Source organism: bacterium, from assembly GCA_021372615.1.
Lineage (GTDB): Bacteria > Armatimonadota > Zipacnadia > Zipacnadales > UBA11051 > JAJFUB01.
Genome location: JAJFUB010000023.1, coordinates 1 through 40701, shown reverse-complemented (window position 1 = coordinate 40701; position 40701 = coordinate 1). Strand labels below are relative to the sequence as shown.

At 68.6% G+C, this 40701-nt stretch carries 22 protein-coding genes and 1 pseudogene; 11 read left to right on the top strand and 12 right to left on the bottom strand.

The annotated features are described in order from the left end of the window. Nucleotides 1–119: 119 nt before the first annotated feature. Both LLH23_03810 and LLH23_03805 read right to left on the bottom strand, forming a co-directional pair. Nucleotides 120–2888 (bottom strand): right-handed parallel beta-helix repeat-containing protein, encoded by a 2769-nt coding sequence (locus LLH23_03810; protein MCE5237598.1) that lies wholly within the window; start codon nucleotides 2886–2888, stop codon nucleotides 120–122. Between the two features lie 847 nt (nucleotides 2889–3735). Continuing rightward, nucleotides 3736–4722, bottom strand: a pseudogene (locus LLH23_03805) (beta-galactosidase). Between the two features lie 1346 nt (nucleotides 4723–6068). On the opposite strand from LLH23_03805, the gene LLH23_03800 reads away from it, so the two are divergent. The 5 genes from LLH23_03800 (at nucleotide 6069) to LLH23_03780 (ending at nucleotide 15810) form a co-directional block, all read left to right on the top strand. Next, the gene (locus LLH23_03800; GenBank protein MCE5237597.1) at nucleotides 6069–7229 is read left to right on the top strand and encodes a hypothetical protein; all 1161 of its coding nucleotides are present in this window, start codon (nucleotides 6069–6071) and stop codon (nucleotides 7227–7229) included. An 88-nt stretch (nucleotides 7230–7317) separates the two neighbouring features. Beyond that, nucleotides 7318–9318, top strand: coding sequence for an alpha-galactosidase (locus tag LLH23_03795; GenBank protein MCE5237596.1), 2001 nt, complete (start codon nucleotides 7318–7320; stop codon nucleotides 9316–9318). A gap of 15 nt (nucleotides 9319–9333) precedes the next feature. Continuing rightward, nucleotides 9334–11847, top strand: coding sequence for a right-handed parallel beta-helix repeat-containing protein (locus LLH23_03790; protein ID MCE5237595.1), 2514 nt, complete (start codon nucleotides 9334–9336; stop codon nucleotides 11845–11847). 161 nt (nucleotides 11848–12008) lie between these two features. Then, entirely contained in the window at nucleotides 12009–12800 is a 792-nt protein-coding gene (locus LLH23_03785) for a methyltransferase domain-containing protein (GenBank protein ID MCE5237594.1), read from the top strand. Nucleotides 12801–12879: 79 nt separating this feature from the next. Beyond that, entirely contained in the window at nucleotides 12880–15810 is a 2931-nt protein-coding gene (locus LLH23_03780; GenBank protein ID MCE5237593.1) for a LamG domain-containing protein, read from the top strand. Nucleotides 15811–15820: 10 nt separating this feature from the next. Here LLH23_03780 and LLH23_03775 read toward each other — a convergent pair whose 3' ends face one another. The 4 genes from LLH23_03775 to LLH23_03760 form a co-directional block, all read right to left on the bottom strand. Further along, nucleotides 15821–16786, bottom strand: a complete 966-nt coding sequence (locus LLH23_03775) for a hypothetical protein (protein MCE5237592.1) — start codon at nucleotides 16784–16786, stop codon at nucleotides 15821–15823. Nucleotides 16787–16860: 74 nt separating this feature from the next. After that, nucleotides 16861–17850 carry a Gfo/Idh/MocA family oxidoreductase gene (locus LLH23_03770; protein ID MCE5237591.1) on the bottom strand — a complete coding sequence of 330 codons (990 nt, stop codon included), beginning with the start codon at nucleotides 17848–17850 and terminating at the stop codon, nucleotides 16861–16863. A 61-nt stretch (nucleotides 17851–17911) separates the two neighbouring features. Beyond that, nucleotides 17912–19810, bottom strand: coding sequence for a hypothetical protein (locus tag LLH23_03765; protein ID MCE5237590.1), 1899 nt, complete (start codon nucleotides 19808–19810; stop codon nucleotides 17912–17914). Next, nucleotides 19800–20972: a DegT/DnrJ/EryC1/StrS family aminotransferase gene (locus tag LLH23_03760; GenBank protein ID MCE5237589.1), complete on the bottom strand. Its 1173-nt coding sequence runs from the start codon at nucleotides 20970–20972 to the stop codon at nucleotides 19800–19802. Before LLH23_03760 ends, LLH23_03765 begins: the two co-directional genes overlap by 11 nt. Before the next feature lie 170 nt (nucleotides 20973–21142). On the opposite strand from LLH23_03760, the gene dhaK reads away from it, so the two are divergent. The 3 genes from dhaK to LLH23_03745 all read left to right on the top strand — a co-directional run bounded on the left by dhaK (nucleotide 21143) and on the right by LLH23_03745 (nucleotide 25087). Further along, the gene (gene dhaK / locus LLH23_03755) at nucleotides 21143–22144 is read left to right on the top strand and encodes a dihydroxyacetone kinase subunit DhaK (protein MCE5237588.1); all 1002 of its coding nucleotides are present in this window, start codon (nucleotides 21143–21145) and stop codon (nucleotides 22142–22144) included. A gap of 189 nt (nucleotides 22145–22333) precedes the next feature. Further along, the gene (locus tag LLH23_03750; GenBank protein MCE5237587.1) at nucleotides 22334–22975 is read left to right on the top strand and encodes a DAK2 domain-containing protein; all 642 of its coding nucleotides are present in this window, start codon (nucleotides 22334–22336) and stop codon (nucleotides 22973–22975) included. A gap of 18 nt (nucleotides 22976–22993) precedes the next feature. After that, complete coding sequence (locus tag LLH23_03745; GenBank protein MCE5237586.1) at nucleotides 22994–25087, top strand: hypothetical protein; 2094 nt, start codon at nucleotides 22994–22996, stop codon at nucleotides 25085–25087. 67 nt (nucleotides 25088–25154) lie between these two features. On the opposite strand, the gene LLH23_03740 is transcribed toward LLH23_03745, so the two are convergent. The 3 genes from LLH23_03740 to LLH23_03730 form a co-directional block, all read right to left on the bottom strand. Continuing rightward, nucleotides 25155–25793 (bottom strand): prepilin-type N-terminal cleavage/methylation domain-containing protein, encoded by a 639-nt coding sequence (locus tag LLH23_03740; GenBank protein ID MCE5237585.1) that lies wholly within the window; start codon nucleotides 25791–25793, stop codon nucleotides 25155–25157. 135 nt (nucleotides 25794–25928) lie between these two features. Further along, complete coding sequence (locus tag LLH23_03735) at nucleotides 25929–28967, bottom strand: LamG domain-containing protein (GenBank protein MCE5237584.1); 3039 nt, start codon at nucleotides 28965–28967, stop codon at nucleotides 25929–25931. 176 nt (nucleotides 28968–29143) lie between these two features. Next, a complete protein-coding gene (locus LLH23_03730) occupies nucleotides 29144–30532 on the bottom strand; it encodes a hypothetical protein (GenBank protein MCE5237583.1) in 1389 nt (462 codons plus the stop codon). A gap of 308 nt (nucleotides 30533–30840) precedes the next feature. Here LLH23_03730 and LLH23_03725 point away from each other — a divergent pair, with 308 nt between their 5' ends. From LLH23_03725 to LLH23_03715, 3 genes are all read left to right on the top strand, one after another. Beyond that, nucleotides 30841–31470, top strand: a complete 630-nt coding sequence (locus tag LLH23_03725) for a DUF1559 domain-containing protein (protein ID MCE5237582.1) — start codon at nucleotides 30841–30843, stop codon at nucleotides 31468–31470. A 178-nt stretch (nucleotides 31471–31648) separates the two neighbouring features. Next, the gene (locus LLH23_03720; protein ID MCE5237581.1) at nucleotides 31649–32923 is read left to right on the top strand and encodes a DegT/DnrJ/EryC1/StrS family aminotransferase; all 1275 of its coding nucleotides are present in this window, start codon (nucleotides 31649–31651) and stop codon (nucleotides 32921–32923) included. A 156-nt stretch (nucleotides 32924–33079) separates the two neighbouring features. Next, nucleotides 33080–37876 carry a PQQ-binding-like beta-propeller repeat protein gene (locus tag LLH23_03715; protein MCE5237580.1) on the top strand — a complete coding sequence of 1599 codons (4797 nt, stop codon included), beginning with the start codon at nucleotides 33080–33082 and terminating at the stop codon, nucleotides 37874–37876. Between the two features lie 265 nt (nucleotides 37877–38141). Here LLH23_03715 and LLH23_03710 read toward each other — a convergent pair whose 3' ends face one another. From LLH23_03710 to LLH23_03700, 3 genes are read right to left on the bottom strand one after another with little or no spacing between them, the layout of a single operon-like run. Beyond that, a complete protein-coding gene (locus tag LLH23_03710) occupies nucleotides 38142–39002 on the bottom strand; it encodes a hypothetical protein (protein ID MCE5237579.1) in 861 nt (286 codons plus the stop codon). 54 nt (nucleotides 39003–39056) lie between these two features. Continuing rightward, nucleotides 39057–39755: a 4Fe-4S binding protein gene (locus tag LLH23_03705; GenBank protein MCE5237578.1), complete on the bottom strand. Its 699-nt coding sequence runs from the start codon at nucleotides 39753–39755 to the stop codon at nucleotides 39057–39059. A 36-nt stretch (nucleotides 39756–39791) separates the two neighbouring features. Beyond that, nucleotides 39792–40460: a metalloregulator ArsR/SmtB family transcription factor gene (locus tag LLH23_03700; GenBank protein MCE5237577.1), complete on the bottom strand. Its 669-nt coding sequence runs from the start codon at nucleotides 40458–40460 to the stop codon at nucleotides 39792–39794. Nucleotides 40461–40701: the final 241 nt, after the last annotated feature.

The window sequence follows — 40701 nt, the reverse complement described above, 5'->3', positions numbered from 1 at the left end:
AGGGCGGGGGCTTGTACCCCGCCCCGCATGGCACTACCCAAACGGCAGGCGGGGTACGAGCCCCCGCCCTACAACGGCGCCCGGCCTATCGGTTCGTTCCTGACAGGGCACTCGGACGGTCAGGGCGCGAGCAGCAACTTGCCGGCCAACTCCATGTGCCAGGGAGCACCGCCGGTGCTCACCCAGGCAATCCACTCCCGCTCCGCCTTCTTCAGCACGCCGATGTTGAACAGCAGGCTTTGTGTCCTGGTCGGGTCCACGCCGAGGGCGGCGAAGGGGATACGCCATTCGCCCGTCCACTGCCCGTCGCCGATGGTGGCGGCATAGCGCGTCGCCTGCGCCACCCGGGCCACCGCCTCGGGCGGGGCGCCCGCATCGGGCTTGCTCTCGTGCCTGCCCGACGGGTAGCCCTGGATGATGAACACGGGGCCGGGCTTGGTGCCCGAGACATCCTGCAAGCAGATCTCTGCCCCGTCGTCCTGCCCCCACGTACCGCCGCCCGTGATGACCTTGCTGCTGTCGCTGACTTGGTTGATGAGCGCGACGTATAGCGCCTCGGCGTCGTGCGTCACGAACGCGCGGCTGGGCTGCTTGCCGGGGCCGTCGCCCATCGAGAGCGCCACGACGGTTGCGGTCAGTTCCGGCGTCCAGTTCCACTCGGGGGTCTCGACGCGGCCGTCAATGACGGGCGGGGTGGCGCGGCGGGTGGCCTTGAGCGTCGGCGCAGCGGGACGGGGCTTGACGGGCTGCAGGGCCGGGTCGCCCTCGGGATAGCGAATGTGCTCCTCGCGCCACTGGTCGTCACTCACGGGCCAGGTGGCCCGGTCCGGCGACTTGTAGAGGCCCATCTGCTCGAAGGGCAGCGGCTTGAAGCCGAGCTTGAGCGCCGGGGAGTCGGGCTTGAGGCGGTAGTCGTCATGCCGGGCGTCGCGGAACTTGGGGTCGGCGATGACGGAGTGCTGCTCAAAGCCGAGCTTCCGCCACGCAGCCCAGTAGTCGCCGTCGGCCACGTCGGGCAGGTTAAGCGTGATCGGCTCACCGGCATGCCAGATCAGGTTGTAGTCGGACTCGGCGATGGCCTGCTCCCACTTGCGGCCGGCGGCGAGCTTGGCCTTCGGGTCGGAGTAGGCGAAGATGTTGCGCACGCAGCGGGTGCCTGTCATCAGCCACATGCTCTCATCGGGGTGGCCGGGCGTGCGGCCGCTGGTGAGGCTGTCAATCGGCGCGTACTGGATCTGCTGGGATTGCCCGTCCACGATGATGTTGTTCTCGATCACGTTGTCCTGCCCGCCGTGGACCATCACGCCGCCCAGGTAGGTGCGCACCGCCAGGTTGCCGTAGACGTGCACGCCGGAGGTGTAGTCGTCCAGGTAGATCCCCCAGCAGTAGTGCGGGTACTCCCACACGCCGGGGCGGACCATGTTGTAGCCACCGGTGTCGTGGACATAGTTGTAGCGGATGATGCTGCCGCGCTCATAGATATCGCGGGAGCCCATGCCGATGGCCCCGGTGTCGGATTGCTCCTGGTTGGTGTGGTGGACGACGTTGTACTCCACGATGTTGCCCATGCCGTTGAAGCTGATGCCCTGGCGCGGCGTGTCGTGGATCAGGTTATGCGACACGACGTTGGCATAGCTGCAGTTGCCGCCGCAGCCGGGGTTCATGCGGATGGCGCCCCAGGCGTCGCCATACTCGCCTACGTCGTGCACATGGTTGTTGTCAATGACGTTGTGATGCAGCTTGCCCTCCGGGCTGTGGGTCCAGTCGCGCACGTCGTCGAGCGAGACGGCGCCGCCGCCCACGTGGGCGATGTCGCAGCCGCGGATGGCGTTGTGATGGGCGCGGTCCTGCATTGTCACGGCCGTGCCGCCGCAGTGGTGCAGGTTGCTCGCGGTGAGCGTGCAGTGATCCGCGACGCTGAAGGTGACGAGGCTGCCACGCGCCTCAGCCAGATCGAAGCGACTGAAGCGCACGGCGCTGACGAAGCGGTCGGGAGTCTTGGCACCCTGGAAGGCGATCAGGTTGCCGAGCACCGGGACCGAGACGTTCGCGCCCGGGTCCTGGCCGTCAGGCGGGCAGAAGTAGACGACCTTCGCCGCAACGTCGAGGTACCACTCGCCCGGCGCATCCAGCTCCTCGAGCGCGCTTTCGACGAAGTAGCGGTTCCCCCGGCTGATCATGTAGCTGCAGGGCGAGCCGAGGGTGATGACATGCTTGTCGGCGTCCACGGACTTGACCGGGACGATGCTGCGGTTCCAGTTCAGCCACGACCAGATGTGGACCCGCACCTCGGTCGGCCTGGTCCACTTGGTCGGGTCGAGCTTGTCGGGGTTGTACGACAGCAGCGTCTTGCTCTCCCTTTCGACGACAGTGGGGACATAGAGGAAGCCGCCGCTGCGCGGGTGCTGCGGATCGGCATTGGGGACGCGGGCGAGCACCTGTCGCTGGTCCCGGTAGTAGAGCTGCCAGAAGCGCCCGCCCTGCAAGGCGGCCTCCGGCACGGACGCCTGGTAGATGCCGTCACGCCAGAGCTTCCAGCCGCCGAGCGGCACGCTGCCCTTCAGGAGCACCCGCTCGCCGGGCATGGCGGCATAGACGATCTCGCCGTCTTCCGCGCCCGAGTCCTCCGGCCCGAGTACAAGGGGCTCGGCGAGGTGGTAGGTTCCCTGGCGCACAAGCACGCGCGCCCCGCCGGGCAGGGCGCCCTTGGCGCGCAACTCGCGCAGGGCGTCCCGGGCGCGCTGGAGGGTCGCGAAGGGCTGCTCGCGCGTACCCGCGTTGGCGTCATTGCCGCGCGGGGCCACGTAGAGCGTCACGGGCGCGGGCTTGCCGTAGGCGAAGGCCACGGGAAGGAGGGCGGCGACGGCGAGAGTCCGGAGAGTGTGCATGGTGGGTCTCCTGGAAGTCGAACGGCGGCCTACCCCCTACCCCCTCCTGCGCTCGCCCGCGAGCGCGGTAGGGAGAGGGGGGACGGCGACGGCAACGGCAGTGTTAGCGTGCCTCGATCAGCACCGGCTCCATGGGTCGCAGCTCGACATCGCCGGTGATCTGGCGGCTGGTGAACAAGTTCGTCAGATGCTTCGCTCCGGCGCAGGATACGCGGACCCGTACCGGGTCGGGCGAGGTGTTGCAGACATCCACCAGCCAGCGCCCGCGTGCCTGCGCCCAGCGGAACGTGCAGGCGGTCGTCGGGCGGCCGTTCTCAGTGACCGCCACCGGCCAGTCGAGCTTCAGCGCCGCGCGGAGGCGGGCCGGGAGGGTGGGGCCATCGCCGGCGTCCAGCGTCACCACCGGCAGGCCGGCCAGGTCGCGCGGGCGGCCGTACTCGTCGGTCGCCAGGCAGCCGTCGCCCAGCGCGATGAGCTGCTTGCCCGGCTGGGCCGCGAAGGCTCGCAGGCCCCGCACGCCCTCCTCCTCCAGGTGCGTCACGCCGGGTAGGAGGAGGGCCTGCACCCGGTCGCCCTCGCCGCTCGCCAGTTGCCGCCAGGTCAGGAAGTCTACCTTCTCCCCCAGGCGGGCTGCCGCCTCGTAGGCCGCGGTCACGAGCGACGGGTAGCGCTGGTTCCACACCATGCTGGCGGTGGAGTAGACGATCGCCACGCGGGCGGGCTGGTCCTGCAGGGCCGTGACCTGGGGCGCCAGGCGCATCAGGTCCAGCGCGGCCCGGCCGTGGGCATCGCACAGGCCCGGGCGGTGCATGACGCTGCCGGCGAAGTCGCTGCGCGGGTCGGTGGTGTTGCGCTCCCACACCCACATGGTGCTGGCCCCCAGGCCGTGCACGGCGCCCTCCCAGATGAGGTTGCGCATGTGCATCCCCGGCACCGGGCCCCAGTCGCGGTCGGGCACGACGTGGTTCTCGGAGTTGAACACCGGCTGCCCGCGCATCGAGCGCAGCAGGTCGTAGTAGCGGTACTCGCTGCGCCATTCGTTGGTGAAGCGGCCGTCTACGTGGCGCGAGACGTTGTTGGCGCAGTCGTTGCCGGCAATCTGCGACAGGTCGCAGAACTGCTCGACATCATTGCCGCACACGATGGTGCCGCGGTTGAAGGGCAGGTTCATGATCTTGGCGTGGACCGGGAGGCCGGGGGCCAGCTCGTGGATGATGTCAGCCATCCAGCGGTGCCACGCTGCGAAGCGCTCGTTGTTGAAGGTCACCCAGTCGTAGAGCTGCGGGCTCTCGCGCAGGTCGTCGAACGGATGCACCGGGACCTCGTCGAAGCTCCCGTACTGCGTGCCGTACAGCGCGGTGAGGCGGGCGATGTCGCCATGGCGCCGGCGCAGCCACTCGCGCCACAGACGCAGGTTGTGGGCGCTCTTGGGGGCGCTGACGTATACCGGCTCGTTGCTCAGGCAGAGGCTGTGCAGCGCCGGGTGGCCGATGAGCCGCGGCATGACCGCCCGCAGGAAGGCCTCCTCAATCCGGCGCGCCTGGGGGGCGTCCACGTCGAACCGGATGAAGCCGCCGTTCACGCCGCCGATCTCGGGCCACCTGTCGTAAGCCCACTGGGGGAAGTAGTGGGGCGAGAGCAGCAGGTTGACGGCCACGCCGGCCTGCGCGCCGCGATCGAGCAGCTTGACGAAGTCATCCACGGCAGCCATGTTGCAGGTGAAGTCGGGCCGGACGACGCTGCTGGGGCCGAACTCGACCTGGATGATGTTCAGCCCGTAGGCGGGGAACTTCTCCAGGTCGCGCCGGACCGCCGCGAAATGCCCGTAGCCCATGAAGAAGACCGGGCGCGACTCCGCGTGGCCGTTCGGCCAGCGCACGCGGGCAGCGAAGTGCCCGCCCCGGATGCGAATGGGGCCGCCGGCGTAGCGGGGCACGGTCAGGGCCTCGACGGGCGGCGGCTCGGCGCACTGCTGCAGCGCCGCGGCCAGCGCCTCGTGTAGCTCGTCCAGCTCCTGGGCGGCAAGCTTCATGTTGCCCTGGCGGATGTCACCCTCGATCCACGGCAGGAAGTTCTCAGCGACCGTCGCCGTCACGCGCGGGTAGTCGGTCGGGAGGCCCCGGCGCTCCCAGCCCCGCATGGCCTCGGCCAGGGCTGCCGCCTGCTGCCGCGCCTGCTCCAGACGCGTCTTCACGTACCGCCCGCTGGCGATGTCCACCGGACGAGTGGCCTTCACGAGGGTGCGGCCGGTGGGCGCGATGAGGGACGCTACCACCTGCCCGCGCCTCTGCGCCGGGGGAGTGAGTCGCAGGCTACCAGCCACCTCACCGTCAGTGGCCGGGACGAGTTCCAGCCGCCCCAACTGCTCGGCGCCGGCCGTGACCTGCACGCGCAGCTTCGCCCCCTCCGGCGCGCCCGCGACCCACACGCGGCACTTCAGCTCCTCACGATCGGCGTCCACCACCGGAGTACTCCAGAACCCCAGCCAGGCCCCCCGGGCCTTGACCATGGACAGGTCCGGGAGCAGCTCGATGTCATCGACCCAGAGCCGGTCGGTGACGTCCACGATGTTCAGGCCCAGGTCCAGCTCCGTCTGGTCGGGCTTGGTCTCGAAGCGGCGCTCCACCCGCTGCCAGTCGTACGTCCCGCCCGGCAGGCCGAGGCTATAGCTCTTCCAGTCAGTCCAGTGGTTGCCGCCGGCGGCCTTCTCGGCCTTGCACCAGCACGACAGCCGGTAGCCCATGCCCGGCAGCACCTTCGCCGTCTGCTTGAAGCGCCCGTAGACGTGCGGCGACATGGGCGACTCGTCGTGGAAGAGCGCGGCCGCTCCCCCGCCCCGCCCGCCGGTGCGGTCCACCGTCAGGCTGACGACGGCGTCTCGGGAGATGCTGAACTGCCAGCCGGCGAAGCCCTTCGCGTCGTCGGTCAGTTGCGCGAAGTCGCCGTTGGTGACCGCCCCCAGGGCGCTCCGCAGCGCCGGGGGAGGCTGGGCCACGACCGGAACGGCGGCAAGCAGCAGACAGCAGAGGCTGGCGTAGCGCATGACAGACTCCTGTTGCATGGCACAAGTGGCCGCAGCTATCTTCCGTCCGTGGGGCCGCCGCTCCTGCCTGCGGAGGGGGAAGGGGGCGTGCGCCTCGGTGCCGAATGCTACCGGGTTGACACGCCCGGAGGTGCATCGTGTACTACGTCGTGGCCCTTGCCTGCCTGATCGCCGGCGCCGCCGGCGCGCAACCCGGAGGGAATGCGAACATGCTCGGACAGCCCGTGGAAGTGGACCCCGACAGCGGGGCGCAGGTGTATGTACTCGGCCCCGATGAGCGGCCGGCCGACAACATCTATGGCGAGCAGCCCTATGGCGACGCCACCGGCCGGCGCATCGCCATCCGCTACTACAAGACCGACAAGCTCCCCGGCAGCCTCGCCATCCTCGACCTGCAGGACGGCTCCCGGCACGAGATCCTCTCGGGCAAGGTGCCCTTCCCGGCCTTCCACGCCTGGGGCGAGTGGCTGTACTACGCCCAGACGGTCGAGGGCAAGAAGATGCTGCGCCGGTGCAACTACCTGACGCTGCAGATCGAGAACGTGGCCGAACTGCCGCCGGACCGGGGCGGCTACAGCTATGGCACCGTGTCGCCGGACCACCGCTACTATGCGGTCAGTGTCGTGCCGCCCAAGCCCGAGGGCGCCGCTGCGGATGCGCCCGCCCCGCCGGCGCAGGTGCATCTGCTGGACTTGCAGACCAAGCAGTGGAGCGTACTGCTCGACAAGCCGGGCTATCACGCCAAGCACGAGCAGTTCTCGCGCGATGGCCGCAACCGCGTGCTGATCCAGCTCAACCAGGTGCCGGGCGTCAAGGTGGTACTGCTGTCGGAGCTGGAGATCGGCGGGGGCGAGAAGTCCTTCCCGGCCGACCAGCCGTACACGCTGCGCCCGACCGGCCACGAGGCCTGGATCGGCAACACCTCCGAGATCTTCTTCTCCACCGGCACGGATGCCAACAGCAAGGGGAACATCTGGCGGGGCAAGGTGGGTGACGCGCAGGCCACGCCGGTGTACGCTGGCCCGCTGCGCTTCGGGCACATCAGCGTGTCGCGCGATGCAAAGTACTGGGTCTGCGACACGGGCGAGCCGGGCATCCCCATCTATGTGGGCAGCTTCGCCTCGGGCAAGTACGCACGGGCGTGCTTCAGCCGCACGGAGTATGACGGCGGCCAGTGGGCGCACGCCCACCCGTACCTGACGGCCGACAACAAGTGGCTGATCTTCGGCGCGCGTCGTAACGGCCACCCGCAGTGCTGGGGCGCGGAACTGAAGGACGGCTGGCTGGAGAAGCTGTAGGGCGGTCTGCAGGGCCTCTGCGGCTCTGGAGAGCCGCGCTCCGTACGGCAACGGCAGTTGCTGCGTCTGCGATCCTGGGAGGTGTGCCATGTCTACGCCTGACCTCATCGCCCCGACGCCTGCGGAGATGGACCGGGCGCGAGCCCGCGCCCGCACGCTCCACGGCAGCGGCGTCGGCCGCGCCATTGGCGAGGCCGACGGCGGGCTGCTGTCCCCGTTCTCGTTCTTCTACGGGCGGCAGTGCTCGGACGACTTCCTCGCCCTGTGGCCCTGCGTATCGAAGCACTCGGCCGATGGCGAGCAGTCCGAACACACCTGGCAGGACCCCAACAGCGGCCTGCAGGTGCGCGTCGTGTGCCGCACCTACCCCGACTTCCCGGTCGTGGAGTGGACGGTGTGGCTCGCCAACACCGGCGACCGCGATACCCCGCCGATCACGGACTTCCACGGTGGCGACTTGCTCGTCCCCGCGCCCCCCGACGCGCCCCTGGCGATCCACTCGGTGACCGGCGACTACTACTCCGTGCACGGCTACGAGCCCTATGTGCTCGACCTGCCGCCCGGCTGTGAGGAGCATATCGCCCCTGTGGGCGGGCGGGGGAGCAACCGCGCCTTCCCGTACTTCAACCTGCGCACCCTCTACGGCGGCCTGATGATCGCCGTCGGCTGGCCCGGGCAGTGGGAAGCCACCTTCATCCGCAGCGCCAACGGCGAGCTGCGCTTCGCCGCCGGCCAGCAGCAGGTCAACCTCGTGTTACGCCCCGGCGAGCAGATCCGCGGCCCGCTCATGGCGCTGTTGCGCTGGGAGGGTGACGACCTGGACCGCGCCCAGAACCTGTGGCGCCGCTGGATGCTGGCCTACAACGTGCCGCGGGTCGAGGGGGGGAAGCTGCCGCCGCCGCTGCTCTTCGGCGGCACGTCGCTGCAGTTCAACGAGATGACCCAGGCCACCGAGGAGAACCAGAAGGACTTCATCAGCCGGTACCTGCAGGCCGGAGTGCCGCTGGACTACTGGTGGATGGACGCCGGCTGGTACCCCTGCGACGGCCACTGGCCGCGCACTGGCACCTGGGAGCCGGACCCGGTGCGTTTCCCCCACGGCCTGCGCGCGATCAGCGACTTCGCCCACGAGCGGGGCCTCAAGACGCTACTGTGGTTCGAGCCCGAGCGCGTCGCGGACGGCACGTGGCTGCAGACCGAGCACCCCGAGTGGCTCCTCAACCAGCCCGGCGTGTCCGCCGACCAGCCCCAGAACCGTCTGCTGGACCTGGGCCATCCCGAGGCCTGCCAGTGGCTCATTGACCACGTGGACCGGGTGCTGATCGAGCAGGGCATTGACCTGTACCGCCAGGACCACAACTTCGACCCGCTGGCCTACTGGCGCGCCCACGACGCCCCCGACCAGCAGGGCATGACCGAGAACCAGCATGTGCAGGGCTACCTGCGCTTCTGGGACGAACTGCGGCGCCGCCACCCGGGGATGCTCATTGATAGCTGCGCCTCCGGCGGGCGCCGCAACGACCTGGAGACCATGCGCCGGGCGGTGCCCCTGCATCCCACTGACTTCGACTACTGGAACTTGCCGGTCAAGCAGTCCTTCCACTATGGCCTGAGCCAGTGGATCCCCTACTACGGCTCGAACACGCTGCCGGTGGACACGGTGGACGAGTACGCCGTCCGCAGCGGCCACGGGTCGGGCATGGGGCTCGGCTACGACCTGCGGCGCGACGACCTGGACCTGGCGCTACTGGTGCGGCTGGTGGAGGAGTGGCGGGCCGTCGCCCCGCTCTTTCTGGCCGACTTCTACCCGCTGACACCCAACACCCGCGACAACGTCTCCTGGATGGCCTGGCAGTTCCACGACCCGGCGGAGCAGACCGGCATGGTCCAGGCGTTCCGGCGGGCGGAGAGCCCGTACGAGAGCGCCCGCTTCCGGCTGCGCGGCCTGGACCCAGAGCGGCACTACCTCGTCGAGCAGGGCGACTCGGGCATGGTCGCAACCGGCCGGGACCTAGCGGAAGAGGGCCTGCGGCTCGCCATCGAGGATTGCCCCGGTTCCGTTGTCATCACCTATCGGCCAATGGTGTAGCATGGGAGGGCGAACATGCGGTTCTTCGTGAGTCTGCGGACGGCAGGCGCGGTGTCGGCAGTGCTGCTGTGCGGGTGCGCTCTGGCCGCCCCGCTGGTCCTCACCGTCTCCCCCGCGGGCAGGGACTCCTGGTCCGGCAAGCTGGCCGCCCCGAATGCGGCGAAGACCGACGGCCCGCTGGCATCGCTGGCCGGGGCGCGGGAGGCCATCCGCGAACTCAAGGCCGCCGGGCCGCTGACACAGCCCATCCAGGTGCGCGTGCGCGGCGGGGTGTACCGGCCCTCCGAGATGCTCGCCTTCGAGCCCCAGGACTCCGGCACCGAGGCCTGCCCCATCTCCTACGTCGCCGCCACCGGAGAGAGGCCCGTCCTCAGCGGCGGCGTCCCCGTCACTGGCTTCAGACCCTGGCAGGGCAAGATCATGGTCGCTGACGTCCCCGCGGCGCTGAGGGATGTCACCTTCCGCTCGCTGTTTGTGGATGGGGAGCGCATGATCCGCGCCCGTTACCCCAACTATGTGCCGAGCGATCCGTACCGCAAGGGCTTCCTGTATATCCGCCCGAGCTGCTTTGGCGAGGCCATCGGCGCCATGCACAACCCCGGCGACTGGCTGGAGTGGGACATGGACGTGCCGGCCGAGGGCGAGTACTCCGTGTGGCTGCTGTATGCGCACGGCATGAAGATGCTGAACCGGGACAACATGGACGGGCAGACCAGCCTGGCCCTGGATGGCGGGGAGAAGACGCCGCTGATGAACCTGCCCGACACCGGCGGCTGGTCGGTCCACAAGTGGAGCCGCAGCGCGACGCTGAAGCTGACCGCCGGGAAGCATGTGCTGCGCTGGAGCAACGACAAGGGCGGGGGCTACAACATTGATGCGATCATCCTGACCGACGACCCGGCCTGGCAGATGTCCGGCTGGACCATGCCGCCGGTGGCCGCCGGCAGGCACCGGGTGTTGATCCAGGCCGAGCAGACGAAGGCGCGCCACGGCCTGCAGATCGTCGAGTGTGGCGGCCTGTCAGCCGCCAGCAAGACCGAGTTCCCCTTCGTGCCCGGCCAGGTCAAGCCCGCGTGGGCTAACGAGCCTGATGCCGAGGTGCATGTCTGGCCCTCCTCACCCACCTCCTGCCGCGCGTTCAATGAGATCGCGAAGCTGGAGCGGGTGGACGAAGCCCGGGGCGTGGTCGTCATCAGCGGCAAGGAGGCAGCCGTGGACGTCTGCAGTGGCGACCGCTACTTCGTTGAGAACATCCTCGCCGAGCTGGATAGCCCCGGCGAGTGGTATCTCGACCGCGCGCAGGGGAAGGTGTACCTGTGGCCCAAGGCGCCGCTCACGACCAAGACACAGGTCATCGCCCCGCGGCTGACGCGGCTGGTGAGCTTCACGGGCACGAAGGAGCAGCCGGTGCAGTGCCTGCGCCTGGCGGGCCTGGCGCTGCGGGAGACCGACTACACGCCGGATGATGGCTTCATCATGTACGGCAAGAGCACCGATGGGGTCATTACCCTGGGCTATGCCGACCATGTCGCCATCGAGGACTGCAGCCTGCGCAACATCGGCAAGGCCGGGATCTACATGGCCTACGGCAGCGGGAACCGCGTCATCGGCAATGAGATCGCCTACGGGGCCGAGGGCGGCATCTACGTGAACAACTCCCCCGCCGGTACGGTCATCTCGGACAATGAGATCCACCACCTCGGGTGGGTCTACAAGCATGTGGCGGGGATCTCGGGCGGCGACCAGGTGCACGGGGCGCTCATCAGCCATAACCATGTGCATGACACGACGCGCTGGGGCATCAGCGTCGGCCACACCACCAGCACCAACAACATCGTCGAGTACAACCACATCCACGATGTGAACCAGGAGAGCTACGACACCGGCGGCCTGGAAGTCACGCAGCAGTCGCGCGACCACCTCTCCGGCAGCATCTTCCGCTACAACCTCATCCACGACACCGGCGGGTACTCCTCGATGATGGGGCGGGACATGCAAAACTCGTGGGGGATTTACCTGGACTCCTTCGCCGGGGGCTTTTCGGTCTACGGCAATGTGGTGTACGGGGCGTGGGACGGCGGGCTCATGGTGCAGGGCGGCAAGGGCAACAAGGTCTACAACAACATTTTCGTCAACAACGGGCCGCGGCGGCAGATCCTGATCGCGAACTTCTCGGACAACTCGCGCGAGACGGAGTTCCATCACAACATCGTGGCGTACGAGGAGCCCGACGCGATGGCGATCTACTGCGGGCGCAAGGTGCCCCCGACCATCACCCGGTGGGACAGCAACCTCTACTGGCACGGCGGGGAGGAGGTCAAGCTCTACGCCCCCGGCGACGAACCGTATGCCGAATGGTTCCGCCCGCTGGACTTCTGGAAGGGCCTGGGCTTTGACCAGGAGAGCGTGATCGCCGACCCACAGTTCGTCAGTCCGCAGCAGCACGACTACCGCCTCAAGCCGACCTCCCCGGCGCTGAAGCTGGGGTTCGAGCCGATTGACCTGAGCAAGGTCGGCCCGCGACGCTAGCGCGTGGGTGGGTTCGTCCTCGAACCCACACGGTGGCGGGTTGGGCGGGTGCGGGGACGCACCCGTCTACGCGGCCCTTGGCGATATGCCTTCCCCTGTCTACACTTGCAGTGTGAACTGTTGCTATGCCGGGCGGGACGCCCGCCGGGAGGCCGTTGGCCGTGACACAATGGAACGCCGAGGAATACAGCAGGCACTCGCAGGCCCAGATGGACTGGGCGGCGGGGCTGATCGGTGCGCTCAACCTGCGCGGCGACGAGTCGATCCTAGACATTGGCTGCGGCGATGGCAAGGTGACTGCGCAACTGGCACGGGCGGTGCCGGATGGGTCCGTGGTCGGGCTCGATAGCTCGGAGGAGATGGTCCGCTTCGCGCAGGCCCATTTCCCGCCCGCACAGTGGCCGAACCTGCGGTTCGAGCCGGGCGACGCACGGTGGCTGGGCTTCGACGGCGTGTTCGATCTGGTGTTCTCGAATGCGACGCTGCACTGGGTGGTTGACCACGGGCCGGTGCTGGCCGGCATTGCCCGAGCGCTCAAGCCCGGGGGGCGGGCGGTGCTGCAGATGGGCGGCCGGGGCAACGCCGGGGAGGTCATGCAGGCGGCGGAGCGACTGATCGCGCGGCCGTCGTGGGCGTCGTTCTTTGGCGGCTTCACGTTCCCGTATGGCTTCCATGAGCCGGTCGCGTACCGGCAGTGGCTGCTGGCCGCGGGGCTGACACCGGTGCGCGTCGAGCTGATCCCCAAGGACATGGCAAAGGCGAACGCAGACGAGTTGGCCGGCTGGATGCGGACGACGTGGATGCCGTACACGCACCGCGTCCCCGAAGAGCTGCGCGAGCAGTTCGTGGCGGAGCTGGTGGGCGAGTATCTGGTGGCCCACCCGCCGGCGGCCGATGGCAGCATCCATGTCGCGATGGTGCGGCTGGAGGTGGAAGCGAGTCGTCCCGCATAGGTGGGTGCGCAGGGCCTGAGCAGCGCGCGGGGAATATCTCACTATTGTACCCGTCTGCACTCCTCCGTGGAGGCTTCCCATGCGCTCATTCGCGCTGATACTCGCACTGGCGACCTGCGGCACCGCCGCCCTGGCGCTGCCGCCTGGTCAGACCTTCTACGTCTCCTTCGACAAGCTCATCACCACCGCCGACTCTGCCCAGGGCGACCCCAAGTCCACCTTCACCTCCAACCTCGAGCTGCGCTCCCAGGAGGGTGTCAAGGGCGCGGGCTTGCTGCAGGAGAAGGGCGAGCGGTGCACCTACCAGATCGCCGGCAATCTCGACACCAGCCAGGGCACGTACTCGGTGTGGGTCAAGCCGCTGAACTGGGACGGACACAGCGGCAAGTTCCGCCACTTCCTCGTGGTCAGCGCCGACCGGAAGCCGTGGGACGGGATGGCGGCGACCACCTACACGATGTTGCTGTACCTGTACCCCATCGGCGACGAGAATGTCTCTCACTACATCCGCGTCAACGCCAAGACGCCGACCGACACGACCTCGCGCGCGGGGGCGCCAGTGGACATGCTCAAGCAGGGCGAGTGGACCCACCTCGTCTCCACGTGGGACGCCAAGGAGTTGCGGCTGTATGCCAACGGCAAGCGCGTGGGCGAGGGCCTGACGTCGGGGACGCTGCCGAAGCTGACCGAGGGCACCTTCACCATCTGCCCCGTGCAGTTCTGGAGCGGCAGCCAGTGGGCCGACCCGGACGAGCGCACCATCTGCGACGAGGTCCGCGTCTTCGACCGGGCGCTGACTGACGACGAGGTGCTCGATCTGTACGCGATGGACGTGCCCGGGGGTCTGGCGGACCTGAAGCCGGGGTTGGCGGTCACGATGAAGCCGGACTACTTCGGCAGCAAGCTGACCGTCACGCTCAAGCCCGCGCACCTGGATGCGGCCTGGCAGCAGCGCCTGCCGCAGGCACAGGCGAAGCTGACCGTCACCGACCCACAGGGCACCGTCCTCAAGACGCTCGAGGGGCCCCTGCCGGACCAGCCGCTGACGGTGCCGGTGAAGGCATGGGCGGACGGTGACTACACGGCCAGGGCCAGCCTGGCCGCCGGCGGCGAGGCGCTGGCGGGCGAGGCGAAGGTGACGAAGCCGCCGACGCCGTGGCTGCCGAAGGCCGGCGACTGGCGTGCCGACCGCGTGCTCGAGCCGTGGACGCCGCTGTCGCTGACGGGCAGCACGGTGAAGTACTGGAACGGGGAGGCGGCGCTGCCGGGGGCACTGCCCACGCAGATCAAGGTGGCGGGGCAGGAACTCCTCGCGGCTCCAGTCCGGCTGCAAGCGGACACTTCGGCGACGACCTGGGCCAACCCGGCGGTCGTCGAGGAGGAGCCCTTCCGCGTCGCTACGGTCGGCGCCGGGAAGCTCGGGCGCCTGGCCGCGTCGTTCCGGTCGCTGATGGAGTTCGACGGGCTCATCCGAGCGGAGGTAACGCTCACGCCCCCGGCCGGCGGCGTGGACATGGACTCACTCACTCTCGAAATCCCCCTCAAGCCGGAGGTCGCCAAGTTCTACCGCAACCCCGTCTGCCGGGAGTTCGATGGGCAGAAGCTGGACGAGAAGGAGTTCCTCCCGTACGGCTGGCTCGGCAATGAGCAGCGCGGGCTGTCGTGGTTCATGGAGTCTGACGCCAACTGGCGGCAAGGCAAGGACCAACCGGCGGTAACGATCCGGCGCGAGGGCGGGGCAGTCGTCGTTCGCCTCCACCTCATCAGCGAACCGACGAAGATCACCAAGCCCCTCACCTACACCTTCGGCTTTGAGCCCACCCCGGTGCGCCCGCCGAACCCGGATCGCCACGACATCCGCTTCGCCAGCGGCCCGCAGCTCAAGGGCTCCACCCATTTCGTCTACGGCTGGGGGCAGCAGATCTCGACGCTCAACGCCACGCTGATCGCGCGCGACCCGGCCGCCGAGCGCAAGCTCGTGGACGGCTGGCGGGCGCAGGGCAAGCACAACCTCGACTACAGCTGCGTCCAGTGCACTGCCAACATCTCGCCGGAGTACCTGTTCTTGGGCGAGGAATGGAACCTGCCGTACGGCGGGAGCTTCTCGGGCTACAAGCGCGTCGGGGACAACGCGCCCTACAGCATCGTCCCCGTCTGCCCGAGCAGCAGCTTCCCCGAGTTCCTGCTGTGGTGTGTGAAGCAGAACCTGGACAACGACTGGAGCGACGGCATCTACACCGACATTGACGGCGCCACGCCGTGCGACAACCCGCGCCACGGCTGCGGCTTCACGGACGCCTTCGGGCGCAGTGGCCGCACCTTCCCGCTCTATGCCCACCGGGGCGTCTCGCGGCGGCTGTACGCCCTCTGCCACGATCACCACAGGCTGTACTTCAGCCACGCGCACAGCTACTGGTACAGCCTGTTCAACGCCTTCAACGACGGCTGGTGCCCGGGCGAGCAGTACAGCTCGGCGGTCATCGGCAAGCCGCATTTCTACATGACCGACATCCCCGACCGCACCTGGCGCACGGAGTTCTATGCGCCCACGACCGGAGCGTCGGCGTACCTGCTGCCGGAGCTGGACCGCCTGACGGACGCCACCAAGGAGCGCGGCCCCAGCGAGTGCTGCCTCGCCGCGGCCATGTGCTACGGCGTGCCGCTGTGGGCCGGGAGCATCCGGCGGGAGGTCGTCGAGGAAGTGTGGGCGGTGCAGATCGCCTTCGGCATGCAGGGCGTCCGGTTCGTGCCCTTCTGGCAGCAGCAGGAGTTCACGGTCTCGGACCCGGAGGTGCGGGTGAGCGCCTGGGCCAAGCCCGGCCGGCGGCTGGTCGTGCTGGCCAACTTCACCGACCGGGACCGGCCGGTACAGGTCACGGTCAAGGGCGCCGGGGCCACGATCAAGCCCGCCTGGAAGGCCGAGGCGATGACGGCAAACGGTGCGACGGCCAGTCTCACCGTGCCCGCCTACAACGGGGTGCTCGTGACGGTGGAGGGTCTGGCGGACTGACGCCGCGCTCCTACGGCTGGATGAACTGCCCGCGCTCCCGGGCCTTGCCGTGCCGGTCGCCGCGGGCGCCGCTGCAGTCGTGCCACTCCAGCGGCGTCTCGTTCATGCGGCCGCAGATCTCCCCGATGTCGGTGATGCGCTCCCAGATCAGGTCGTATAGCTCGCGGGCGGTGCGCACATCGCCGGGCGCGAGGCCGAGCCGCTGCAGCGTGTTGAGGTCCTTGAGCCGGTCGCGCAGCCCGCAGGCCGCGTCGCAGATGTTGCGCCGGGGATCCCAGCCGTGGCACGGCGGGCAGACCATGCACGCCCCCTCGACCAGCTCTACCTCGATCTCCGGGTTGTCCCTCATGCGGATGAGCGGCTCCCACAGGTTGTCCGCGGCGACCGGGGCATCCGTGCCCGTCCCCCAGAAGCACATGATGCACAGCAGGTGATGCGGGCGTATGCGCAGGCGCTCGGCCGAGACGATCTCGGCGCACGAGCGCTCCTTGTCGTCGGCCATGTCCTCGGCCGACCGCAGCGGGATCACGCCCTCGGCCACGCCCCGCGCGTACGCGCCGCTGCGGCACTCCGGGCACTCGCGCCAGGCCGGGCCGGTCTCGCCGCCCAGGTCGCACACCCCCGCGAGCGTCGGCCAGAGCTTGGGCACAACGTCCCGCAGCAGCCAGTGCGCCGGGCGCGTGTCGCCGGGGGCGAGGTTGAGCTGCTGCAGCACCTGAAGGTCCTTGCGGCGGGTCGCCGGGTCGAAGCGCGCGGGCTGGTTGGTAGGCCCGCCCATGCAGTTGACTGCCGTCTCCAGCGTGATGAGCAGGTTGCGGTCGGCCGCGATGCGGCGCAGGGCCTCCTCCAGTCCCCATTCGCCTCGGTCAGGCGGCTCGCCCCCGCCGCGCAGGCACAGCAGGCACAGCAGGTGGTGCGGCCGCAGGGCGATGCAGGGCTCCCCGTGCGTGGCGGCCCAGTTGGTGGTGCAGTCCATGTGCGAACTCCCTCAGTAGCGCGGGCGGCCTCGTCCGCGCGCTTCCGGGGCAGGCGGGCCGCCTGCCCTACTGGCTAGACGGCCTCCCACTGGCCGGACGCGTGGCTCCGGTAGCACCCGTCAATAATCCGCGTGGCCTGCATGCCGTCCGTGCCGTCGAACTCCGGCGGCTGCCCGGTGCCGACGCGCGCGGCGAAGGAGGCGACCAGCGGGAGGTGGACGTTGTCGAACGGGCGCGACACGTCCAGCGTCTCCTCGCCCGCGCGCGTGCGCACCACGAGCGTGTTGCCATCGAAGGGGGTGGCGAGCAGCGAGCCCTCCGTGCCGTGAATCTCCATCTCATCGGCGCTCAGCGGCATGTTCCAGTAGCAGCTACACGTCACGTGCGTTCCGTCGGCCATGCGGCACAGCAGGCTCTCGGTGTCGGGCACGGCGTAGTCCATCACGCGGTGGTCGGTCAGGCCGCAGACGCGCTGCGGCTCGCCGAGCAGATAGCAGATGAGGTCCAGGCGGTGGCTCCCGACATCCATCAGCGCTCCGCCCCGGGCCTGGGCGCTGACCCGCCAGCGCTTCCAGTCCTCCGGCGTGGGGCTGTACAGCCCGCCGATGCACACACGGGCGCGGATGGGCGTGCCGATCACGCCCGCGGCGATCAGCTCCTTCATCTTCCGCGCTTTGGGGTACCAGCGGCGGTAGTACGCGATCCCCAGCGCCACGCGGCGGTCGGCGCAGGCGGCGATCATCTCGCGGCACTCCGCCACATCGCAGGCCATCGGTTTCTCGCAGAGCACATGCTTGCCGGCGCGCGCGGCTGCCACGGTCTCGTCGCGGTGGCGGAAGTGCGGGCTGGCGATGTAGACGGCGTCCACCTCGTCGTCGGCCCAGATGTCGTCGAGGCGGTCGGTGGCCCGCCGCGCCCCGAAGAGGTCGCACATCTCCCGGGCGCGGTCCAGCGAGTTCGAGAACATCGCCACCGGCTCGCTACCTTCGTCCTCGACCATGGCCGGCCCGACGCGCTTGCGCGCGATGTCGCCACAACCGATGATGGCCCAACGCAGGGGCATGTGGTCATCCTCTCCCTGTGTGCAGATGGGGTCAGCCCCCTGCGGGGACAGACCCCTTGGGTTATGCTTCATACCGGATGCTGACCGACAGGCGGCCCTGTGGCGGCAGGTCGAGCACCAGCGCTGTCCAGTCGGATCGCTCCAGGTCTACGGGCTCCAGCTCCGCCTCGTTGCCCCCGACCATGGCCTGCACCGGGATCAAGCCGCCGCACGGCGGCAGCAGGATGGTCGCGCCGTCGAGGGGCGCCGGGCTGCTGACGGTGAAGGACAACTCGCGGCCCGCGGCGTCCCAGCGAACATCCTCGCAGCGCACACCCATCCGCGCGTCGTTGAAGGCCAGCCACTCGGAGGCATTGACGCCGGGCAGGCCCAGGTCGCGCGCCTCGCGCAGCACGCCGCGGAACCAGGCGGCCACTCGCGCCCCGCGCTCGCCGAGATTGATGGGGTGGAAGTAAGGGTGGAAGACGTTGTGGTAGGTTGCCGCGGCGCGCTGCAGCATGGACCGGGCGAGCACCAGCGCCTCCTCGCGTGTCAGCGGCGGCAGCAGCACCTTCGGCGTCAGCGCCCCGTCCTCGGTCTGGATCGTGCTCTGCTCCCAGCAGTCCACGATCTGCCCGGCCCGGTCCACGAAGCGCAGCGGCAGGCCGCTGCCATTGGGGTAGCCGTCCCGGTAGCGATAGCCGGGTGCGAGGTTGGTGTCCAGCCGCAGGCCGTGCCGACGGATGATGTCGGGATGCTCGTCCCAGCCGGGGAAGATGCACGAATGGGAGCGCAGGCTGGTCGGTGCGAAGCCGAACTTCTCGGTGAACACCGCGACGATCTCGCCGATCTCCGTCTCCCACTGTTCGATGGTCGGCCGCGGCCCGCACCAGGGGTGCACGCCGAACGCGAAGCCCCGGTCGCGCAGCGCGAGCACGGCCTCTCGGTCGAAGGCCTCGATCTCCGCGCGCATCATGTAGAGCGTGTACGGGTAGCCCTGTTCCGCGGCCATCGCGACCGTGACTTCGAGGTCGTCCCAGATCATGCTGTCGCCGTCGCCATCCACGAACAGCACGGCGGGCGCGGCGTCGGGGAAGTGCCACAGGCGTGGCAGGGGCAGCGTGTCTCCCAGCAGGCCCCGGATCACGCGCACCAGCAGGTCGCGGTGCACGTCGGCCTGCGGGACGAACCGCAGCCGGTAGTCGCGCATCGCCGTCATGGCGTCATCGGCGCAGAACTTCCCGTCGCGGTTGGCGTCAGGGTTGCGGCCGGTGCTGGAGTTCTCCGCTCGGCCTTGCTGGAAGAGCACGAGGGTCTCGGGGAGGTCGTAGGTGAAGGTGACGACTTCGCCCTCGCCCACGCGGTGGTGAGACACGGCGGGGAAGATCGAGGGCATGCCCAGCTGCCCGGCGATGAAGGCCAGCGGCTCGGCCCCCTCGGCGCGGAACACGCGGCTCTCGCCGGGACACTGCAGGTCGCCTTCGGGGAAGCCCTGCAGCCACGGGTGGTCCGTGTTGACATGCAGGTACGCATCGGGCGCGGTGCGGTACAGCTCGCCCGGCACGGCCAGGCCCAGCAGCGGCGCCCAGGAGTCGGGCGGCCGCATGACGATCATCTTGCCGCCGCGGCGCAGGTACGCCTCAACCTCCTCCACGGGGGTCTGAGCGGCGGCGCCAGCGCCGAGGATGAGGAGGGAAGGGGCGGGGTCTGTCCGCGAGTCGGGGTCTGTCCCCGGAAGGCCGGCGGAGCCGGTCTGCAGGGGGCTGACCCCATCGCCATCTCCTCCTGGGGTCAGTCCCCTGCGGGTTGGCTGGCGCCAACCCTCCGGGGACAGACCCCACCACGCGAAGCACGCATACCCCTCGGTCAGCAACACCTCGGCCAGGTAGTCGTCGAACGGGTGCTGCTCATCGGCGGCGGTGACGAGCAGCACGGGCGGGCTGGAAGCCCGCACTACTGCCGCGATGGGGTCAGGCTTCACCGGACTTCACCGCCTCGACCCCCTCGGCCATCGTCCGGGCGATGTACTCCTGGTCGTCGTCGGTCATCAGCGGGTGGAGGCTGAGGCAGAACAGGCGCTTGCCGGTGAGGACGCTGACGGGCGTGTCGGCCCCGTCGTAGCCCAGCGAGGCGATATACGGGTCGAAGGTCCAGGTGCAGTCATTCATCACGACCGTGCCGACGCCGCGGGCGCCGACCCAGTCCATCAGCTTCTGCCGCTTCTCCCCCGCCCAGTCCTCCGGCACCATCACCGTGTAGCCGTAGTAGATGTGCCGGCAGTCCGGCGGCTCGGTCGGCAGCGTCAGCTCGGGGAGGCCGCGCAACAGCCGGCTGAGGTTGTGCGCCCGGTCGCGCCGCCGGTCGTTCATCTCGTCCAGGCGGCGCAACTGCACCAACCCGACGGCGCCCTGCAGCCGGATCATGCGGTAGTTCGTGCCCCAGAACATGTCCCCGGCGCCGAACGAGCGGTGTGCCCGCGCGCGACGGGCCACCTCGGGGTCATCGGTGGTGATCATCCCGCCCTCGCCGAGCGTGGTCATGTTCTTGCTGGTCTGGAAGCTGAAGACGTTCATCCAGCCCATCTTCCCCACTTTCGTGCCCTTGTAGCCTGCGCCGCAGGCCCGGGCGGCGTCGCCGATGACCTTCGCCGGGCCGTAGGTGGGGTGCGGATGGGCCGCCGCGACGGCCTCCAGCTCATCCATGAACACCGACAGGCCGTTGTTGTGGACCGCGAGGATGGCCCGCGTGCGCGGCGTGAGGCGCCGCTCGACATCGGCCACGTCCACGTTGAAGGTCGCGGGGTCAATCTCGCACATGACGACCGTGCCCCCCTGGCCGATAATCGCCTGGTGGGTCGCCTTGAAGGTGATGGCGGGGCTGATGACCTCATCGCCGGGCTGCAGGTCCAGGCACATCATGGCGAGGTCCAGCCCTGTGCCGCAGGAGTTGACGGCGATGGCGTGCTCGACCCCGCAGTAGGCCGCGAAGGCCTCCTCGAACTGGCCGATCTCGGGCCCGCCGAAGCCCGTGCGCCAGTCCATGGAGTCACGTAGCGTCTCCATGACGGCCTGGACTTCCTCGTCGGTGAACCAGCCGCCCAGCGGCGGCAGCGCGGGGTAGTTGCGGGGGATGTCGGTGCTCATGGCTGGCCCTCCCCGGGGGAGAGATGGTGTGGCCACGGGGAGAGGTTCGCTGCCCCAGCCGGGCTCCCCTGCGTGGCAGCGCAGGTGCCGGGCGCGCGAGCGGTGAACACTGGGGCGCTGGCTCGCAACTGGCCGGGGCGCCGCGTCCTGCGCCCCCACGGAGGCAACCCATGAAGAAGCTCATCAACGACCCGGAAGCCTTTGTCGAGGAGACCATCGAGGGTATCCTCGCGGCACACCCGACGCACCTCAAGCGCGTGCCGGACACGCCGCGCGGGCTGATGCGCGTTGACGCCCCCGTGGCGGGCAAGGTCGCCCTCGCTACCGGCGGGGGCTCGGGCCATATCCCCGTCTTCCTGGGCTATGTCGGGCCCGGCTTGTGCGACGGCGTGTCCATCGGCAATGTCTTCTCCTCGCCCTCGATTGACGCCATGGTCGCCGTCACGAAGGCCATCCACAGCGGCGCCGGGGTGCTGTACCTGTACGGCAACTACGGCGGTGACATCATGAACTTTGACATGGCCGCCGAGATGTGCGAGATGGAGGACATCCGCGTCGCGACGGTTCGCATGCGCGATGACGTCGTCTCCGCCCCGCCCGAAAGCGAGGGCAAGCGCCGTGCCGTGGCCGGGCTGTTCTTCGGCTACAAGATCGTCGGCGCGCGCGCCGAGGAAGGCGCCTCGCTCGACGAGGTCGTCGCCACCGCGGAGAAGGTCGTCGCCAGCACCCGCAGCATGGGTGTCGCGCTCTCCCCGTGCATCATCCCGGCCGTCGGCAAGCCCACGTTCACCCTCGGCGAGGACGAGATGGAGCTGGGCATGGGCATCCACGGCGAGCCGGGCATTCAGCGCGGCAAGCTGCAGACGGCCGACGAGGTCGCGACCGTGATGACCGAGCGTGTGCTGGCCGACCTGCCCTTCCAGTCCGGGGATGAGGTCGCGGTCCTCGTCAACAGCCTGGGCGCCACGCCGCCCGAGGAGCTGTACCTGCTCTACCGCCGCGCCCACGAGGTCATCACCGGGCATGGCCTCACGATCCACAAGGCCTTCGTCGGGGAGTACGCGACCTCGATGGAGATGGCGGGAGCGTCGGTGACGCTGTGCAGGCTGGATGAGGAACTCAAGCGCTGCCTGGACGCCCCGGCGCATTCGCCGTTCCTGTTGCAGGGGTAGACAAACGGCGTCCTCACCCCTACCCCTCTCCCTCGCGCTCGGTGAGGCTGAGCGCTCCGGAGAGGGGGACCTCGTGCGACCACTCTGTGGCTTCGAAGCTACAAGGAGAACGGACGCCTCCCCTCTCCGGAGCGGAGCGAGGGAGAGGGGCAGGGGTGAGGAGCCGTTGCCGTCCAGAAGGAGACACCCGTGAAGCAATCACTGACCCTCGCCGACTTCCAGCCCCTGGCCACCAAGCTCGCGGCCGGTCTGGCGGCGGCGCATGACGAGATCACCGCCCTCGACGCCGCCACCGGCGACGGCGACCTCGGCGTCACCTGCCGCCTGGGCCTGCAGGCGGTCATCGAGTCCCCGGGCGAGGCCGCCGGGAGCCTCGCCGACGCCCTCCTGAAGGCCGGTATGGCCTTCAACTCGGCGGGAGCCTCCACGTTCGGGGCCCTGGTCGCCACCGCAGTTATGCGCGCGGCGAAGGTCGCCAAGGACGGCGGGCTGGCGGAGTGGGATCTGGCCGCGATCGTCGCGGCCGGGGAAGCGGCCATCGCCGGACTGCAGCAGCGCGGCGGGGCGCAACAGGGAGACAAGACACTGGTGGATGCGCTCATCCCGGCGGTGGGGGCGCTGAAAGAGGCGGAAGCCGGCGGGGCTTCACTCGCGGACGCCTGCGCCGCGGCGGCGGAGGCCGCGCAGGCCGGCGCGGAGAGCACCACTCCTCTGCAGGGGAAGTTCGGCCGGTCGGCCTGGTTCCAGGAGCGCAGCATCGGTGTCCAGGACGCCGGGGCGACGGTCGTGGCCGTGGTCGTGCGCGCGGTGGCCGACTACGTCAACGAGTGACCCCCGGAGGGAGTGGCCATGCGGACCATGACTGCAGTGCTGCTGTCGGGAGGGGTGCTCATGCTGCTCAGCCAGGCTCTGGCCCAGAACGCCCCGATTGACCTCGCCAGGCTGCGCGCCATGCGCCGCGAGGCGGCCCATCGCCCCCGCCGCATGATCTTCAACAACGACGGCGATGATGTCATCTACACCAGGAAGGAGCCGACCCCCGAGGCGCTCCTGGCCCTGCGCACCACCCCCCTGCTCGGCAGTCAGGTGGACAGCATCTTCTACAGCAACTCGATGTGCTTCGGCTGGGCGCTGCACCACAGCGCTGTGTTCCCGCCCTTCGTCTCGCGCGAGGACTTGTGCAAGGACAACGGCATGCCCGATTACTTGCGGGTGGGCCTGGACCCGATCAAGGTCATGGCCGACTTCTGCCATGCCCACGGGATCGAGATCTTCTGGGACATGCGCATGAATGACACGCATGACGCGGGGCTGACGGGCTACGGCCCCATCATGCTGCCGCAACTCAAGAAGGACCACCCGGAGTACCTCGTCGGCGCGCCGGACCACCAGCCGCCCTATGGCACCTGGTCGTCAGTGAACTACGCGGTGCCGGAAGTGCGCGATCTGTGCTACCGGTTCTTCGAGGAGGTCTGCCAGCGATTCGACGTGGACGGGGTGGAGATGGACTTCTTCCGCCACGCCTGCTTCTTCAAGAGCGTCGCGTGGGGCGGGGAGGCCTCGGACGAAGAGCGCGACATGATGACTGACCTCGTGCGCCGCATTCGCGCCATGACCGAGCGCGAGGGGATGCGCCGCGGCCGCCCGATCCTCATCGCCATCCGCGTGCCGGACTCTGTCGAGTACAGCCGCGCCCTCGGCCTGGACATCGAGCGGTGGCTGCAGGAGGGGCTGGTGGACGTGCTCTCGGGCACGTGCTACTTCCGGCTCAACCCGTGGGAGACCCTCATCGATCTGGGGCACAAGTACGATGTGCCTGTCTACCCGTCGCTCAGCGACTCGCGCGTCCTGGGCGAGACGCGCTTCCGGCGCAGCAGCCTGGAGAGCTACCGGGCCCGCGCCGCCAATGCCTGGGCCGCGGGCGCCGATGGCATCTACATCTTCAACTACTTCAACCCGCGCGGCCCCATCTGGCGCGAGCTAGGCGACCCGCAGGCCCTCAAGACCAGGGACAAGCTCTACTTCCTGACGGTCCGCAACGGCCCGCCCGAGTCCTATCTCAAGGGCGGGTCACGCTACCGCACCGTCCCGGTGCTCACGCCCGTCAACGGTCACCTGCTCGAAGCCGGCCGTCCGCAGGCCTTCGACCTGGTCGTAGCTGAGGATTTCACGCAGGCCGTCAAGCCGACGGTCATCTGCCACGTGCGTGCCGTCAGCCCCGTGCCGCCGCAGGTGGCCCTGAACGATCACACCCTCGCCAACCCGACCGTGAAGGAAGACTGGTATGATTACCCCGTGCCGCTGGAGGCGCTGAAGTTCCGCCAGAACCGGGTTGTCCTCACCGCGCCCGAAACGGTGCCACCGGGCGATGACCAGTGGATGATCTCCTGGGAGAGCGACAAGTTGCCGGGGCCGGCCTGGCAGCGGATCGGCGGGGCGAAGGGGTGCGTCATCGAACTGCAGGACGGCAAGTTGCTCATTGCCGACCGCAGCACGGTTGGGGACAGCTACCACTACTTCCGCTATCCGGCCTTCATTGACCCCGCGCGCGAGACGGTCATCGAGGCCCGACTCAAGACGATTTCCAGCGAGAGCAGCATCCTGGTCGAGAACGGCATCACCGGGGATCAGGTGCAGTTCTTCCCCGATCATGTCTGCATGCGTCACGCGCGGGTCAGCACGAACGTCCGCACCGACGACGACTTCCACACCTACCGGATCGTGACCAAGGGCCAGGATCTGCTCATTCATATGGACGGCAGGCTGATCCTGGACGGGACGGGGAAGTTCACCAACCCGGCGCCGGCGGGCGGGCGCAGCGGGATGATGTTCGGCGCGTCCAACAGCGGCACGCTCGGGGAGGGCCTGTGGGAGATGGTCCGTGTCCGCAACCCGGCGGTCACGCTGCTGGATGTGGTGGTGGGGGTCACCTACCCGAAGTAGCGATCGGCTGTGCGCTGGTAGACCCATGGGGAACAGCTGCGGATCGGGCAGCGGCCGGGCCGGGGCGTCAGTAGTTCCGGTAGTGGTAGCCCAGGCTGATCCGGTTGTCGGGCAGCAGGGCGAAGATCCCCGCAGTGTGTCGCTGCTCCTTCACCCACTTGGCGTGACCATCGCCGTAGACGCAGTTGCCGCCACCGTGATGGACCGCACCCCAGTGACCGTCATTGACGAAATCGCCCCAGCTGCCGCCGCCTATGTAGCGGGGGTAGTCGAAGGAGTGGTCGCCGGCCTCATCGCCCTCCCACATGAGAACCGTCTCCGCCGGGCGAGTCAGCACGTTGTCGCTGTTGACCGCCTGGAAGATCACCCCATTGGCGAAGTAGGTGCAACTCACTCCGCCGATGTTGCCGGTGACCCGGGAGGAAGGACAGCGCCAGATCTGGGCGTTCTTGATGTAGGCGTTCAGAATGACGACTGCACTCAGACGGCTGTCCACGGTAACGTTGTGCCAGAAGGGCGGGTATGTCTCATCGTAGTCGGGGGTGTACGACGCGATGGCGGCCCCGATCTGGCGGACGTTGCTCAGACAACTCACCTGTCGCGCCTTCTCGCGGGCCCGCGCAAAGACCGGGAACAGTATGGCGGCCAGGATCGCGATGATCGCGATCACAACCAGCAACTCGATCAGTGTGAAGCCGTGGCGCATGGCTCCCTCCCTGGTGTCGCAAGGTGCTCACCAAGGGTTGTTCCCCAATCCCTTCCATATTCCTCCTCTTCTGTTGCGTATTCGTTTGGTATTGTCTCGCAGCGACGGCGAGCCAGTGCTCCCTCCAACGGGCCGCTACGGCGTCTCCAGCACCGGCTGCACTTCCACGAAGCTGACCATCATCTCCTGCCCCACCGGGCCGCCCGGCGTGTCGGGCTTCGCCCAGTCGCTCAGGCTCAGCCTCGCGGTCGGGCCCTGCGCGCGGAACTGTAGCCAGTGGTAGGTCATCCACAGCGGGGCCTGCATGGTGAACGGCTGCGGCCCCCGGGCGCTGCGGAAGGGGTAGGCAAAGCCACCGGGCTGCACCTCGGCCCCCTCGAGCCCGATGGCGAGGACCTGCTGGTCCTTGCGCGTCTTGCCGGCCTTGAGGTCGGCGTAGTCACCCGTGTAGACCTTCAGTGAGTACAGCCGCCCCGGCTTCAGGCCCTGCAACTCCTGGCTCAGCACGTTCGGGCCCTTGGCGCTGCGCTTCAGCAGGGCGAAGGTGTCGCCGAAGGCCCCGCCGGGGTAGCGCCCCTGCAGGATGCCGTAGCCCTTGAAGGCCCCGGCGGTGATGCCCCCCTCTTCCGCCGGAGCGACTTGCCAGTGCTTCGTCCCCTCCACGAAGTCCGGGTCGGTCACATGACGCAACTCGTACGGGTCGGTCAGCAGCCGCTCCGTCTTGCCCTCGAGGCAGTAGTGCCGCAACAGCCGCCCCATGCAGTTGAGAATCTCCTCGTCCACGTAGTTGGAGCGGTAGGGCTGCACGCCCCACAGGCCGAAGTACGCCGGGTGGTTGGCCAGCAGGTTCATCTGCATGTCCAGATGCACGCGGAAGTCCGCCTGGGGGTAGCAGTTGGTGGTGCAGTACGGCAGGTAGGCATACATCGGGGTGAAGATGGCCTGGCGGATGGAGCCGGGGTAGGCGTGCTCGTAGCCCTGGGCGCGGTCCACGAAGCTGGCGGCGATGCTCTCGGCGTTCTGTTGCTCAGTCGGCGACTCGCCCAGGTAGACCTCGATCGAGAATGGCCAGCCTGCTCCGACGGTAGCCTTGTGGAAGAGCACCGCCGCCTCGTTGCCGTACATCCGCCCCACGAACGGGATCCACATCTTGCCCCGGAAGGCGGGGTCCTCGGCCAGCCGCGCGACGGACTGCGCCGTGGTCCGGAGCAGCTTCTGGTCCATCCCGGCGTCGTACTCGTCAATCTGCAGGCCGGAGAACTGGGTCAGGTCATAGCCGGGCCGCGGCGCCCACGCGGTCGGCTTGCCCGGGTTCAGCCACACCTCCAGCATCTTCTCGGCCGTCCACTCGGTCTTGTCGAGCAGCCCCGGAGCCTGGATGTTGGCGATCCAGAGTTTGCCCTGCGCGGTCCACTCGGCCTGCTCCGGCGTGCCCACCACCTGGGCCTCGATCATGTTCATGTTCGGGAGCGTGTGCCGGCGCAGCCGCTCCCACGTGTTGGCGCCGAAGGGCGCGATCTGCGGGGACGAAGGATAGACGTTGTACAGCAGGGCCGGGACGGCGCGCACCTGCACAGCGGTCGGCACGCCGCTGACCGTCAGCACATGCTTCCCCGCCGGCAGCAGCCGCATGGCCTCGACCGGCGACGACGACTGCCCTGTGAGCAGGTCCGCGCCGTCGAGCTTCAATCCGCACTGTCCCGTCGCACTGAACCACACCCACCCGTGGCGGGGGTTCATGAAGGCGATCTGCTTGCTGCCGAGCAGACCTCGCGCCTGCGCGTCCATCAGCTCGGTCACGAGGTTGTTCAGCACGCGCAGTTGCTGCTTGTCGGTGGGCAGGACGGTGGCCAGGGCCTGCGTGGCGACGACCTCCCTCCCGGCGCCGTTGACGAAGCTCACGGTCACCTCGTAGGCGCCCCACGGCAGGGCCTCCACGTTGAGCGCCAGGGCCAGGCGGTTCTCCTGCAGCCGGAACTGACGGGTCAGGGCCGTCTTGCGGGTCTCCCGTGAGACGAGGACAACGCGCACCGCCCCGCGGCGGACCTGCGCCATCGGCATGGCCAGGGCGATGTTCAGCCTCACCTGGTCGGTCCTTCCCGGCTTCATCTGCTTCTGCCAGGCATCCAGCACGTGCACCTGCAGCGGCTCCACGACGAGCTGGGCGGCTGTGTCCACCGGCTGCACGTCCGCTGTGTCGCCGCGACGGGTCGTGAAGGTCACCTTCTGCTGCTCGGGCGGGGCCTCACACAGGAATAGGTCGGTGCGGCTGCGCCACAGTGGCGTCAGCGGCACGTGCCCCAACGCCACGTCAGCCTGCGCGCCGGGCTGGATCTGCAGCCGCTGTGTCGGCTGGCCGGGCACCGCGACCTCGAGGTCGCGCGGGGCCTGGCTCCAGTTGCGCACGGGTACGGACACCACCCCGGCTGGCGTGCCGGCGTCAGCATCGCAGAGCACCTGCGCCTTGCCGATCTGCAGGTCTGCGCCGGCCTGGAACAGCTCCGTCACTTCGGCGGCGGTCAGCGCCCGCGAGTAGAGCCGGATGTCGTCGAGGTCGCCCTGGAAGTACCCGTTGTAGAACCAGCCGGTGAGACGCTCCTTCGTCGGCGCCTTGCTGATCGGCAGAGGCATGGGCATCTGCGCGACCTGCTGCCCGTCCACGTACATCGTCGCCACCTTTGCCGTCGAGGCGCAGGTGACGACCACATGCTTCCAGGTGCCGTTGAGCAGGCTGTTAGGGGCCAGGAGCGAGGCATTGCGCGTCCCGTCGGCCCATTCGAACCGCAGGTAGCCGTAGCCGTCCATGCGCAGGTTCAGGTTGCGCTCCACGCCCAGGCCGGTGTCGCCGATGATGATGCGGTTGGTCTTGGGCTCGACCGAGGAGTCCGTCTTGAGCCACACGGCGAGGGTAAGGTCGCCGCTCAGGTTCATGCTGTCCAGTTCGCCGTACCGCGCGACGTCGTCCTTGCCGTCAAAGCGGAGCGCATGGCCGCGCGGTGAGGGCACCCACGCGGTGTTCTTCAGGGCCGCGTCGTGCCCGTGGCCGGTGAGGTCCCGGGCCACGTCGCCGGTGCCCTCATCGAAGCTCCAGTGCGCCACGAGGCCCCCCTCGGCGGCGGCGCTGAGGGTGGCTGCCAGGATGATGAGACAGCCGATGAGCAGTGTCCTTGTCATCGCGATCATCTCCCAGTCACAGACGGGTTGCGGCACCAGTTGTGCGAGAGTCGCCGTGCCAGTAGCGGGGACACCCGCGGTCCCAGTAGCGCGGGCGGCCTCGCCCGCGTTCCGGGGGCCGGGCAGGCGAGGCCGCCTGCCCTACTGGGCCCAGAGATGCTCCCCTAGCGGACCGCCTACGTGTAGTGCAACTGCGCCGAGGCCGTGCACGACTGGCTGGCCCGGAAGCGCACCCAGTGGGCACTGAAGCCCGGCTCGAAGCAGTAGGTCACCGACCCGTTGGCCCCGGCGGTCACCTGCCGGGCCACGTGCCACTCGCCATCGCCGTGGAAGTCCACCTCGATCACGAACGTCACCAGCCCGGGGTGGTCGTGGCTGAAGTGGACGCACTTGTGCTCGAAGCCGGTCATCAGGAAGGGATCGGAGGGAACCTCGGCCTGGACGGGTGTGCGGAACCACGGGCCGCCCCAGCCCCGCGGCTTGCCCCACTGCCACAGGTCGTCGCTCTTGCCCAGCCACAGGTTCGCCTGCGGCTGGCCGACGAAGGGGTTGCTGTCGCCGATGGGTGTCGTCTGGTCGCCGGCCATGACCAGCAGCCCGTTCCACGAGCAGAAGTCGCCGATGATGCGCAGGTGCGAGCACACCGGCCGCACGCCCCACACCTTGCCCGCGTACTGCATCGCCGGCAGCTCGTAGAACATCCCGCAGGTGTTCATCAGCCAGCGCTCCGACTCGATCTCGCGGATGCGGGGCCATTCGGTGGTGAAGGTGTGGTCCTGGGTGTGCGTGGCCTTGGGCAGGCGGTAGACGTCCCAGTGGCCGTCCACGAACACCCGCAGGATGGCCGAGGCGCGGTCCTGGCCGGTGGCGAAGGTGGCCTGCCCGATGCCGGACACGGCGCCCGTGACTTCGTTGTACTGGGCGGTGTCGAGGATCGTCCAGGTGCGGCCGTCCCACTCCGCCAGCCGCCCCTGGGCCGAGGCCCCCGTGTAGTCGAGGTTGTTGTAGGTGTTGTTGGCGACGACGAGGCGCCCGTGGGCGCAGTACGCCCCCTTCATGTGCAGCACCGAGTAGCCCGGCTCCCCCGGTCGGGCGGTGTTCAGCTCCTGGAGCAGGTCGGCGATCTGCCGGCACTCGAGGGTCCGCACGTTGGCCTCGAACAGCTCCCCCTCCATGCCCAGCATGTAGACGAGGTGCTCGGGGTCTTCCAGGTGCTGGGCGGTGGCGGTAATCCGGATGTCCACCAGGTCGCGGAAGGTCCGCACGTGGCCCTCCATGTCAATGACATGCGGGCCGATGATGAGCTGGTCGGTGGCCTTGTGGATCATGCGGTTGGCGTAGGTGCCCACGACGCTCTCGGGGTGCTTGGTGAGCGTCAGGTTGTCATCCACGCAGAACAGCCCGGTGCCGCTGCCACTGGCGGACTTGTGGGCGACATAGGTGACGAACCAGAGCCGGTCCGCCCAGGGCATGAGGGCCCCGATGCCGGTCTCGGTGCGCTGGGGCAGGTGCCCGGCCTTGACGGCCAGGTGGGGGAAGACGCCGCTGATGTTCGGGCTGGTCATGGTGGATCTCTCCGTGGTCTGGTTGCGGCCTGGCGTCTTGTTCAAGGCATGCGCAGGAATTCCCTTCCGCAGGCAGGAGGAATTGGCAGGAGGACAGAATACCTACTACACAGATGAGAGTCTGTCGTGGTCTGCAAGCCCTGTGGGTTGCCTGTGCGACGGCCTTGGATGGCCATGGCGAATGGTTCTCGACGCAGGCGCTCGTGGGCCCGGCGTATGGCAACGCAGCCTGCCTGTACGATAGCCTGTGAGCCGCTAGGTACAGGGCGCCTTTGGGGCGTCCATACTGCGAGAGGAGAGCGCCTATCATGTCCAGACGTGGCTTTACGCTTATCGAGCTATTGGTCGTGATCGCGATCATCGCGATCCTGGCCGCCATTCTGTTTCCCGTGTTCGCCAAGGCCCGTGAGAAGGCCCGCCAATCGTCCTGTCTGTCGAACACGAGGCAGTTGGCACTGGCTATCCTGCAGTACGTGCAGGACAATGACGAAGTGTTCATGTACGCCAACCTCAACCCGCCGGGGACCTACTGGTACGTTGCTGCCGCACCGTACATGAAGAGCACCCAGATTCTACAGTGCCCCAGCAGGCGCGGCGCAGTAGACTATGGGTACAACATGGACTACCTGGGGTACTCGTGGGGAACGGCTGGTACGCAGGTCGGAGGCGTGGGCTTAGGCACCATCAAGTCGCCAGCGGAGACCGTCATGCTGTCCGACTCAAACGCCGCCTACTCGCTCTACGGTGGCCGTACCAGCGGCGGCAGTCCCCGGTATGACACCAACAGCTACAACGGCTGGGACCCGCTGAATCCCAGCGGCGGCGCGGCCATGCGCCACAACAGCGGGTCCAACCATGCCTTTGTGGACGGCCACAGCAAGTGGCTGGCCGCGACCTATGTCCGTGGCGCCGGGTCCAGCATCTGGGACGCCAACTAGCCCGACTGGACACACCTCGTGGTCTCCTCGGGGCCCGTCACCAGACGGGCCCCTTTTGTCTGCGGGGGCAGGAGGTCCTTCTCGGGCCCCGGGGGAACATGGCCCGGCCGAACAGGCAAGCAAGGGCTGTGGGGCCCGCCAGGGCCCCGCCCCATGTGCATTCAGGAGGAAGAACCCAATGTCCAAGCTCGCGCTCGAAGGTGGCCCGCGCGTCGTTCCCGAGGGAGCGGTAGGCACCTGGCCGCCTCTGACTCAAGCCGACCGCGATGCGGTCATGGCTGTCTTTGACAGTAACCAGCTCCACGGCAACTCCGCCCCCCGCGCTCTCGAACTGCAAGAGCGATGGGCCCAGTACTGCGGCACCAAGTACGCCCTCGTCACCAACAGCGGCACCGCCTCGCTGCACATGGCCGTGGCCGCCGCCGGCCTGGGACCGGGCGATGAGGTTATCACCAGCGCCTTCACCTACTGGTCCACCGCCGCCGCCGTGCTCCACCACAACGCCATTCCCACCTTTGTGGACATTGACCCGAAGACCTACACGATGGACCCGGCGCTGATCGAGGAGCGCATCAACGACCACACCCGGGCCATCCTGCCGGTGCACATCCACGGCATGGTCGCCGACATGGACCCGATCAACGCCGTCGCCAAGAAGCACGGCCTGGTGGTCATCGAGGACGCCTGCCAGGCCCACGGCGCCGAGTACAAGGGCGCCAAGACCGGCGCGCTGGGTGACATCGGCTGCTTCTCGTGCAACCGCAGCAAGAACCTGTCGGGCGGCGAGGGCGGCCTGTGGACGACGAACAACGAGGCCTACCGCACCCATGCCTCGATGCTGCGCGAATTCGGTGAGGTCGTCGTCGCCGGCCAGGTCCGCGAGTACAACGCCTACGGCCTCGGCTGGATGTACCGCCCGCACGAGTTCATCAATGCCTTCATCCTCAGCCAGCTCGACCGCCTGGACGACTACAACGCCCAGCGCCGCCAGTTCGCCGACTATCTGACCACCGAGCTGACCGGCATCCCCGGCTTCGAGGGTCCGTACACGCCCGACTACGCCAACCCGTGCTACTTCAGCTATGTCGTGACCTTCAAGCCCGAGGAGTTGGGGCTGGACCTGACGCCGGCGCAGTGGAAGCGCGCCTCGCAGAAGGCCCTGGCGGCCGAGGGTGTGGGCCTGGGGCAGTGGCAGACGCGCCCGGTGCCGGCCCAGGACGTCTTCCACGACCGCATCGGCTACGGCAAGGGCTGTCCGTGGACCTGCCAGTACGGCCGCGGGAACATCCAGTACGACGAAGACTACCCACGCACGGTGGACTTCATTGACGCGCACGCCTATCTCGGCGGCGTCTACCCGCCCAACACCATGGCACTGATGCAGCAGTACGTGGACGGCTTCCGCAAGATCAGCGAGAACGCCACCCGCGTCGTGGAGTTGGCGCAGGCGTAGTCGCGACCGGGACCGCGGGCTGCCGGCCCGCAGCGGTGTAGGCAGGCCGTGGGGTTCGCCCCACGGCCTGTTCCGTTCCACCACGGGCAGGGCCGGACGCCCGCCGCGCGGAACTACTCCTGCGCAATCCGAACAGGCACAATGCCGGAGGCTACCATGAGAACACTCGCCATCATCGCGGGCTTGCTCGCGCTCTCCCTGGCCGGGGCCCAGCCGCAGCCGCAGGCCCTGAGCACCTGCGACGCCCTGACAGGTTGGGCCGTCGGGAACGCGGGCAAGGCTCCCGAGACGAAGCTGGAGATCAGCCAGGACGCGCGGTTCATCGCCGAGGGCAAGGGCGCCCTGCACGCCTCCACCGTCTCGCCCAAGGACGCCACCGGCAACTCGTACCTGAGCGTCATCCTCACGACCGCCCCGGTGGACATGAGCGGCAAGGCGCTGCTCTTCGAGGCGGCGACGACCGACCCCAAGATCACCCAGGCGCTCTACGTGCGCGGCTATGACGCGAAGGGCAATGCGGTCCTGAGCTGGCTAAGCTGGGCCGGGCCGCTGAAGGGCGACAAGACCACCTTTGAGCTGGCCCCCGGCGTCAGCCTCGGGCCGCTGCAGTGGGAGCCGGGGGTCATCAAGAGCGACGACCGCCGTGCCATCGTCAAGTGGGAGTTCTATGTCGGCGCCCACGATCCGGGAGTGCCGTTCGATCTGTATCTGGACAATCTGCGCCTTGTGCCCAGTGAGGTGAAATCGTTCGTGGATACCAAAGAGGCCCACCCGCTGCAGCGCCAGACTCCGCTGCTTGAAAAGGGCGCCCTGCAGATCGCGATCGTCGCTCCGTCAGACCCCGCCTGGCAGGCCGTCGCCGCGGAGCTGGCCGCCGGGCTGGAGAAGGCCCTCGGCCAGAAGCCACCGGTGGCCGCAGGTGATGGGCCTGAAGCCCTCAAGCCCCCGGCCACCCATGTCGTGCTCCTGGGCAATGTCGGCAACAATCGGGCGATGCTCTACCCATACTCGCACTACATGATGACCGCGGACGGCAACTTCCCCGGCGCCGGCGGCTATGAGCTGCGGACCCTCAGCGACCCCTGGGGCAACAAGCGCAATGCCGTGATCATCGGCGCCACGGACGCGGCCGGGGGCAAGGCTGGTGTTGCGGCCTTCCTGAAGGCAGTGGCGGCGGCCAAGTCGGCGGGGCCCGATGACTCGGTGGTCCTGCCCCGCCTGCTCGAGGTTCAGCCCTCCCCTGAGGCCCGCGCCCGCTTCGGCGCCTTCGACGCCCAACTCGATGACAAGTGGGTCGCCGCCCAGCAGGAGAGCGCCCAGAAGGCGCTGGAAGCCGGGGCGCACACCGGCCTGCTCGGCACGATGTCCTCGATCGGTGAGCAGTACATCGTCACCGGGCGCGACGAGTACGCCAGGCAGTTCGTGTGGCTGGCCCGCAAGGCCAAGCAGTGGCGCGACGGCAAGCCGACGACCTTCGGCGGGCCGTGGGGCATGGACTCGGACTTCATGGGCCATCGCGTCATCCCCATGTGGGCCAGCGTAGAGCAATCCCCCGCCCTGACCGACCAGGACCGCCTCGAGGTCAGCCGGATTCTGTTTGAGTACGTCCGGGAGGCCGCGCTGCCCGAGGGCAGTGGCGCTGCCGCCAGCGCGAAGGCCGGCCACTCGGTCTCCAACCACGGCACCTTCGCCGCCCTGGCCACCTTCCTGGCCGGCGAATACTTCAGCAAGTACTACGACTCGGCTGAGGCCCGGCAATGGCTGCAGATCGGGGAGAACTGCTTCGGCAACCTCGCCAAGACCGCCAAGGCCCACGAGGACTGCAACGGCTACCAGTGGCTCACCAACAGCCACGTCATGCGCTACGCCCTGACCCGGCCGAACTTTGCCGTCTTCGAGAACGGCAACGCCCGCACCATCGCCAACTATGCCATCCTGACCATGAACAACCTGGGCTACCAGGTGCCCTACGGCGACACCGGCGCGTGGGTCTGCTGGTTCAGCGAGCTGCCCGTGCTGCGCATGGCCGAGTGGTTCTACCGCGACGGCACGTACCGCTGGTGCGTGGACAAGAAGCTCCAGGTGCGCCAGTCCCGGCCGCTGTGGGAGTACGATCCCGGCGGCACCGCCAAAGAGCCCACGGACCTCGCCGCCTTCGACGCGATCCCGCTCGACGAGCACTGGTACAAGTCCGCCGGCGGAGAGAAGAGCGGTGTGACGCTGGACCATGCCTGCGACAAGATCGCCTTCCGCGACAGCTTCGACCCCCAGCGGGCCTTCCTGCTGCTGGACGGGCTGTCCAACGGCGGCCACCGCCACATGGACGGCAACGCGGTGCTGCAGTGGACGCAGAACGAGCGCGTCTGGATCGCCGACGCCGACTACATCAAGTCCCTGCCCAAGTACCACAACGGGGTGCTGATCCTCAAGGACGGCCAGTCGGCGACCATCCCCGACTTCGTCGAGGTGGAGCATGTGACCGACCTGCCCTCGGCGGCCGTGTCGGTGACGACCTACCGCAACTACGCGGGCGTGGACTGGCGCCGCAACATCATCTGGCTCAAGGACCGGATGTTCATCGTGGCCGACCAGATGGTGGCGAAGCAGGCGGGCGACTACAGCTTCCGCGCCATCTGGCAGACCGTCGGCAACGCCAAGATCAACGGCAGCGCCATGGATGTGGAGCAGGGCGGGCAGTGGGCGCGCTTTGCGACCACGGCCGATGCCCGAGTGCTGCTGGACGATGACGCGCTGACCGGCGCGAACTGGGCCAGCTACCCGTATGCCGGCAAGCCCGTCGTGCGGGTGATGCAGAGCGTGTTCAACAAGTCCCTGCAGGCCGGGCAGACGTTCAACCTCTTCACCGTCCTGCAGGCCTCGGGCGACAAGCCCTCGCAACTGAAGATCGCGCGCGTGGGCGACAACCTGGCGGTCATCTCGGGCGCAGGCGACCCGGTGATGGTGGGCCTGCCGGACAAGGACGGTCGCATTGCGCTGCTGGGCCAGGCGCAGGGGACGCTGGGAGCGGCGCTGTTCACCCCGGAGAAGGGAATTGCCGTGGGCGTCCGCGATGCAGCCCTGTTCGGCGGGCAGGGGAAGTTCCCGGAGGGGGCCGATGCCGAGGTGAACCTGGCCAACGGTGAGATCGTGGCGAAGACCCCGGCGCGGACGAGCCCGCGCACCCAGCAGCAGGTCAGCCGGTCCACCAGCCCCATCCAGGCCCCGGCCGAGGAGATCCGCGGCTTCATGAACATGGCTGTGGCCACGGCCACGCCCACGGCGCCCGCGGGTGGCGCCGCGACACAGGGCCCGGCTCTCCAGCCGCTGTGGTCGTACGCGCAGAAGCTCACCTCCTACCTGCTGACCAACAACCCCAACGCCTTCGAGGCGGTCGAGGCCGGGCTGAAGCTGTCCTGCAGCCCCGAGCCCCTGCCGCAGAACGTCTTCTCGGGGGACAAGACCAACACGCTGGACAACCTCGTGGACGGTGAGCTGCTGAGCACCGATGGCGGGGTCATGTGGGCCGACGACCAGCCGGTCACGATTGACCTGGCCCTCGACAACGTCTACGACCTGCAGCGCCTCGTGCTGAAAGCCTGGTTCGCGACCTCCTCCAGCAAGGGCAAGCTCTTCCAGCTCGGCAAGCTGCAGCTTGTGGGCAGCAATGACGGCTTCAAGGCGGACCGGCGCGTGCTGGCTGAGCTGACCGACACGGCCGACCACGCCAACTGGGGCCTGCCGGCCCACATGCCCGAGACGTATGCGTTCGAGCTGTCGGGCAAGGCGAAGCAACTGCGGCTGTCTCTGACCCCGCGTTCGGGCACGGCCATCTACGTTGCCGAGTTGCAGCTCTGGGGCAGCCGCCCGGGCCTGGAGATTGACCTGGCGAAGAAGCAGGCCGCTGGAGTGCCGACCCATATGTTCCAGGCGCTGCAGACGGCCGACCTCAACGGCGACGGCAGCAACGAGCTGCTGGCCGGGAGCAGCGATGGCACCGTGACCTGCTTCACCGGCGAGGGCAAGCTGCTGTGGAAGACCGACTGCGGCGCGCCGGTCAACGCCCTGGCAGGCGTGGACTTCGCCGGTGACGGCAAGCGCACGGTCGTCGCCGCCTGCATGAACTCCCGGCTGGTGGCCCTCGACGGCCAGGGCAAGCAGCTCTGGGTGTTCACCCCGCAGTTCTACAAGGAGGCGGCGCACTTCCGCGTGGTCCTCCCGGCGGACCTGCAGGGCAACGGCAAGCAAGCCGTCGTGGCAGGCGCGGACAACTGGCACTACTACGCCGTGGATGCGGCCGGCAAGCAGATCTGGCGCTACGAGAGCGTCCATGGCTCCACCGCCGGCGCCGCCGCCGACCTCGACGGCGACAAGAAGGACGAGATCATCGCCGGCACCGAGTACTACTGGTGGCATGTCATCAACCCCGACGGCTCGCGGCGCTTCGGCTACAACACCAAGGGCCCGACGGCCAATGCGGCCGCGGCGGGCGATGTGGACGGCGACGGCAAGCAGGAGGTCTTCTTCGGCGGGGCTGACACGATGGTCCATGCCCTCACCGAAGCCGGCAAGCTCCTGTGGACCTTCAACACCGGCGACGAGGTCGAGGCGGTGCAGTGCGCGGATGTGAACGGGGATGGCAAGGCGGAGGTGCTGGTGGGGTCGCTCTCGTTCAACCTCTACTGCGTGGACGGGACGGGCAAGATGCTCTGGCGGCAGGACCTGGGCAGCCCGGTCAAGACGCTGGCGCTGGCGAAGGCCGGCGGCAAGCTCGTCGTGGCTGCGGGCTGTGAAGATGGCTCGATCCGCGTGCAGGATGCCGCCGACGGCAAGCCGGTCGCGCAGTACACGGCGAAGGCTGCGGTGCTCAAGATGGTGGCCTGTCAGGCGCAGGGCCGTCCGGCGCTGGCGGTCTCGACGGGCGACGGCAACCTGGTGGTCCTGCCGCTGCCGTAAGGGCCGTGCCGAACCGAGGACGCGAACGAAAGTGGGAGGGCCCAGGTTGGGCCCTCCCACTGTTTCTCCAGATCGCGCGGCGCCGTGACTTGATGTCTGCAGGCGTCGTCTGCGCTGTACAGTAGCGCGGGCGGCCTCGCCCGCGCCTCGGGGCTGGGCAGGCGAGGCCGCCTGCCCTACTGGTCCTATCCGCGGGCAGGCGAGGCCGCCTGCCCTACTGGTCCTGTCTGAGAGCCGGCGAGGCCCCAAGCAGGCCGCGCGGCGCTCAAAAAACGATGAAGCCGCCGCCGTACGCCGTGTAGTCGGGGATGGCCGGGGCATCGCCCCAGGTCAGGGCGGGCACCTGCACGCCTGCCTCCAACTGCAGCAGCTTCCCCTGCTTGCCCGGGCGGACGTACTGCACGCCGGGGCTGAGCGACACGGTCGTCGCGCCGGTAGTCGCCTCGGCGCCCTTGGTCTCGCCCTCGTAGCGCCCGTTCATCTCCCACACGAACTTCCACGGGCTGTGACCGACGGGGTGCTCGCCCGCCACGTTCAGGAAGACGGCGTCTCCGGGGTTGCGGTTCAGGTCGCCGCGCCGGCCGGTGATGGTGAAGCCGGTGCTGGCGTAGTAGGTGGCGTCGCCCACACCCTTCTCCCACAGGTGGATGACCGACCAGTCCGTCGTGCCGGAACCGGTCGCCAGGGCGGCGGGCGTGCCGCGCGTGTCGCCGGTGTCCAGCTTCAGCGACAGCGCCCAGGCCCGGCGGCTCCGCTGCTCCCGGTTGTCATAGTACTTGCTCTTGACCAGCAGCGTGATGTCGCCCAGGTCGTCATTGTCCAGGGCCGAGCCGCTGGCCGTCGTGACATGCTTGGACACCCACGGGATGTCCGCAAACACGGTCACGTTGTCCTGGAGGCCGTAGCGGATGCGGGTGTGGAGCGTCAGGGCGCTGAAGTCCTGTGCCGTGCTCAGCGGCTCCCGCTCGTCGTCCACCAGCGCGTCGTTGAACTGACTGTACAGCACGTGCTCCTCCACCCGCCACTTGCCGGCGGGCAAGGTGCGCGGGTCCTGCGTGAACCACGGGGTCGCAGAGGCCGCGGAGGCCAGTGTGATCCCGATCAGTGCCAACCAGGTGCTGCGCATGAGACATCTTCCTTTCTGTCGCGTGTTGCGGTCGCCGGCCGAGGCGGCCGGGGGTCAGGCCGCCTTATCCCAACTGAGCGCTGCCTTCGGGCACTTGGCCACGCAGGCCGAGCACTTCAGACAGTCGCCATGTTCCATCTGTCCGATCTCTTTGTGGCTGGAGGGGCTGAGCTGCATTGGGCAGGCCCGGTCGCAGGCTCCGCACGATACGCAGGCGTTGCTGACCTGCAGGGGGCGCCGGCGCTTGCCGATCCAACTGGCCATGCTGCCCATCGGGCAGAAGGTGCACCAGGTACGCGGGTGGATGAACACCGCCAGCACGATCCCCAGCAGCGTCGTCGCCAGCAGGAGCTTGACGAACACGAAGCCCATGGCCGCCGCATCGCCCCATACGCGGCTGAGTTGGAAGGCCATCATGCCCATGACGAAGGCCAGGGCGAAGACCCGGAAGCCGGTGGAGCGCAGGAACTTCGGCAGGCGTCGCTTGGGGCTCAGGGGCTTCATCACCACATCGAAGAACGTGCCGCGCGGGCAGAAGTCGCACCAGGTGCGCCCGCGGGTGAAGGCCAGCCCGACTGAGGCGCCCATGCAGATGAGCACCGCGTAGCCAAGGGGCTGATACAGGAAGCCCCCGATGATCGCGAGGGGCAAGGCCAGCCACAGCAGGCGCTTCAGGCGCCGCCGGCGGTCATACGCGACCTGGTTGGCCGCGCGCGTTGTCTTCACATCAGTTGGGTTGAGTTCACAAGCCATGGTCATGCTCCTTCCGCGCGCCTGTCCCCGGCGCGACTACGCCGTCTCTACAGCTACCCCCGCCGCCTGCAGCTCGCGGAGCCCCTCCTCCACGTACCGGGCGTCATACCCGTGCCGCTGCAGCAGGTCCACCGCCTGCCGGGCCATCAGGCAGTACTGGCCGCGGCAGTAAGCCACGATGGGCCGGTCCTTGGGCAGCTCCGCCAGCCGGTTCTCCAGCTCGTCCAGGGGCATCGGTACCGCGCCCGGCAGGTGCCCGGCCTGGTACTCCTCGGCCGGGCGCACATCCAGCACGACCGCGTCGCCCTCGCGCAGGCATTCCCGGACGTCCGTGGCCTTCAGCCGCCCCAGGTGCCCGCGCTCCTCCGCGACCTGCCGCCGCAACTGCTCCACCTCCGCCAGCCGATGCTGGGCCACCAGGCGCAGGTCCTGCAGCAGCGTGTAGACGGTCTCGTCCGCCAGGCGGTAGGTCACGTACAGGCCGTTCTTCTCGGCCTCGACCAGCCGCGCGGCCCGGAGCACCTGCAGGTGCTGGGAGGCGCTGGCCACGGACATGGCCACGCGATCCGCCAGGACCTCCACGGTGCGGGGGGCCTGCACGAGCAGATCGAGCATCATCAGCCGCTTGGGATGGGCCATGGCCTTGGTGAGGCGGGCGAGCTGCTCGTAGATGGCATCGCGATAGGCGCGGCAGGGGCTGGACATGGTGTGCTCTCGCCTATTCAAGTGATTTCTTAAATAGAATAGCAATGGGGCGACGCCCTGTCAAGACCCTATCTTGATCCGATGCAGGTCAGTAGCGCGGGCCTCCAGCCCGCAGAGGCGGCCCATGCGGGGAGGGGGCGCGGCGTGTCGCGCATGCGGCGCTCAACGGCACGACCTGGAGGAGGGAGGGGGAGCCGGAGTCCACGGGTGGAGCAGGCCTGCGGCCTGCTCCACCCGTGGC

Bases quoted from the DNA above. Each gene is read 5' to 3' on its own strand.
- LLH23_03795 (MCE5237596.1), top strand. From the start codon at position 7,318: ATGTCTACGCCTGACCTCATCGCCCCGACGCCTGCGGAGATGGACCGG.
- LLH23_03735 (MCE5237584.1), bottom strand. From the start codon at position 28,967: ATGACAAGGACACTGCTCATCGGCTGTCTCATCATCCTGGCAGCCACC.
- LLH23_03705 (MCE5237578.1), bottom strand. From the start codon at position 39,755: ATGGCTTGTGAACTCAACCCAACTGATGTGAAGACAACGCGCGCGGCC.
- LLH23_03740 (MCE5237585.1), bottom strand. From the start codon at position 25,793: ATGCGCCACGGCTTCACACTGATCGAGTTGCTGGTTGTGATCGCGATC.
- LLH23_03720 (MCE5237581.1), top strand. From the start codon at position 31,649: ATGTCCAAGCTCGCGCTCGAAGGTGGCCCGCGCGTCGTTCCCGAGGGA.
- LLH23_03760 (MCE5237589.1), bottom strand. From the start codon at position 20,972: ATGAGCACCGACATCCCCCGCAACTACCCCGCGCTGCCGCCGCTGGGC.
- LLH23_03730 (MCE5237583.1), bottom strand. From the start codon at position 30,532: ATGACCAGCCCGAACATCAGCGGCGTCTTCCCCCACCTGGCCGTCAAG.
- LLH23_03775 (MCE5237592.1), bottom strand. From the start codon at position 16,786: ATGGACTGCACCACCAACTGGGCCGCCACGCACGGGGAGCCCTGCATC.
- LLH23_03770 (MCE5237591.1), bottom strand. From the start codon at position 17,850: ATGCCCCTGCGTTGGGCCATCATCGGTTGTGGCGACATCGCGCGCAAG.
- LLH23_03745 (MCE5237586.1), top strand. From the start codon at position 22,994: ATGCGGACCATGACTGCAGTGCTGCTGTCGGGAGGGGTGCTCATGCTG.
- LLH23_03715 (MCE5237580.1), top strand. From the start codon at position 33,080: ATGAGAACACTCGCCATCATCGCGGGCTTGCTCGCGCTCTCCCTGGCC.
- LLH23_03710 (MCE5237579.1), bottom strand. From the start codon at position 39,002: ATGCGCAGCACCTGGTTGGCACTGATCGGGATCACACTGGCCTCCGCG.
- LLH23_03725 (MCE5237582.1), top strand. From the start codon at position 30,841: ATGTCCAGACGTGGCTTTACGCTTATCGAGCTATTGGTCGTGATCGCG.
- LLH23_03700 (MCE5237577.1), bottom strand. From the start codon at position 40,460: ATGTCCAGCCCCTGCCGCGCCTATCGCGATGCCATCTACGAGCAGCTC.
- dhaK (MCE5237588.1), top strand. From the start codon at position 21,143: ATGAAGAAGCTCATCAACGACCCGGAAGCCTTTGTCGAGGAGACCATC.
- LLH23_03790 (MCE5237595.1), top strand. From the start codon at position 9,334: ATGCGGTTCTTCGTGAGTCTGCGGACGGCAGGCGCGGTGTCGGCAGTG.
- LLH23_03810 (MCE5237598.1), bottom strand. From the start codon at position 2,888: ATGCACACTCTCCGGACTCTCGCCGTCGCCGCCCTCCTTCCCGTGGCC.
- LLH23_03780 (MCE5237593.1), top strand. From the start codon at position 12,880: ATGCGCTCATTCGCGCTGATACTCGCACTGGCGACCTGCGGCACCGCC.